Source organism: Lactobacillus sp. ESL0237 (assembly GCF_003692985.1).
GTDB classification, from domain to species: domain Bacteria; phylum Bacillota; class Bacilli; order Lactobacillales; family Lactobacillaceae; genus Lactobacillus; species Lactobacillus bombicola.
This window is the reverse complement of record NZ_REHE01000007.1, coordinates 115,344-173,014: the sequence shown is the minus strand read 5'-3', so window position 1 is coordinate 173,014 and position 57,671 is coordinate 115,344. Positions and strand designations below refer to the sequence as shown.

Sequence of the window (57,671 nt, the reverse complement as noted above, 5' to 3'; positions counted from 1 at the left end):
CAAATAACAAATAGTGAAACAAAATTATAGCTAATCACACTTTTTTAATAAGATGATTAATTTTTTAAAAAGCTTTTATACCAGGTATAATTGGCTGTTTTTTAAAATCAGCTAATTATACACATCTATTATAAAAAAATAAATTTACTCACAGAAACATTGTTTTAGATGGCTTTGTGGGTATTTTTTTGCCTTAAGTAAATAAATTTCATAGTCGTGAAACAACGAAAAACTTATTAAAAAAAGTTGAAGCCTTTTTAAGTGGCTATAGAATAATAGGGTATTAATCTAATGATACTTAATATAGAAAATTTAAAAATACTAATGAAAGGATATCATCTAAAATCACTTTGCTTGATCTAGCTTTTAGCGGCCAAATTTATGTTAATAATCACAAATAGCTGCTGACGCAGCTGGCCAGCTTTTATAAAAAAATTAGGCTTTATTTTTCAGAATTACTATTATTGAAAAGTTTACCAGTTTGTCGTAGCCATGTCTTTGTTAGGTAAAAGTAGTTAATAATATGAAAAAACATAAATATTGCATAAATTAACAATTTACGATATGATCGTGTAATAGAAATATAATACAGTGTATAAAGGATGGTGTGCTAGTGGAATTTAAGGACAATATACCTATTTATCTCCAAATCAAACAGTACCTTTATCGGCAAATTATTACTGGTAAATTACAGCCTGGTCATAAAATACCTTCTGTAAGAGAATTAGCGGTTGAGTTAACGGTCAACGTTAATACTGTTCAAAGAGCTTTACAACAAATGAATGCTGAGGGTATTTTGTTCACTAAAAGAGGCGAAGGCAATTTTGTCACCGAAGATACTGCTTTACTTGAACAGACAAAGGCTAAATTGATTAAGGCTGAATTAGAAAAGTTTGTTCAAAGTATGAATGCTTTGGGAGTAGCTGATGATCAAATTAGTGTTATTTTATCAAATTATCTAATAGGAGAATAAATATGGATAATCTTTTAGAAATTAAAGATTTAACCTATAAAAAGAACCAAAAAATCATCTTGGATAAAATTAACTTAGAGTTACAGCCAGGAAAAATTGTGGCGCTTTTAGGTGAAAATGGGGCAGGCAAGACTACTTTGATGCGTATCATTGCTGGAATGGCTAAAAACTATCAAGGTAGTGTTACACTTCTTAATGAAACTAAAGAAGCTATGAGAAAAGCGCATTTATCATTTACTGATGGGTTAACCGGGTTTGGTGAATCAACGAAAATCCAGGATATTGTGCATTTTTATCAAGTTATTTATACCGATTTTGATGACGAGCAATTTAATCAATTAAGAAGTTTTATGAAACTTGATCTTAATATGCGCCTATCTCATCTTTCAAAAGGGATGCGTGAAAAATTAATTATTGCATTGACTTTTTCACGTAAAGCCGATTTATATTTGTTAGATGAACCATTTTCAGGGATAGATGCAATGGCTCGCAAAAAAATAATTAACTCAATTATTCTCTGGAAGGCTGATCAAGCGACGATTTTGATTTCCGATCATTTTGTTAACGAAATTGCGACCATGCTTGATGAAGTTGTCGTTATTAAAGATAAAACGGTGCTTACACATCAATCAACTGAAGCAATTAGAGCAAATAATCTGAGTATTGAGGAATATTATGAAGGGCTTTACTTAAAGGAGGATGAATAATGTCAATTTTTAAGAGTTTATTTAGCCAGCAATTTAAACAAAAAACAAAAAATTTGTATTTAATCCTGTTAATCGAGTTCATTGGTTCAATTGCCATTACTTTTTTCGCTAGTAGGTATGATGCTTACTCTTATAATGGTTCTGTATTAGATACTTTTATGATTAAATTACTTTCTATATATGGCACTATTATGATTTTTTCAACTTTTGCTTTTTATATTATTATTTGTTTTATAAATGAAAAAATCAATCTTAGCCAAACCTGGCGGCTCACACCAATTAACGATAGTTTATTTTACATTAGTAATATCTTAAGTTCATTTGTCACCATGGTTTACTTTAAATTACTTGAACTAGTAACCGTAGCCATATTTAGTGGTATTTATTACGTAATTAGTCCTCAAGTTCGAACAAATGTTGCAGTTACACTTAATGAGTTAAATAAATATACGAATTCCCGTCTTGGCGATTTATATAATATTTTTGATGAAACATTAATTTTCATCACAATTATGATCTTGTTTGCCTTACTAACTTATCTTATCATTAGCTTTTTAAATTTCACGAGTCGGGCAATTATGAACTTCCTGCCCTACGTATCAGGCAGAGGAATATCAAGTATTATTCGGTTAGTCATAATTTGGTTAATTGCGTGGCTGTTAGTAAAAATTAGTAGTTTAATTAAAATGAACAATATTTTTTCCGGCTTTATGGTAGATGATAAAAGTTCTTTATTAATCATTTTGGTTTTACTAATTTTGAATCTATTTTTCCTAATCGTTAACGTTTTCTTAATGCAACATTACTTTGAAGCAATTGAGAAAAAGTAACTATTTAATAATTATTAAAAGTAAAAACCATCAAGGCTTAACTTGATGGTTTTTACTTTAATTTGTTTTTTTAATGACTAGCAGCCAAATAGTCATACAACTGACTAATTTCTTCAGCTGTAAATTCACCTTTACCAGTTTTCATAGAATGAATTTTTTCTACTGATAAATGACTAGCAAAAGCTAAATCAGTATCAGTTACATGGTGTTTAACTTGATAATTAATAATTGTATCGGATAATTCTTCTAGTTGTTGATTCATAATAAATTGCTCCTCTAGAATTTATTTTTGCTAAAAAAATTAAAATAACCTAAAAAGTTTGGATTCGATTAAATGGCCAATAGCGTAATACTACTTTACTTACAAGATTACTACGCTTAACTGGTCCAAACATATGAGAATCCTTAGAAATATCGCGGTGATCACCCAAAACAAAATAATAGCCCTGGGGTACTTTATAAGTAAAGTTACTGGTATAAGTTTGCCCAGCATCATTAGCTGCTTTTTTGAAAGAATTTTCTAAGTAGGGTTCTTTCAAAAGCTTACCATTAATGTACATTTTATCATTTTTGGAAACCAAAGTATCTCCAGGTAGACCAATTACACGTTTAATATACAAAGCTCCAGGTGCGTCGTTAGCAGCCTTGGGGGCAAGTAAAACCACAACATCATTTCTTTTTGGGGTGAAATGGCGCGTTGAGATTAACCGCTCATTATTTTCAAAAGTTGGCTGCATCGATGGTCCCGATACACGATCATTTGAAAGTACAAAATTAAATAGTAGGTAAAAAATTCCAAGAATAATTGCCATCATTACTACAACATCTAAAAGGAACTTTCCCCAACTTTCTTCCTGCTCGTTTTGTTTATTTACTATCTTTTTTGCCATAAAATATTCTCCTTATATTCCATTACCTTTTATTATAACTGAAATCTTGGCAATTGAATGTTAAAATCATTATTAGGTATTTGATAATGACAGAATTTTTAAATAAAATTAACCAATTAGATAGTGAAATTGATAATCAGTCGGTTCATGAGCAAGTGCAAATAGTTAATCAAATGATTTCTTTTACCAGACAAAAGAAAATCTTGCCACTTGCTCCAAAAAAACTAGGCTTTTTACCAGATGAAATTGAAGCAATTTGTTTTCAAGTTGCAGCAAATAAAAAGAAAAAAGTAAGGATAATTAATCAACTTTTAAATAGTGTACGCCAATTTTTATCCATTAAATATGGTATTTGGTCCTTACCAAACTTAGCAACGGCTAAATTGATAAAAGATTATTTTCAAATTGATCAAGCACTAGAAATCATGGCCGGCAATGCTTGCTGGGCTAAAGCTTTAACTGAAGTTGGGATTGAAACTATTGCAACTGATTCACTGGAATGGGCTAAAACTTCCTTAACTGGAAATAATCCATATATGGCAGTTAAAAATTACGATGCCCCTAAGGCAATCAAAAAATTCGCTACTGCACAATTAATTATCTGCTCCTGGGCTCCTAATTTTACCAAAAGTGATCTTTTAGCAATTAAAGCATGGCAAAAATATAATCCACAAAGTCATTTGCTTTTTATCGGCGAAAAAAACGGGGCCACAAATTCGATGGCATTTTGGCAAGAAGGTAAGTTTAACTATTCCGAAAAACTTGATAAAATTAATCAGTCCTTTAAAAGTTACGATTTTATTAATGAACAAATATTTGAGATAAAGCATGAAATTTAAAAAAATAATAATCTTTGTGACAATCTTTTTGTCCCTTTTGGGCATTGGCTCTATGTTATCTAATATACAGTCCAGGGAAGCCGATCAACTTCTCGAAGCCTACGGTTTAAGTAATAATACACGTTATATAGAAGTCAAAAATAATCAAACAATTAGCTCTTTTTTGACATATTTACAAAAAAATTATGCAAAATATAAAATTCAACTACATTTTAAAAGTAAAATAGATCCTAAGCAAACACTGATTTGGGCTAACTATAATGTAATTACTTTGCCAACTGAAAGTGGGCGTTATTTTACAGCTGACGATTTTCAAGGCAGGGTATCCTTTGCCGTCTTAAGTCTTAATGCTAAAGTTCAAACTCTAGCAACTCAAGGAAATGAATATGTCGTTTTGGATAATAGTTACTATTCAGTGATTGGAACGTTAAAACATTATCATCAAATGAAACAAAATGGTTACTATCTTTCTACTGGTCCAAAACAACCAACAGGAAAAGCTAAGCTAACAAATTACATCATTATAATTGATAGCTCAAGTAAAATGATAAATAAACTAGCTTCACGCTACAAAGTAAAAATTAAAACACCAGTTTTTGTTAAAAATCATCAAATTCATAAGTTTTCAATAATTAGAGAAATCAGTTTAGTGATAGTTTTTACCATAATTGCTATGTCCTGCAGTACATTATTAGCACTTTTTGACTGGTCTGTGGTAAAAAATACTGCGTTAACTGGGCAGCTTTTGCATAATTGGCTATTTAATCGGGGAGTCAGAACAATTCTATTAGAATCAGCCCTAGTACTGGGAGCATACCTTTTTCTTTCATGGCATGCTTTCATCTCTAAACCTCAGCAAATGATTTTGTTACTATTACTTAGCTGGTTTCTTATCATTGCCGCTTATAGCTACACTATTTTACAGCATTTAAGAAAGGAAAAAGAGCATGCTTAAATTACCAGTTGGTTTTCTAAATAAGTATCAAGCTTTACTAGGAGCTGAAAAGGCTAAAGAACTATTTACTTCACTTGAATATTCACCCAAAAAAGCTTATCGAATTAATTCATTAAAATGGCAAAATCAGGTTTCTTATAAGCAAGATGAACCAATTTTAAATATTAATGCCGCTTTTTATGGAAAAATAACTGGTCTTGATCCTGAATGGGTTAGTGGTACAGTTTATTCGCAAGATCCAGCTGCTATGTTTCCAGCTATGATTGCCGCGGCTAAGCCTGGTGAGCGTGTTCTTGATCTATGTGCTGCTCCTGGAGGTAAGAGTACTGCTCTAGGAGAGCAATTACAAAATCAAGGTCTGCTACTTGCTAATGAAATTTCCCGTTCACGGGCAAAAATATTACGCGAAAATATTGAACGCTGGGGAATTAGCAATGCTTTGATTACAAACGAGACCCCGCAAAAATTAGCATCACAATTACCACATTTTTTTGACAAAATTGTTGTTGATGCTCCCTGTAGTGGTGAAGGAATGTTTCGGAAAAACAATGAAGCAATCAACTATTGGTCACCTGACTATATTTCGGTTTGCCAAAAAAGGCAAAAAGATATTTTAACTGAAGCAGTTAAAATGTTACGTCCAGGAGGCGAATTAATATATTCGACTTGCACTTTTGCTCCTGAAGAAAATGAACAAATAGTTTCTTGGCTAGTCACCAACTTTAATTTCGAAATTTTACCAATTAAATTAGCAAAAATAGCAGTAGACCATGGACATCCAGAATGGGCAGATGGAAATTTGTCATTGCAAAACACCTTACGTTTTTGGCCTTTTGATGAATTAGGTGAAGGGCAGTTTGTTGCAAAACTAAAATTAGTTAAATCTGAATCCCAGCTAGTAAAAAGCTCACCAAAAAAGAGACGTAAACGCGGAACTAACCAGAATTTACTTAATAAAGAACAAATTTTATTAATCAAAAAAGTTTTAGAGCCCTTTAAATTACCTAATGAATTAAAAAACTGGTCAAAATTAGGTCTTGTCCAAAATAATCACGTTTGTATTCCAGCATTTCCTGAAGTTGCTAGTTTACATCTAAAAATCATCAATAATGGAATAGACCTTGGGATTTTAAAGAAAAAAAGATTTGAACCCAGTCATCAATTGGCAATGGTTTTAGGTCAAATCAAACAAAATCAAGTAATTAATTTATCTAAGCAAGATTATTTGTGCTATTTACATGGCGAAACTGTCCGAATTGAAACTGAAATACGGGGCTTCGTTTTAATTAGTTGTCATAATTTAATCTTTAGTTTTGGTAAAGTAAGTGGGGATGGTATTTTAAAAAATTTTTATCCTAAAGGGTTACGTACAGTAAAGAAAGGATTACAAAATGATTAAGTTAATTGCAACAGACATGGATGGCACCTGGTTAACTGATGAAAAGACGTATGATCATGAACTATTTTTACGCGAATTTGAGTTAATGAAGAAAAGAAATATTAAGTTCGTAGTGGCCAGTGGTAATCAATTTGAAAATATTTATCAACGTTTTCCAGAAGTTGCAAGTCAAATATACTTTGTTGCCGAAAATGGAGCTTTAGTTGCTCACGGCCGACAAGTTATGCATACAGCTAGCATATCTGAAACTGATTGGCAAACACTTTTGGAAATTATTAATCGTTTTGATGAAAAGGTAACCGTTTCAGGGCTAGCAAGTGCTTATGTTTTAACTAAAGATGGCAAAGCTTACGCTCAGGAACTTAAAAAATATTACGAAAAATTGACCCTGGTCGCTAATTTTGAAGATTTGGCTGATAAAATCTTTAAAGTAACTTTTGACGTATCAGCAGCAAAACTACCTACCTTAATTGATTTACTTAGACGCGAATATCCGCAATTAGGTTTTGTAGCTGGCTCAGCCACCTCAATTGATATGTCCACTAAGGGGATGAACAAGGCAATTGGTCTTGACTACCTAAGTCAAAAATTTAGAATTAATCCACGTGAAATGATTGCCTTTGGTGATAGCGGCAATGATGTGGGCATGTTCAAATATGTTGGCCAAAGTTTTGCTACCGCTACAGCTTTACCAATTGCTAAAAACGCTGCTAGTCGTGTCATTGGCTCAAGCAATGACAGTGCGGTACAAAAAGAAATTTGGCAGATTTTAAATAGTTAATAAAAAAGACATCCAATGAAAAAAATCTCGAAAGTTTGACAACTCTTGAGATTTTTTCTATAACTAAAATTATCTAAGGAACAGAAACTCAATTTTTATTATCAATAAAAAATAGCGGGGTAGCTAGTTAACCATTTGGTTAAGCTACATCAGCTTGAAAATGTGGACCAACAAGCCCGCTATCATAATCTAACTGAGTAAGCTTAATTAACATTGCGTATGATAATTAAGAACACATAAAGTGTAGTCAAAAAGGCTTAACGCCAATTAAATATTGTCATCAAGCCTTAGCCAATCATTATTAAAATTTAGTAGTCTAACTTTGGGAATTCACTTTTAAATGAATTTTTTTGTTTAAATTGTTGAAGCCAACTATAAAGGGGCTCATCATAATATTTTTTTAACTTGGTTATTTGCTTTAAATCACTTATCCCATATAAAGCCAGCAAATATGCCAGTTCTTCTTGCCAATTCTTTATCATTTGCAATAAAAAATCAGCTCCCTTTTGTTCCAATGCTTGTAAGAAAACATTAGCTACGCCAATATATTTACCACCTAGAGCAAGTCCTTTAAAGACATCTAATGGTTGGCGTACACCACCTGAAACAATTACTTCAACTTGCTCCTTTTTAGCAAGAATAGTTGCTAAAACAGTGGGTAAGCCTAAATCTTCTAAATAAGATAAATCACGTTCATTTCTAGCATTTTCAATTTGAGCAAAGTTAGTACCGCCACTACCAGCTATATCAAATAAAGTGAAGCCTTCACTTTTGAGTAGGCGAATAGTTGTTGGATCAAGGCCAAAACCAACTTCTTTAATAATAATTGGAATTGTCAATTTTTGGCGTAAGTCTTGTAAATTTGTTAGCCAAGTAAAATCTCTTTCTCCTTCTGGCATAGCTATTTCTTGTACAGAATTGAGATGAATCTGCAGTGCGTCAGCCTCGAGTGCTCGGACAATTTCCTGGGCCGAATCAGCTTTAGTCTTAGCATTAAGATTAGCAATTACAACTCCAGTTGGATCTTCTTCTCGAGCAACCAAGAAACTAGTAAGTGCTTCTGGTTCCTTAGTTAAAATACTGGCTGAACCTAGTGCTAGTGCTATCTGTGTTTTTGCAGCTATCTTACCAAATGCTTGATTTATTGCATAGGCTTTATCGGCTCCACCAGTCATTGCATTAATAAAGAAGGGGGCTGCTACTTTTTTGCCAAACATTACAGTTGTTAATTGCTCCAGTTTAACTTTAGTTTCGGGCAAAGCCGGGCGCAATAAATGCATTTGGTCAAAGCTATTTGGCTTATTCGTCTTATAAAATTGACCAGCTAAAGCAAGGTGGTCTTCTTTACGCTGAGATCGAATGGACATTTTATTCCCCCTTATTGTAATAATTTTACTTGATGCACATGGAAGTTTAATGGCAAAATGTCATTCTGCTTCCAGTTATTGATTAAAGCAGGAATATCGGTAGTATGATCAGCAATCACAATTCCGCAATCACCGTTGCCAGCTCCGGAAGTCTTAGCTGCTCCACCATAGTCTTCTGCAATATTAATTAGTCTTGACAAGCGAGGAATTTCAATAGCAATTTGATTGATTTGCGCAAAATGCTGAAGTAAGTGCCGATTATTGCGAATTTCTTGCTGAATAATGGTAATATTATTCTCTTCAAAGCCGGCAATCATTTTTAAAACACAGTTTCTTGATGCTTGCAAAAATTCACTATATTTTTCATTTAATGCATCTTTATTCGCATTTGTTTCATCAACTAAACGTGAAGTAGATGCGGGAGTTTGACTCCAACCAATAAGTAATTTCATTTCTTTAGGGGGAGTCAAAAGCTGAATTTTTAATCCTGGCCAAGCTTCACTGACCACTGCTACTAATTTTTTAGTAGCCAATTCTTTACTTAACCAGGCCTTATCAAAAGTTTGGTATGCTAACCAGCCGCCATATACACTAGCTGCAATATCGCCGGCAGACCCATTGCCTTGTACAGAATAATGCGAAATAGCAGATAACTTATATACTAATTCATTATTATATACGACATGATAAAAGCGTAAAATTGCTTTGACTGTTGCCACTGTAACTGCTGCACTTGAACCTAAGCCATATTTTTTGCCATCAGCTGAATCAAGATCAGAATTAACATATAAATCATAAACTTTCATTTTGACATGTTGTTCAAGACAGTACTGCTCAGTATACGAAATTGCTGCCAAAATATATTCAAAAGGGTTATCACGATTATCAATTACCATTTTCGCCCCACGACGTACCCAGTGAATTGAATTTTGCGAATATTGCTTAGAATGAATTAAGCCCATTTTTGAATTTGATTTAGTAATTGAAACTCGGATAAACTGATCAACGGCAACTAAAATTGCGGGACAATCTTGCTCTAAAACCGCATATTCACCAGCAATATACAACTTTCCGGGTGCTTTTTCTGTTATCAAAAGAATTTAAGCTCCTAATCAATTAAATTACATTATTGATCCAAGTATGAAAGTCCTGGACCAAAGCTTGCATTTACTATCTTAACATTCTCAAATTCTGATAGAAACTGTTTAACAATTTCTTTGACATTTTTTAATTGCGTTAAAATTTTTACATTAGGACCAGCATCAATCGTATAATAGCATTCAATCCCACTAGCACGTAATTGCTGTACCAAGTGAATAGCATGAATTGTATCGGGCTCAAAATAACTAAAGCCAGGGTTAGCAGTTAAATTAATCGCATGCATTTCATTGGCATTAAGTTCTGCCAATTGACCTAGAGCTGAAAAGTCCTGGGCCTTAATTGCTGCAACCATTGCGCTAAGCTCCTGCTCATTACGTTTTATCCAAGGTATAAAAAATGGAGATGTTTGTGCTTGAAGCATCCCAGCAGTTGAAGATAATTTTTTAGGATTAGGATTTAATTCAATTGCAAGCAAATGTAAGTCCATAGTTGGAGTCTCATCTAGAGCATAGGCATAAGATGAGTCATGATCAAATCCCTTTTGCCAAATTGCAAATCCACCATATATTGAACGACTAGCCGAACCAGATCCTAATCGAGCTATTTTTGATAAATCACGTTTACTAAGCTGAATATTATAGCAAGCACAAAAAGCTCCAGCCATCGCTGCAAAAGCTGAACTAGAAGAGGCCAGACCTGCAGCAGTGGGAACGTGGTTAGTCGATTCAACCCGTAAATTATCTGATACACCAAATTTTTTTTGTAAAATTTTTAAATAAGTAAAAACTCTTTGATAGTCTTTGACTGCTTGCTGGACACCATTTAGAACAAATTCATTTTTTTCGCTAACCGTAATCCTAGTATCAGTAAAAAACTGGTCTAAAGTCATAGATAAGCTGGACATTAAAGGTAATTTATTTTTCGAATCGGCTTTACCCCAATATTTAATTAGGGCAATATTAGTATGAGCACGGGCTGTTTTATTCATTAAATTTCCTCAATCCATTGGTTAACAATTAATTTATGACTTAGGTCAGCAATTTTTTCAGCTATTTCATGATTGGCACAAAGCGCAATCACAATGCCGCCCAGACCGCTACCTGATAATTTAAAACCCAAAGCACCATTAGCAAGCGCAATATCTTGTATTTGATCAATTTTAGTAGTCGATAAATTAAAAGAATGTAATATATCTTGGGCTAAATTAAAAATTTGTCCTAATTGTTGCTTATCCTGGTTCACCCAAGCAACTTTAGCTTGATCAGTAAGGTTACCTAATTTTTTAATATTTTGCCTAGCTGGGATCGAGTTAGCTACTATTGTATGAACTTGCTTAACTGCTTTTTGAGTATTACCCAAATCACCAGTATCCATAATTAATAAACTGGCTTTCAATTTACTTTTTAATTGGAGAGCACCGTTTTTTTTGTTGAAAAAAATCAAATTATCAGAATTAACTGTAGCGGCATCAATTCCTGACGCCTTACCATGATTAATCATTTCTGCATGATTAATCATGGCGATGATTTCTTTTTCACTCAAATTTAATTGCCAATAATCATTTAATGCTCTAACAGTTGCAGTCGCTACCGTCGCGCTTGAACCTAAGCCGCGTTCAATTGGAATTTTTCCTGTATAAGTAATTTTTATCAATTGTTGGGAGTTAGTCTTAGCTAACAATTTGGTAACAACATACTTTAAGCCATCATATTCAGCTGGTGCAGCCAAAAATGGGCCGTGATATAGAGCAGTATCCATCCATAAGATGGTAGATGGTTCAATTGTTGCTTTAAGCCATAAAGATTTTATTGGCATTGCTAAAGCGTTATACCCATAAACAACTGAGTGTTCGCCGAGTAGAATTACCTTTCCATGTGCTTTGTAACTAAGTTTCATTTTATTTAAGATCCTCATTGTTTGTGAAAAATTTGCTCCTCCTATGCTAAAATAAAAAGAATAGAGGAGAAGTGAACAAATGATTAAGATTTTAATCGGTCGACAGACAGATTCCTTACAAGAAAAAGTTTTGCAGGCAGCGGTAGAAAATTATATTCGCTTTCCAAAACATGAAACTTTCGTTATCGTTCCCAATCATATTAAGTTTACCACAGAAATTAGGGCAATTAATAAGTTAGCCGTTAGTTTGCAGCATACTGAACAATCAGTTAAAAACTTACAAGTGCTATCTTTTTCACGCTTAGCATGGTACTTTTTAAAAGATGCTGAAAAAGGACTACCAACTCAACTAGATAATGCAGCTGCTGCAATGCTTTTAGCTAAAATTATTGAGCAAAATCGAGATCAACTTCATTTATTCAAAAATGTTAGCACTAGCCCCGGATTACTAAAGCAAATTTATGACACCATTTTACAAATTCGCGAAGGCAATCTAGATTTAACTGAAATTAATGAAGAAAAACTAGATTTGGAAACCAAAAATAAAATCGCTGATTTAAAAGTTATATATGATGGTTTTATCGCAGGTATTAATGATAAATTTTCTACTTCTAATGAAATTCAATTGCAATTAAATGAGTATCTGGCGGGGAAAATTGATTTAAGCAAAACTGATTTTTACTTTAGCGATTTTTCCCATTTTACTTTACAAGAATGTCTAACAATTAAGCTCTTGATGATGAAAGCACATAGTGTTACTTTAGCCTTTAAAACTAAAATAGGTAAAATTAAAAAGCAAACTGAACCAGGAGATTATGATTATGTTATTCAAAAAACAATTAATCAGTTAATCAATTATTTAAATGTGCATAAACTAAACTTTGAAGTTAGTGAGACACCCATGGCACCAGTACCAACAAAACGAGAATTACTTAATGAATTTTGGATTAATGTAATAGATGATATTAGCGGCCTAGATCAAATACAGCTAGTTCGGGCTGATAACCGCTACTCTGAGGCTTATTTTGTCGCACGAACTATTTACCAGCAGGTAGCCTTAAATAATTATCGCTATCGTGATTTTTTGGTGTTAGCACCAAACTTACATGAATATGAAACCTATCTAACTCCAATTTTACGACAAAATAAAATCCCTTTCTTTAATGACTTACAGCAAGAAATGAAATACCATCCTTTAGTAGTCTTAATTGAAAATATTGCCCAACTATTAACTCGCCCACTTGCTACCCAAAATATATTAGCCGTGATGAAAACCCGATTAATTATTCCGAACTGGTATCAAACTGAGAGTGCTTATTTACATGATATTGATGAATTAGAAAATTTTGTTTTAGCTCACGGTATTAATAACAATCTTTGGAAACGAGATTTTACTGATTTCACAGCTGCAGGTGCTATTTATCTTGACCAAGATTCCGATGAAGTAGCCAGAATAAACAAGTTAAAAAACTACTTTGTCAAGCAATTAACAGGGTTACTAACTAGTATTAAAAAAGAAAAAAACACGCAAAAAGCAATTACCATCTTTTTTAATTTTTTAATCCAAAATGGAGTTACACAAGTCTTAGAAAAATGGCGTGAAGAGGCTCAAGAAGAAGGGGACTTACAACAAGCCCGCCAATCTGAACAAATTTGGGATTTACTAATTAATTTATTGCATGATTATCTTTTAATTAATGAAACTGAGTTTAATCTACCGAGTTTTTTTGATGTCTTGATAAATGGCTTCAAAGAAGCAACTTTTGCTCAGATACCAGCAACATTAGATGCTGTTAATTTATCAGAAACTGGCATTGTTCAAGTTAGCGGCTATAAGCAAGTTTTTATTTTAGGGGCAACCAATGTCAATCTACCACAAATTAAAACAACACCGGGATTTTTAAGTACTGAAAATTTAGAAAAACTGCGACCAGCCTTTGGTGAGGAAGCTTATTTGGAAGATTTTCAACAACTAAATAATTTGAATCAAAATTATCAATTTGGCGATTGTTTAGCTCTAGCAGAAGATAAAGTTTATCTTTCATATTCTGTAGCTGGATCTGACAATGAAAAAGCCCTTCCTTCAATCTTTTATGAACGAATTAAAAAAGCTGGCGCACCGGAATTTGAACAACACGATTTGCCAGAAGGAATACAGGACGTCTTAACTTTTTTGACTAATCCACAAGCAAGTTTGGGATACTTAACATACTTAGGACAAACACAAAACAACAATGTTACGGCTTTAATTCAAATGACCCAACAACATTTACCTTATCAAACGGCCTTAGTTACAGCAGCTAGTCAGTTTGTTAACGAGCCTACAGACATCGGCCCAGCGTTGGCGCAAAAATTATATGGTTCTGACTTAAATGCTTCAGTGTCACAATTAGAGACTTTCTATGAAAACTCCTATGAATATTTTTTAAACTATGGCTTACATTTACATAAACGTTTTGAAAATGAATTAGATTTAATTCAGGCAGGTAATTACTGTCATGAAACCTTTGATTTCTTAGTTAAGGAGCTTAATCGGCAAGCACTTAATTTAGCAGAAATTGATGATAAAACCCTAAATCAGATACTTAAGGATGTACGTTTGCATATAACAAGTGAAATCAAATATCAGCAGTTATTAAACGATCCGTTCAATCAATTTCTATTCAAGTGCCTAGATAAAACCACATCGCGGGTGGTAAATAATTGGCATCGTAATGGTAAAGTAACACCTCTACAAGCAAAATATTCTGAATTAAGTTTTGGCTTAGGTGAAAAAGTAGGCGGACTTAATTTCCCTATACCTGATCTTACTAATCATCAAGTTAATTTACGGGGAAAAATTGATCGTATTGACTTAGCTCAATTACCAGAAACAAAAGAAACAATTGCCCAAATAATTGATTATAAGTCTTCTGCTAAAAAGTTTGATTTAGGTCTTTTTTATGAAGGCATTTCTTTACAAATGATCTCGTATCTTGATGTTTTAAAGCAAAATAGACCCTTTTTTGCGGGAAAGAACTCTTTATCCTTATTGGGGGCCTTTTATCAAACAATTACCAGGCAGCTAGAACGGCTCAATAGTAAAATGCTTTATAATACTAACTTGCAAATTAAAGAGACTAATTATGATAGTAACAATCGGTTACACTATAAGGGCATCATCAATAATGATCAGTTAGCTTTTTTAAAAGCTGACGCCGAACTTAAAAAACAAGGCGTATCATCAAATTTATATGCTAATGTTAAATCATCTGCTAAAGATGGCCATTTGATTTTTTATGGTAATTCTTTTAGTGATGATGAAATTGATCTATTACTCGAATATGATGAAGTCTTAATTAAAAATGCAGCCAGACAAATACTTGCTGGTGAAATCAAATTAAATCCATATAAATATGGTAAGAGTAGCAATGCATTAACCTACTCTGATTATCGTGATATTTTCTTCTTTGATGCCATGTTGAAAGAAAATAAATATCATCAAATTGGAAACTTAAAAAAAGCTGAATTGATTGACAAGGTTAAAGCAAAACTAGAAAAGGGTGAATAAGATAGTGACTTCTTATACTAATCAGCAAAAGCAGGCAATTACTCTAAAAGAACACGATATATTAGTTTCAGCATCTGCTGGTAGTGGCAAAACCACCGTTTTGGTCCAACGTTTACTGCAAGAAATATTAGGTGGAATTAGCGTAGATCAGCTACTGGTCGTTACCTTTACTAAAGCTGCTGCTCAAGAAATGAAAAATCGCATTAAGATGATTATTCAAGCTGAATTAAACCAAACTACCGAACCAAGTAAGCAACGTTATTTGCGGCAACAGCTTAATTTAATTGATGCAGCAAATATTTCAACAATTGATGCTTTCTGTTTAGATATTATTCATCGCTTTTATTACGTTATTGACCTCGATCCAAGTTTTAGTATTTTAACTGATGAAACTCAGGCTAGCTTAATGCGTGAACGTGCTTTGCATGAGATTGAAAATGAATTTCTAACCAATAATGATGAAGACTTCTTAGCTTTTTATAATAATTTTGCAGGAGATCGAGATGCAGAAGCAGCCCGTAATTTACTCTTGGATTTATATAATTATGCAATGGCTAAGCCTGACTATACTACCTGGTTAAAGAATTTGCCTCAAAAGTATCAGGTAAAAGCTAACCTAATAACTTCACCATTATGGCAAGAACAAGTTAAACCTTATCTTTTTGAAAGTTTTTCAACATTAAGGGAAAAAATCAAGCATTATTTATCTTCTAGTATCATTGAAACTAAAGAGCTCAAGAAAGTAAAAGAAAGCTTTACGCTATTTAAACAAGGTCTTGATTATTATTTAACTAGTCTAAAGCAAGATTATGATTACGATTTACAACGTGAAAATCTGCGTAGTTGTAAATTTTCAAGATTTACTAAATCCCAAAAATGGGATGAAGATATCCTAGACTTTATTGATGAATGTGCAGAATTAAAAAGTGAAGCCAGTACTTTAGTTTTTAACTCCTTTACATCTTTTTATGCCACTGATGAACAAGAACAATTAAGTATCTTAAAGCAAGGCAAGCAAATAATGTTGGGTATTACTAAAGCAGAAACGGCCTTAATTAACCGATTTAATGAATTAAAAAGGGCCCAAAATTTGCTTGATTACAGTGATATGGAACAATTAGCTTATCAAATTCTAAGTCAAGATACATCTAGTTCAACTATGGCTCGTTCTTTTTATCAAAATAAGTTTAAAGAAATTATGGTTGATGAATATCAAGACATTAATCAATTACAAGAAAATATCTTGCAATTGATTAAAAAGGACAAACATAATAATCTTTTTATGGTAGGGGATGTTAAGCAGTCAATTTATGGCTTTCGCCAAGCCGACCCGAGTTTGTTTTTACGTAAATATGAAGAAACTGTCGAAAATAAAACACAAAAACGAATTTTACTAGCTGATAATTTTCGTTCTACTAAACCGATTATTAAAATCGTTAATCAAGTATTTGATAACATTTTAACCCCTGATTTCGGTGGCATTGATTATGCAGAAGAAGGGGAATTAACTTTTGGAGCGCAATATTATCCAGACGATTTAGCTCAAGCAACAGAATTTCTTTATTACCAAACAGAAGACGATAAAGAAAATGATGAGCAAACTTTTGATTCTACCGAAATTGCAATGATTATTAGTCGAATCAAACAATTTAAACAAGAAAATTTACAAATCTATGATGTAAAAGCTGGTCAAAAGAGACCATTTAAATATAGCGACATCGCAATTATAACTAGAAGTCGCAGCGATAATTTAGCTATGATGCAAGAATTTGCTAATGAGAATATTCCATTATTGGTAACTGATGCTAAAAATTATTTTCAAACCATAGAATTGACTATTATTATGAATTATTTACGTCTCATTGATAATCCAGATCAAGACATCCCTTTAGTGACCGTTTTACGTTCTCCCTTGTTTAATTTTAAGGAACCAGATTTAGCAAAAATTCGTATAAATAGCAAAAAGGTTACGTTTTATAATGCTCTAACTGCTTACGTTGCAATTAATGACGAACTTAGTCAAAAGATAAAAATTTTTTTAAATCAATTAGCTTCTTTACGCCAATTTGCTGCCAATCATCGTATTTCTGAATTAATCTGGAGCATTTATGAGCGAACTGATTTATTAGAAATTATGACTGCACTTCCCAATGGCAAGCAGCGGCGCATCAACTTAGAGTCGCTTTATGAGCGTGCGAGTTCATATGAAAGCGCTGGGTTCAAAGGATTGTATCAATTCATCAATTTTATTGAACGCATGCGTCGTAGTCAAAAGGATTTAGCGCAACCATTGCTAACAAATGAAGTTGATGATTCAGTTAAACTTATGACAATTCATGGTTCCAAAGGATTGGAATTTCCAATTGTATTTTATGCTGGATTACAGCATCGCTTTCAAAAACGTGATATAAGTGGCGACTACATCATCACTGCTGACAATGTTGGACTTACTATTCAACGCAATCATTATTGTGCCGATACTTTGCTCAAAGCCATTGATAATATGACTAAAGAAAAACAACTTTTAGAAGAAGAAGCACGTATTTTATATGTTGGCATGACTAGGGCAAGGCAAAAGTTGATTTTAACCGCTGAAATTAGTAATTTTGAGCAAAATATTGAGCTATGGCGTCGAAAAGCAAAACAGCACAAAATATCATTAAATGATAAACTAACCATTACTAATCCCTTAGGTTTTATTGGGCCAGCACTTGGTTTACAGGAATGCTCCAGTTTATCATTAAATGATCTTAATATGGATCTTGATCTCAGCAAAGATTTTATTTTTGTAAATTATCATAAGCAAGCTAAGACAGCTGAAACGGTTCATGAAAGGATTAATACAAAGCAAAAAGCAAATTACAGTCCAGAACTTTTGCATCGAATGGCCCAAAAATTATATGATTTTTCATATACATTTAAAGATGCTAGCCAAACAACTGCCTACCAGTCAGTTTCTGAAATTAAAAAAGCCTTCAATGATCCCTTAGATAAGGAACTCGAAAATGCTCATCTTTTATCTTCTACTAACCGCTATTTACAACCAATTGATACAAAACCAAAATTTCTTTTTAAAACAACTTTTACCGGAGTTGAAATTGGTACGGCTATGCATTTGCTTTTACAATATTATGATTACAATGGTCGTGGTAATCAGGAGCAACTTGATAAAGAGATTAAAGATTTAATTAAACATCATCAACTTAATCCCGATATCGTATCTAGTCTCAATAAAGATCAAATTAACTGGTTTGTTCACAGTGATTTTGCTAAAGAGTTTTGGCAAAAGCCGCATAATTTAAAACGTGAAATAGAGTTTTCAAGTTTAATTCCTGCTAGTACTTTATTTAGTGATTTCAGTGATCCTGATGCGAAAATTCTAATTCATGGGACAATTGATGGTTACTTCATCCAAGATGATGGCATAATATTGTTTGATTATAAAACTGATTATATTGACCCTAATCATCAAGATGAAGCAATCAAAAAAGTTAAGCATAAATACACGGGACAATTACGCTTATATGAACAAGCACTCAACTCTTTCGCAAATAAAAAGGTTAAGCATAAATATCTTATTTTACTTAATGCGCAAAAGATTGTTGAAGTCAAATAGGGGAGAAGAAAGAACATATGGTTTCATTTATGAATGACACTTTTGCAGTAGTCGATCTGGAAACTACTGGTACACAACATGAAGAAAATAATCATATCATTCAGTTTGGCTGTGCCATCATAAAAAAAATGGAAGTAGTAAAAACATATTCTTTTATGATTAATCCTCATTGTGAGATTCCCATAGCCGTACAAAATTTGACCCATACTCGCAATGAAGATGTCACAACTCAACCAGATTTTAATTACTATGCCCCAAAAATCATTAAAATACTAAAAAATACTATCTTTGTAGCGCACAATGTCAATTTTGATTTACCTTTTTTAAATTACGAACTTATTCAACATGGTTATGATGCGCTGACTAATAAGGCAATTGATACTGTTGAACTTGCAAAAATTGCTTTTCCCACTATGCCTTCATATAAACTGAGTGACTTAACAAGTCACTTAGGAATTAAGCATCAAAACCCACATAAAGCCGACTCTGATGCTTATAGCACAGCTATTTTACTAATTAAAAGTATTCAAGCGTTAGAACAACTGCCCCAAGCCACTTTAAATACACTTAGTTCATTGGCTCATGGGCTAATTAGAGATACAGCATGGATTTTTACAACAATTGCGGATAATTTGCGTAAGCAAAAACGGCCTTTAGCAAAGCAGTACCAACAAGTCCAACATATTATTTTGCAACAACAAGTGATTAGTAACAAAACTAATAATGCTGCTAACGTTACTTTCCCTCTAAGTGATCAAAGCAAAAATAACTTATTTAAGGGTAAAATTAATTATCGGCAGCCGCAAGTCAATTTAATTAACCAAATAAACAAATTTATCACAGACCCGCAACAAAGAGCCTTCTTAGTTGAAGCCCCCAATGGTACAGGCAAAACTTTTTCTTATTTGTTTGCTTATTCATATCGTCTTTATACAAATCGAAAATTAGTAATCTCAACGCCAACTAAGGTCCTACAAGATCAAATAATTAATCAAGAAATACCGCAGTTATTAAAAGTTACTAATTTAGATTTACAAGCTGAGATAGTCAAATCAAGTAATCATTACTTAGACTTAGATGGTTTTTATCAAAGTTTATATCAAAATCGAACTGTCAATCGAGTAACTTTAACTTTGCAAATGCGAATTTTGGTTTGGCTAACTAAAACTAAAACTGGTGACTTAGATGAATTACAATTAACCACCTATCATGCACCATTATTTGCTCAAATTAGTCATCCAGGTGATGCTCGTGTCGGGAGTATTTTTGCAAAAGTTGATTTTTGGAATTTAGCTAGACAACGACAAGAAGCAGCTGATATTTTAGTAACTAATCATGCTTATTTAGCTAATCATTATCATGATACGATTTGGGGGCAAAATCCATACCTAGTAATCGATGAAGCACATCGATTTAATGAAAACGTCATTAATTCGAGAAATGATTCTTTTCAGTTTGAATCACTTTGGGGTGAACTAAATCATTTACGTAATTTGCTTTACTATGCCGATGATAGCATTTTAAATCAATATGGCAGTGATGTTCAGTTTAACTTTTTATTGGAGAAATTAAAGCCTGCAATTTTATCATTAATTGAAGCAATTACTAACTTACAACGTTCCTTATATAGTAAAAAAGCACTAGCTGTGAGCAGTAATACTTTAGCCAATGGTAATCTGCTACTTAGTTTTCAAGCAGCTGATTTGTTCCCACAAAATAGTGGTTTTCAAAAGGAAATAGCTAATTTCCAGCGAAAACTAGAAGATGTTCGCCAACAAACTAATCAAATTATATTTAAATTGTACAGCGAAACTGATAGTTCTGGTATTGAGCAGGAAGCCTTATTAGGTAATTTAATGACACAGATTGATCAATTAGATTTTTACATTACCCAAAGCTATCAACTATCAGATTTGCTACATAAACAAAATCTCTTAAAGCATGAGGGCTTTATAATAACTTTGACCAATCCGCAAGATCCGTTAAGTGTAAATTTAAGCTGGATGATGCTCGATGCTTCCAACGAATTAAATCAAATTTATGAACGTTTTGATCATATTCTATTTGTCAGTGCTACTTTGACTAATAATAATGATTTTACCTTTATTATTAAGCAATTAGCATTAGCCAATTTAAAACCGCAAACTTATATTGGAGCTAGCACCTTCGAGTTAAAACAGAATCTGGAAGTTTTGGGAGTTACCGATATGCCTGATATTTCCAGCACTAATTTTGACGAAAAGTTAGAGCAAATTTTAGTAAGCTGTCTAAAAACTAAGCATCATGTTTTAGTTTTAATGACTAATCTAGATAAAATTAGGGAAGTATTTAGTGCAATAACGAATGAACCAGCCTTACGTGATTTTGAGATATTAGCACAAGGTGTATCCGGTTCTAATAATCGAATTACTAAGCGTTTTTCAATTGCTCAACAGGCAATAATTATTGGTGCTGATAGTTTTTGGGAAGGGGTTGATTTTCATACTTGCAGTATTGATCTTGTTATTGTGGCAAAATTGCCATTTGAATCACCTGATCAACCAAGTGTAAAACTAAGACAAAAAAATTTACAAAGTCAAGGCATTAATGTGTTTACTTCCGATACAATGCCACGAGCCATCATCAAGTTTAAACAAGGAATGGGGCGTTTAATTCGCAATGAAAAAGATCATGGTCAGTTCCTAATCCTAGATACACGAATATTGAATATGGATTATGGTATTAATTTTTTAGATGCCATTCCTGTTAAAATTAAAAAGATTAAGTTGAATAAATTACGAAATAAGTTAGATAATTATGATAAAAGATGATACAAAACAAGCAATAACTTTTTTAGCATGGTTGACCGCGATAATTATAGTGCTATATTTTTTACTATTAGCAATTTTTTATAAAGCAAGTAAACCAGAGCGAAGTCAGGTTCAAGAAATAAATGCCCTTGCTTTATCAAAAACGCCAATAAAGCATATTGAAAAAAACTACCATTTAAATCGTGGTATTAATAGCTATGCACTTAAAGGACAAGCCAAAAAACAAAGTTACTACTTTATTTACTTACCAGGATCAAAGAAAGCTTATTTATTTCCAGCTAATAAAGGAGTCAGTGAACATGTTGTTCGCAATAAATTTTCTGGTAAAAGGGCAAATTATAGCATAATTAAAGTTAATCTTGGTTGGTACAAAAAACAAGCTGTTTGGGAAGTTACAGCTAAAGATCAAGCAAATAGATATACCTATCAATTGTATGAATTTAAAAATGGGAAATTGCTAGGTTAAGTCGATTATTAATCAAATCTTTGGTATTATTAAATTGATAAGATATGGAAAGTGAAACAAGATTTATGACAAAATTAATTTCAATTAGAGATTGCGACAAGCATGTTAACGAAGAAGTTAAAATGCACGTATGGTTAACAGATAAGCGCTCCAGTGGGAAAATAGTATTTTTACAGTTAAGAGATGGTACAGCTTTTTTCCAAGGAGTTATTCGTAAAGATAATGTTTCTGCTGAAGTTTTTGAAACAGCGAAATCATTACATCAAGAAGCCAGTTTTTATATTACAGGAACGGTTTGTGAAGATTCAAGATCACACTTTGGTTATGAAATTCAAATTTCTGATTTGAAAGTAGTTACCAATAACGAAGGTTACCCGATTGGAAATAAGGAGCATGGGATTGATTTCTTATTGGACCATCGTCACTTATGGCTAAGAAGTAGACGGCCGTTTGCTATTATGCGTATTCGAAATATTATCTACAAAGCAACAATAGATTTCTTTGAAAAAGAAGGATTTGTGAAATTTGATGCTCCGATTTTTATGCATTCTGCACCTGAAGGTACAACTGAATTATTCCATACAGAATACTTTGGTGGGGATGCCTACTTATCACAATCTGGACAGCTATATGGAGAAGTTGGTGCCGCTGCATTTGATAAGATATTTACCTTTGGACCAACTTTTAGAGCTGAAGCATCCAAAACAAGACGTCATTTAACTGAGTTTTGGATGATGGAACCAGAAATGGCCTGGATGCATCAAGATGAATCATTAGATATTCAAGAGCGTTTTCTGTCATATGTGGTTAAAGCAGTATTGGAACATGGTCAATATGAATTAGAACTATTAGGGCGTGACCCGCAAAAATTAGAACCGGCTGCTCAAGGTAACTACACTAGACTTGCTTATGATGATGCCGTTAAAATGCTGCAAGAAGCTGGACGTGACTTTAAATGGGGCGATGATTTTGGTGCACCGGATGAAGCGTTTATTTCTGAAAAATTTGATCGTCCATTCTTTATCGTAAATTATCCTACTGTAATTAAGCCATTTTATATGAAGAAAAATCCTGATAATCCAAAGGAATACCTATGTGCTGACGTTTTAGCCCCTGAAGGATACGGAGAAATTATGGGTGGCTCTGAAAGAGAAAGTGACTATGAAACTTTACGGCAACAAATAGCTGAAGCGGGACTGAACGAAAATGATTATAGTTGGTATTTAGATTTACGTAAATATGGTAGTGTTCCTCATTCTGGATTTGGGATGGGATTTGAACGTGTGATTGCATGGATATGTAAATTAGACCATGTACGTGAAGCAGTTCCATTTCCAAGAATGATTAATCGTGTTCAGCCATAAAACATGAAAAGTGAATATTTTAAAAAGTTGGACTAAAATTATTTTGGCCCAACTTTTTAAAAGGAGAAAATTATATTGCATTACAATAACTATCGTAATTTAGGGTTTACCACCATTTCGAATGGATTAATTGCTTATTATCCTCAGCTTAAAATAAGCGATGCTGAAATGATTTTAATCATTCAGCTTGAAATGTTTGCCCAGAAAGGAAATAATTTTCCTTCTAATGAAGAATTAGCTGCAAATACCAATTTTTCAACTACTGAAATTTCTAGTTTAATTCAAAAGTTGATTGAGCAAAATTATTTAGCAATCGGTGAAAGTACTGACAATAAAGGGAGAATTTACAATTGTTATAATCTTGATCAAATTTACGATAAATTAGATGAGGTTTTGCGTGGGAACATTACAGCAGCAAATTCTAATCATGCTAAGCCCACAACTGAAATAGATAATAGCCCTTTAAACAAGTTACTGCGTCAATTTGAAATTGAATTTGGACGTTATTTAAGTCCAATTGAAAGAGAAGAAATTTCAGCTTGGCTAAGAGTTGATCATTATGATCCAGAAATAATCAGATTGGCCCTACGCGAGGCAGTTTTAGCTCAAGCATATAGTCTAAAATATGTTGATCGCATATTATTAAATTGGCAACGACATAACTTAAAGACAAGTAATGAAGTTCAAAGCTTTTTGCAAAGGAATCGTTAATGGCACAAGATAAATTATTAAGTACAAAGCAAGCCCGTCAGGTTTTGCAAACTATAAATGAAATGTATCCAGATGCTAAAAGCGAACTAATCTGGGACAATAAATTTCATTTATTATGTGCAGTCTTAATGAGCGCGCAAACAACTGATAAGATGGTTAATCGTGTTATGCCGAAATTTATGCAAGATTATCCTACACCCAAAGACTTGGCGCAAGCTTCAATTATCGAAATCGAACAACATATTTCTCAAATAGGACTCTATCATTCTAAAGCCAAACATTTAAAAGCTATGGCAAAAATTTTAGTTCATAAATATCATAGTGAAATACCACCAGACAAAAAAATATTAGTTACTTTACCCGGAGTTGGCGAAAAAACTGCTAATGTTGTTTTGGCAGACGGATATGGTGTACCAGCAATTGCTGTTGATACACATGTGGCTAGAATCGCTAAAAGATTTCATATTGTTGACCAAAATGCCAAGCCACTTCAGATTGAAAAGCGACTTGAACAAATTTTACCTAAAAATGAATGGATTCATACCCACCATGCAATGATATTATTTGGCCGTTATTCGATGACAGCACGTGACAAAGATGACCCATACAGCTATTTAAAGCCAAACCAAAAATCGATACATTAGAAAAAGAGTAACAATGCAGTCATTGTTACTCTTTTTACTTAATGTTGATTTTTATGCTGATTTTTAGATTCATTAGTAGGTGAACTATTATCTGCAGCATCATCATTATCTTGCTTTGACTTATTACTATTATCATCATTAGTTTTAGAATCAGAGCTGCTATGAGCATGACTTTCATCAGGCTCTTGGAGGTGATAATCTTTAGCTTGACGATTAGAATTATGCTGATTTGTATTCGACTGAGTAGTCGCACCGTTTATATGCTGATCACTTTCATGCCAATTTTGAGTTGTACTAGTAGAATTAGAACGATTAATATTAGTTTCTTCGTCATCTTCATCATAAGAACTGCTGTCATCAATAATTCCTACTGGAGCATGACCTCTCACAAATAATTGCCAATCACCAGCTGGCGAAACTTCAGGTGGGTTAGAATTACGGGCAATTCTTGCTCGTATAACTGAATTTGGCTTTTGCCAGTCTGTGTTTTCTTTATCCTGCATTAAATATGACATCATATTTTTGTAAAATAATTGTGCTGATTGTTGACCAATTCCCGAAATTGTCCCATCGCGCAGGTTATCATAGCCTGTCCAAACCCCAATTGAATATCTCTGAGTATAGCCAACAAACCAAGAGTCTTTGGGAGTTGCTGCATAACCTGGATAACGGGCTAAATCTTGTTCAGAATACTTGACCGAACCGGTTTTGCCAGCATGATAAAGTCCCTTAATTTGCGCATTGGTACCAGACCCATGTTTAATTACACCTTTGAGCATATCCGTAATCATATAGGCAGTAAACTTACTCATAACTCGAATTCCAGCAGAATCGTAGTTTCTAGTTAACCCATCAGGTGTTTCAATTTTAGAAACAAATTGTGGCTTATGGTAAATCCCCATAGAAGCAAAGGCACTAAATGCCCCAGCCATTTGTAGACTAGATGCTTGAGCACCAATTGCTACAGATAAACCTGAGTCTTTAGGAACATTAATACCCATGTTAGCGGCAAATTTAGCAGCTCGACTAACTCCAACTTCTGCTAAAGTTTTAACAGCAGGCACGTTCCGTGATTGCTCTAAAGCATGCCTCATCGTCATTGCTCCATCATATTTATTATCCCAATCATATAATTGAACGTTAGTTCCAGGATAAATGTATTTGCTATCATCTAATATTTTGGCAGTAGACCAATTTAAATACTCAATAGCCGGAGCATAATCTAATACTGGTTTAATTGACGAACCTGTAGAACGACTAGTTTGTACGGCCCGATCTAAGCCTAGTTGAACACTAGCTGGTAAATGGCGGCCTCCCAAAATTGCCACTACATGTCCATTACTTGGGTCAACTACAGTTGCTCCTATTTGCATTTGATCATTAGTGAAGGGGACTAAACCATTATTTGCTAATTGATATAACTTAGTTTGGGCCTTTTGATCAATATTAATGGTAATTTTTAAATTGTCACGATAAGGATCAAAGCCCTTGGCTTTGACTTCGGTAATTGCTTCCTTTATATAAGGATCATCTATTTTACGTAAATTGGATTGTTTACGTTGATTATGTGCTTTTAACCCCTTTTTAATACTTTCCTTGGTAGCTTGCTCATACTGTTTTTGCGTAATTTTGTTATTATCAAGCATTGCTTTTAAAACCAGATCACGCCGATATTTAGCATACTTAGGATAAACATAAGGATTATACGCTGTAGGGCGATTAGGAATACCAGCTAATAGAGCCGTTTGGGCTAAGTCAAGTTGACCAATTTTTTTACCATAATAGTAATTAGCTGCGGTCCCAATACCATAATTACCATAATTCATATAGACACGATTAATGTAAAATTCTAAAATTTCATCATGGGTATATTCACGCTGAACGCGCATCGCTAACCAAGCTTCTTGAGCTTTACGCCTTAAAGTACGCTGCGAAGCATCAGTTGAAAAAACCGTTAACTTAACTAACTGCTGTGTAATAGTAGACCCACCGGCTGAAATACTATTACTTTTAGCGTTTGTTAACATTGATCCAGCAATCCTGATGGGATCGATGCCTAATTTATCCTTATAAAATCGTTTATCTTCAACCGAGACAACTGCGTCTTTTAATAATTGTAAATCTTGACTGTCTTTGACATAGATTCTTTTCTCCGAACCAAGCGACAGTAAAAATTTACCATCAGCGGTATATAGGCTTGAAGAACCACCACTTTCTAGCTGTGAGCGACTAATATTGGGAGCATCTTTGGCATAATAGGCAAACAAGCCTACACCTGATAATAAAATCAGAAAAACTACTAAAAATGCCCACTTAATTATCCGCCACCATATTGGCTTAGGCCGACTTTGCCGATAATTTTTGCGCGATACACGTTTATATTTTGTATTTGCCATTCTTCGATTTCCTGTCTGCGATAAAATAATCCACGGCTTCCAAATACGGAAGGGTAGGTTGAAAACCGCTTTTAATTTCGACTGACCATTCCTCAATTTCTGTTAATGTTACTGAACTCTTATTTTGGGTCCACCAAGCTTTAGCAATCATATTGGCTGGAGTGACAAAATATCGGTTCAAACTAGTAAAACCGATAATTGTAAAGCAAATTCCCTTTTGTTTTAAACATTCTGTAAGATGAACAATTTGATGTTCATGAAAATTCTTTAGAGGAAAACTTGTTTTATTTTTAGTTTCTTTAGCTTCAAAATCCAAATAATAGCCATTGTATACACCATTATAATCTGTTGTAGATTCTTGGCGAAAATAAGCCTCTTTAATTACGGCCCTTGATCGCTTAGGGTAGTCAACTTTTACAATTTGAATAGGGGTTGGTTTTTTATGTACAACCGCAATTTCTTTAAGACGATAAAATTTATTTGATTCGTTAATCATCTGCTCTAGAGTCATGCCACGATCAGAAAAGTTTATATTTTTACGATAATAGTTGCTTTTTTGATTTTTTTTAAATGTCGGCTCCCCAACAGACTTACGAAATGCAGCAAAAGTACCGTTTGGATATTTGACCATCTATCTCACTCCTGTTAGCATTATAGCAATAATAGAAAAGTTTTTGAACAAGGAGCTATCTTTTTTACTATGCAACGCCTTTGGATTACTGGATATCGAAATTTTGAATTAAATACCTTTAACGATCAAGATCCAAAAATAAAAATCATCAAAAATGTCTTGCAAACTCGTTTGGTTAATTTACTTGAAAATAAGCAGCTTGATTGGGTAATTACTGGTGCTAATCTAGGCATAGAGCAATGGGCCTGTGAATCAGCAATTGAATTACGTAAAAAATATTATCCCTTGCGCGTTTCAATCATCACTCCTTACGAGGATTTTGCCCATAGGTGGAACGAAATTAATCAAACTAAGTTTATTAATTTAACGCAACAAGTTGATTTTTTTGCCTCGACTTCAAATCAAGCTTATTATGATGCAGTCCAACTTAGAAATTATCAAAATTTTATGCTTCTACACACTGATGCGGCTTTAATGGTATATGATGCAGAATATCCTGGCAAAGCTCAATACGATTATGATTTGATACGTAACTATCAACAAACTACAAACTATCCGCTTGAATTAATTGATTTTTATGATTTACAAGATGCTGCTGAAGAATATCGTGATCAGGAAAGAAATCAATTTTAATAAAATTTATAAAAGTTTGCCTAAAATTATCGTTTAAGTTTTAAGCTAAACAACTTTTTGCTAAAATAAATTATAACAATAAAGGAGTTGCATTCTCATGGCTGATTTAAATGATATACAATTATCTACACAGGATATTTTAAAAAAACAATTTAGAACTAAAGTTAAAGGTATTGATCCCGATGAAGTTGATGCATTTTTAGATATTGTAATTGCTGATTACGATACTTTTGAACAGCTCATTGAAGATTTATATGGTCAAATTGGAAAATTACAAGGCCAACTAATGGCTGATCAACAAAAAGAAAAGCAAAAAGACCAATTTTCTAAAGAAACTAACCAAACAAAAGCAACAGATGAAGTTGTACGTACTTATACTCCGAACCACAGTCGAAATTCGTCATTTACTTCAATTAGTGACAGCGAAGCTAACCAAACAGAAAGTTCTACTAACATGGCAATCATTCAACGTATCTCAGCTCTTGAACGTAAAGTTTATAACTTAGAACGACAAGTTTATGGTTTGCAAAAGCAGTAAGCTTTGCTATAATTTTTTATAGTACAAATTTTGAGCAGTCGCGGTTTGATTTTTAATAATTGAGCTGAGGAAAGTCCACGCACGCACAAGCTGAGATGCTTGTAGTGCTCGTATTTAGTCCAATAAACTAAAGAATTTTTATAATTACGGCGAAAAAAGTGCTAAGTTTTTTAATATGCATGAATATTCTGAAAAGTGCCACAGTGACGTAGCAGTAGTGGAAACATTATTGGTGGAACGAGGTAAACCCTGCGAGCGTGCAACCCAAATTTGGTGGGGGCGTCTTAACCTAAGAAAATAAACTAAAGGTTAGATTACTATGTTGATAGTAAAGATAGATGGCTGCTGAAGGTAATTTTGCCAAAATTACCCGTACAGAACGTGGCTTATAGAAATTTGTACAGGCAGCGTTGAGCTTTTAAAAGGGCTCAACGCTTTTTTTAAAATTAAAATGAAAGAGATAACTAATGAAAAAATATCAATTATATACAACAATGGGTGCCGGTTTTGAGAGTGTTGTGGCTAAAGAATTACATTCACTAGGTTATGAAACTACTACAGAAAATGGTCGTGTATTTTTTAAGGGAACTCAAGCAGATATCGTTAAAACCAATCTTTGGCTTCGTACAGCTGATCGCGTAAAAATTTTACTTAAAGAATTCAAAGCAACTGATTTTGATACACTATATAATCAAGTATATGATATCGATTGGGCAACAATTTTACCTATTGATGCTAAATTTCCAGTGCAAGGGCGGTCTGTTCGCTCAAAATTGCACTCTGAGCCAGGTATTCAATCCATTGTAAAAAAGGCAATCGTCAACAAAATGTCCGATCAATATCATCGCCGTGGTTTTTTACCAGAAAGTGGTAATTTTTATCCATTAGACATTCACCTCTATAAAGATACTGCCCGTATTTCACTTGATACTAGTGGTGACAGTCTTTTTAAACGTGGTTATCGCATTGAGCATGGTGGCGCACCCCTGAAAGAAAATTTTGCAGCAAGTTTAATAAAGTTGACTCCGTTTGACGGAAGTCATCCGCTAATCGATCCAATGACCGGTTCAGGTACTTTAGCAATCGAGGCTGCTCTAATTGGGAAAAATATTGCTCCCGGATCATGGCGAAAATTTGCTTTCGATAATTTTGATTGGTTTGATGCAAAATTACACAAAGACTTATTAATTGAAGCAAAAAGTAAAATCAAAAAACTAGCAGCCCCAATTTGGGCTTGCGATATTGACCAATCCATCTTGGAAATTGCTAAGTTAAATGCTAACAATGCTGGTGTATTACAAGATATTTACTTTAAGCAAGTTGCTGTTAAAGATTTAGCAACCGATTTAAAAAATGGGGTGATTATTGCTAATCCTCCATATGGGAAACGGTTAAAAGATAAACAATCGGCCGAGGCCTTATACACCCAAATGGGGTCAAACTTACTAAAATATGATAGTTTTAGTCAATATTATTTAGTTGGTGATCCCAATTTCGAAAGTTTTTTTGGCAAAAAAGCAACTAAGAAACGTAAGTTATTTAATGGCAACTTACGTGTTGATTTTTATCAATATTGGGCAAAAAATGATTACAAATAAACTAAATACTGAATTTTGGGTGATTACTGATACCCATTTAATTGCTAATCAACTTCATGATAATGGACCTGCCTTCAAGCAAATTCAAAGTACTAGCCAAGGCAAAGATTTGGTATATCAAGAGATTGCTCTTAGAGCTTTTTGCAAATTTGCAAACGAAAAAAAACCAGCAGCAATTATTGTCACTGGCGATGTCACTTTTAATGGCGAATTATTATCAGCACAAAGATTTCAAAAAATTTTTAGTAGCTTAACTGACACCAAACTATTTTTATTACCAGGAAATCATGATATTTTTGATGGCTGGGCGCGATCTTTTAGCAATGACCAGCAACTTTATACAAAACAAATTAGTCCCACTGATTGGCGCAATATTTTTCATGAATCTTATGATCATGCTTGGGCAACAGATTCTTCTTCATTAGCATACAGCATTCAGTTAAATCCACAATACTTGTTGTTAATGCTTGACACTAATATATATGGTCAAAAAGAAGCTTTGAGGTCACCAGTAACGGCTGGTTTTATAGGCGAAATGCAGTTGGCTTGGCTTGAAAAACAGCTAAAATTTGCCCAAAAGCATAATTTATATCCGCTCTTATTTATGCATCATAATTTATACGTTCATAATCCTGCAGTTAATCGTGGATTTGTTATCGATAATGCTAGTTCATTAAGTCGGCTTTGCCAAAAATATGATGTTAAGTTAGCTTTTTCTGGACATATTCATGCACAAAATATTGTAAAACCACAGCCAAATATTCCAACTACTGAAATAGTTACATCTAGTTTTTGTTCTTTTGATCAAGCTTATGGTCTTGTAAAAGTCAAAAAAAATCAAATTAGATATCAGCGCCAAACTTTTAATATGCGACCATACTTATCTGCAGAAGAACAAAAGAGTTATACTTTAACCCATTTTCATAATTATCTTAAAGATATACAATTAAAAAATTTAACCCATAATATGACGCAAAAAGATAAAAATTCTGGGCAAAAAATAAATAAATTTTTTATTGAGTCAAATTATAATTATTTTACCGGACACAATCATATCAATGAAAAAAAGTTAATTCAGCTTTATAACTCCGAGGAATATCGGCTATTGACTAAATATCAACCAAAACTGGGTCGATATTTGCAGACATTATTTGATACAACTGATCACAGTAATCTAAATATACAAATTAATTTTAAAGAGAAGCAAAATGAATAAAAAACATTTTATTATTTTAGGTAACGTTGGGATTATTTACTATAGTTGGTTACTTATTGTTCTTTTTTTGAGTTTAATTATTACCTACGAGGGCACTAAAACTATCAACTGGTCAGCAATTGCTTGGGGAATTTTATTTATTTTTCTTGTTATCTATACATTTTTAACTTCCTATTGGAAGGGGAATATTTTCAAATTACCATTTAGGGTGAAAACTCAGCTAGAATCAGTGCCACAAATTAATAATAAATGGCATTATTTTTCAATTTATGTAGTCAAAATAGATAATTTTAAAAAATATCATCTTTTGCGCATTGAACGAAGGTAAAGTAGAATTTCACAGTTAATTAATAATTAAGATACACAAGCTTATATTTTTGCTATAATTAATTTATTAAGTCAAAGGGGGAACCTAAATTCTAATCTCGAAGATGCAATTAAGTAACAGGACAAATAATTTTTTATAGAAAGAAGTATGCCCAATGACATCAGATATTCAAATTGCGCAAGAATCACATTCACTACCTATTGACGAAATAGCAACTAAAATTGGTTTAAATTCAGCAGATATAGAATTATATGGCTCAAATAAAGCTAAGATAAAATGGTCTGCCATTAACAGAAGTATGGCTCAAGATCATTTAGGAAAGTTGATTTTAGTTACATCGATTTCGCCTACACCAGCTGGTGAGGGTAAATCAACTATGACAATTGGCTTAGGAGATGCAATTAATAATCAACTCCATCAAAAAACTTTAATTGCACTTAGAGAACCTTCAATGGGACCAGTTTTTGGTCTAAAAGGTGGAGCAACCGGAGGCGGTCGTGCACAAGTGATTCCAATGGAGGATATAAATCTTCATTTTACTGGCGATATGCATGCGTTAACTGCGGCAATTGATACCTTAGCTGCATTAGTTGATAATTATATATATCAAGGAAATGAACTTAATCTTGACCCAGAAAGAATCTTGTTAAAACGAGGCATTGATGTAAATGATCGTAGTTTGCGTAACATAACTGTTGGTCAGGGGTCTAAGTTTAATGGTATAGAACACAAATCAAGCTTTGCCATTACAGTTGCCAATGAATTAATGGCCATCTTATGTTTAGCTACTGATATTGATGATTTGAAAAAGCGAATTGGTTTAATGCTAGTTGGCTATACCAAAACAGACCAACCTGTTTATGTAAAAGAATTAGGTTTTGAAGGGGCTATTGCGGCTCTATTGGCTAATGCACTTAAACCTAATTTAGTACAAACTATTGAACATACTCCAGCCTTAGTTCACGGTGGTCCCTTTGCCAATATCGCTCACGGAGCTAACTCCGTTATTGCTTCTAATTTAGCTTTGCATTTAAGTGATTATGTATTAACGGAAGCTGGATTTGGTAGTGATTTAGGTGGGCAAAAGTTTATGGACTTTGTTTCAAATAATCTTGCTAAAAAGCCTGATGCCTGCGTTGTTGTTGCTACCGTTCGTGCACTTAAATACCAAGCAGAAGGAACCACAGATCATTTGAATGATGAAAACCTCACAGCATTAGAAGCTGGATTTAAAAATTTAGAGCGTCATATGAATAATATGCGTAATTATGGTGTGCCAGTAATAGTTTTAATTAATCATTTTGCAACTGATACCCCTGCAGAACTCAATTTATTACAAAAGTTGGTAGCTGAACAGGAGATTAAAGCTCTCGTTGTTGATTATCATGAACAAGGATCAAAAGGTGGAATTGCAGCTGCTCAAGCAGTCGTTGATTTAGCTAACTCCAATCAGTCTAATTTCGTGTCAACTTATGAAAAAGACGATTCAGTTAAGGCAAAAATTGAAAAGATAGCTACTAAAATTTATCATGCTAGCAAAGTTGAATACTCTGAAAGAGCCGAAAATGATATTCGGGAATTAGAAAAGCTTGGTAAAGATAAATTGCCAGTAATTATTGCTAAAACTCAATATTCATTTACTGATAACCAAAAATTATTAGGAGCACCAACCGATTTCACTTTGCATGTTAAGGGCGCAAGTCTCAAAAATGGTGCCGGTTTTATTGTAATTACCACTGGTCATGTTTTAGACATGCCAGGTTTACCAAAGCATCCTGCAGCACTAGATATTGATGTTGATAATAATGGTAAAATTAGTGGCTTATTCTAAAAAACATATAAAATTTGTTTATTTAATAATTTCGTTATTAATTGTTGTTGCTGATCAAACTCTAAAAGGTTTTGTTGCCCACAATTTTTCAATTGGGGAAGTACGTCCAGTTTTAACTAATGTTATTTCATTAACTTACCTTCAAAATAATGGGGCTGCTTGGAACATTCTTACTGGTCAAATGTGGCTTTTCTATATTATTAGTGTGATAGCTATTCTAATCTGTCTATATTATATTTTTCAAAGACGGAATCAAAGTAAACTAATGAAATTGGGCCTAGCAATAGTTCTGGGAGGAATTATCGGCAATTTAATTGATCGGATTCATTTAAAATATGTAATCGATATGATTCAACTCGATTTTATTAACTTTAATATATTTAATATTGCTGATTCTGCTATAACAGTCGGGATAGTTTTGGTATTTATTTATCTACTATTTCTTGATGAAAGTGAAAAAGAGCATGGAAAAAAATTATGAACTCAAGGTTAATACAGAACAGGGCCGATTAGATAAATTTATTGCAAGTAAAATTAGTTCGTTATCACGGACTCGAATTAAAGAGCTGATTCATGATGAACGAATTACGGTCAATCATAAAAAAGAAAAAGTATCATATAAAATTCAAACAGGAGATCAAATATCAGTCACTGTACCACAATTAACCCCTTTAGCAGTAACTGCAGAAAATATTACACTGGACATTATTTATGAAGATAAAGATGTAATTGTAGTTAACAAACCACAAGGTATGGTAGTTCATCCTGCTGCCGGTCATCCCAATCATACTTTAGTAAATGCACTTTTATATCATACAAAAGATTTAGCAAGTAGTCCTGAAGGTTTTCGTCCAGGGATTGTTCATCGCATTGATAAGGATACTTCGGGCTTATTAATGGTTGCCAAAAATCAAAAGGCACGAATTAGTTTAGAAAAACAACTTGCTAGTAAAAGTAACAAAAGATTGTATTTAGCAATTGTCCATGGCAACTTTAACGAGCAATCTGGCTTAATTGATGCGCCTATTGGACGTGATCGACTTAATCGTAAAAAAATGGCTGTAGTTGATAATGGTAAGCCAGCTATAACACATTTTGCAGTTCTAGAACAATTTAAGGGCTATAGCTTAGTAAGTTGTCAACTAGAAACTGGGCGGACACACCAAATTAGAGTCCATCTAGCATATATTGGTCATCCTGTAGCTGGTGACCCATTATATGGTCCAAAGAATACCTTACAAGGAAACGGTCAATTTTTACATGCGCAAGTTTTGGGGTTCATGCAACCCAGCACTGATAAATGGTTAGAGTTTAAAGTTGCTCCGCCAACCATCTTTACGGAAAGATTAGCCGAGCTAAAAGAAAAAATGTGATGAGATGAAGCGATATTTAATCCTTGAAGATGGCAGTTCACTAGCTGGTGAAGGTCTTGGTTCTTCAATTATTTCAACTGGCGAGTTAGCCATTGAAACTAGTAATTTCGGCTATCAAGAAGCGCTTACAGATCCTACAAATGCTGGAAAAATTCTGGTTTTTACTACACCTATGATTGGTGGTAATGGAATTAACGCCATTGATTATGAAAGCATTAATCCTACTGTTAAGGGCATAATTGCTAACGATGTTGCTCTAAATATTTCAGATAATGAAAACTTTCAAGACCTCGATTCTTTTTTAAAAGAAAAAAATATTCCAGCAATTTATAATATTGATACACGGGCTTTAGTTCATCGATTGACAAAAGCTAAAACGATTAAAGCATCTATTATGGATACTAATGACGAACATGCCTTTGATCAAATTAAAGCACTAGTTTTGCCAAAAAATAGGTCTGCGTCTGTCTCAACTAAAAATGCATATGCTGTACCAAATGTTGGTAAAAGTGTAGCCATTATTGATTTGGGTCTCAAACATTCAATGCTTCGAGAATTATCATTAAGAAAGATTAACGCAACTGTTTTGCCTTATAACACTGCTGTACCAGATATCAAAAATTTGCGCCCTGAGGGTATTATTATCTCTGGTGGGCCTGGTAAAGTTAAAGAAGTTCAAGGTGAGCTTAAACCCATCTTAGATAATTTTTATGGCGAATATCCCATATGGGGAATTGGACTTGGTTTTCTTGTACTTAGTGATTACTTAAATTTTCAATTAGTTGAATTACCTAAAGCATATAATGGCACAAATTATCCAATAATTAATGATTTAACAAAGCAAATTTGGCAAGTAGCGCTGAATATTGATTGTTTAGTTTTGCCAAATAGTGTCCAGCTTGAATTAGACCAAAAATACTATGATTTACATAGTCAACTACTAGCTGGTTTCAGCACTAAAAACAAAGCAATTGCTACAGCCTTTAATGCTGAAGGTGCTCCGGGTAGTTTAGATGCACTACAAATTTTTGACAATTTTGTAAAGATGATGGGGTAAAGCATGCCTTTAGAAAATGATTTAGATAAAATTTTAATTATTGGGTCAGGTCCTACATTAATTGGTAGTGTGTCGGAAACAGATATCCTAATGTCCGATGCAATTTGTGCACTTTTAGAAGAAGATATTAACGTTATTTTAGTTAATCCCAATCCTGCAACCGTTTCTACTGATAAACAACCAGGTGTAACCGTTTATTTGGAGCCAATGACAATCGATTTTCTTAAAAGAATAATTAGGATGGAAGAGCCTGATGCGATTATTTCAGCTTATGGTTCATCAACTGGACTTAAAGTGACACATGAATTAGTTCATGATGGTATTCTTAAGCAAATGGGGGTACGTTTGCTCGCCTTGAATGAACAGGCTTTAAAGCTCAATTCCCAACAGGATATGACATCTTTTTTAGAAAGAAATAAAATTACTGCAAGTCAATACTGGGAGATGACTGATTTTGCATTTGATAAACTAGAACAACAATTAAAGGAACAAGTTACTTTTCCAGTATTATTAATTAAAGATAATTCGTATTTACATAATAAACATATTATTTTAAAAAATTCCTTAGAAGTGAGTGATTATTTAAAAAAAGAGCGCCAAAATGAAGCTGCTTCACATGATAATTATCGCTTAATTGAAGACCTTTCCTCATGGGAAGAGGTTATTGTTAATGTAATACGTGATAATCGAGGTAATATTTTATTTACTAGTCTAGCTGATACAATTGAACCAGTTGCTGTCAATTTAGGTGATTCAACTGCTGTAATGCCAGCTTTAACCTTAAATAATGACCAAGTCCAAAGAATTCGACTAATTGCCAAAAAAATTGCTAATTGCTTACAAATTATTGGTATTTTAAATATTCACTTTGCGGTAAAGCATCAAGGCAATGAATTTACAGTAAAGATTTTAACCATTAAACCCCGGCTAACGCGGAGTGCATTATGGTCACAAAAAACTTGTCTTTATAGTATTGGTTATATTGTTTGTAAAATAGCAGTGGGTTATAATCTAAACGAGATTATTGATCCAATGACCGGTCTAAATGCTGCTATTGAGCCAATACAAGATAAAGTGACTGTAAGAATGCCATTTTGGTCACTAACACAGTCGGGCAGTAATCATTATGATTTAAGTAATAAAACTCAAGCTAGTGGTGAAACAATCGGTATCGGGCGAAATTTTGAATCTGCCTTTTTAAAGGGACTAGCTTCATCTATTAATAGTGAAATGGCTTTAAAAGTTTTTGAAGCTGAAAAAATTAAAGACAAAGCTGAAATTATTTTTGACCTAAATCATCCAAATGAATTGCATATAATCAAGCTTTTAGCGGCAATTTATCAAGGCTTTACTTATCAAGAACTGCAACATATTGTATATATTCATCCTGTTTATTACCAAAAATTAGAGCATATCGTTCAGATTGGCCAACAATTAGCTGAAGATGAAATTACTGATAATTTATTGCTTACGGCAAAAAAATATGGTTTTGGTAATGCCTTAATTTCTAATTTGACGCAAATAAAGGAAAGTGTGTTATACAAGCATTTTAAAAAAATTCATTTAAAACCAGTCTATTTGCAAATTGATGGTTCAGCTGGTGTCGATAAACCTAGAGTTCATGCATATTATAGTGCCTACAACATCCAAGATGAGTCGCAGCCTCTGAATGCCGATAAAAAAGTATTAGTAATTGGTATGTTACCATCTCAAGTATCCGTAACTAGTGAATTTGACTATATGATTAGTCATGCCATCAAAGCTTTACATAATAATAATTATGCTATAGTTTTAATTTCAAATAACGATGAATCTGTCTCAGCTAGTTATAAAAATGCTGATAAAATTTACTTTGAGCCGATTACACTAGAAAATATTCTGAATATTGCAGAAAAAGAGGCCATAAAGGATGTTCTGCTACAATTTTCTGGAAAAGAAGTTAGTGCATTAAGCAAAAAATTAACCAAATATGGCCTAAATGTGTTGGGTAATCATACCCTCGATCCAAAAGAAAAAATTAATAGTATTTTGCAAACACCTTTAAAATCATTAAAGCAGAATCAATTATTAACTACTTTTGATAAACAAGAAGCAGCTGATTTTATTAAAGAGCAGAACTTTCCGATTTTAATAGGTGGCTATAATAATGAAGGTATCAAGCAAAAGTCAGCTGTTGTTTATGATCTGCCTGCCTTAGAAAAATATTTGCAAGAAAATAAATTAGCTAAAATTACCTTGTCACACTTTATTGAAGGAAACAAATATGAAGTTACAGCCATTTCAGATGGCAAAGATGTGACAATTCCAGGCATTATTGAGCATTTAGAACAAACAGGCTCTCATGCATCAGACTCGATTGCAGTTTTTAAGCCTCAAAATCTGGCCAAAATTAGCAAAAAACTTCTTATTGAGTACACAATTAATTTGATCAAACGACTACAAATGCGTGGTATTTTCACACTACATTTCTTAATCGTTAATAAAGATATTTATTTACTTCAAATTAAACCATATGCTGGACATAATATAGCATTTTTGTCTAAGGCATTGGATAAAGATATTACAGCTTGTGCAACTGAAGTATTATGTGGTCATAATCTGCCGGAATTAGCTTATAAAAATAAAATATGGTCGTCTAATAATTTCATTTATGTTAAGATGCCGGTTTTTTCTTATATTAATTACTCAAGCAATAATACTTTTGACTCTAAGATGAAATCTTCTGGTTCAGTAATGGGTAGAGACACGCAATTAGCAAAAGCTCTATATAAAGGCTACGAGGCAAGTGGGCTACGCATTCCTAGTTACGGTACCATCTTTATCTCAGTAAGAGATCAAGATAAGAAAAAAATGACTGAATTAGCTAAACGATTCTATAAACTTGGATTTAAAATCGTTGCTACTGAAGGAACAGCTAATAATTTTGCTGAAGCAGGAATCACAACAGGTGTAATCACTAAAGTATATAGCAACGAAAATAATTTGTTAGATAAAATAAATCAACATAAAATAGTAATGATTATTAATATTACTGATTTATCTGATACAGCAAGTGGTGACGCAATTAGAATTCGTGATGCTGCTCTAAATATTCATATTCCGGTTTTTTCAAGTATTGAAACTACAGAATTGATTTTGGAAGTTTTAGAATCATTATCTTTGACTACTTTGCCTATATAGCAAATATTTCCGTCTTCAAAGTTAAAGCTCTTAAAGAAGAAGCAAAAAGTTGATAAATCTTGTTATAAAACAGTGATTTATCAACTTTTTTTCTTTAATAAATATTAGTCTATTCTTTTACTTAAAACTCTATCTTTTTGCGGCGTAACTTCAATCGAATTTTGGCCAGTATATATAACAAATCCTGGTTTTGCACCATTGGGCTTTTTAACCCGTTGATCTTTAACAAAATCAACTTGTACATGAGCAGAGTTTTTCGCTTTAGAAAAATAGGCTGCAATTTCAGCTGTCTCTATGATATCAGCTTCTGAGGGCTGAGAATCCTGTAAAATCACATGCGAACCGGGTATGTTTTTTACATGAAACCATATATCTTGCTTATTAGCTTTTTTAAATGTTAACCAATCATTTTGATAATTATTTTTACCCACTAAAACAAGTTTGCCCGAAGAGAGTTTGAATTTATTCAAGCTCTGTTCTATTATCTTTTTACGCCGCTTTTTCGTCGATATTGGTTTAATATACCCTTGACTAGTTAATTCATCAATAATTTGATCAATATCTTGTGGTTCAGCATTATCAATTGCTGTTTGAACTGAATCAAAATAAAGTAAGTTATTTTGTGCTATTTGGATTTGCTCTTTGACATGCTTAATTGAGTCACGCATTTTTTTATAGCGTGTAAAATATTTCTGCGCATTACGGGCAGGAGACAATGCAACATCAAGTGTAATTGAAATCAAATTATTATTATCATAATAATTGGGTAGTTTAATTTTGGTCATTCCTGGCTTTACTTGGGCTAAATTAGCATTTAAAATTTCGCCTCGGATTCGGTAGCCTTCAGAGTTTTCAGCCAATTCAAGTTGATTGCGTAATTTAACTATTTTTTTTGTTAATTTTTTTTGCTCATTCTTTATAATTCGTTCGACCTGCGTTGACTTTTGTCTAACCCAGTCATGATTTGATTGGTAGCGATAAAATTCATCAAGTGCATGATTAAAGTCATCATCAGTAGTTTCTTTAAGCAAATCAAGATGATAGGGAAGATAGGGGAAAATTTTTCGTTTATTATTTTTAGTTGTTAAAATATATGCTCTGCCCTTATCAAATTGACTTATAAAAGTCATAAACGAAGAATAAGAATAATCGTCTGTCAAATAACCCAGTAATTCATTACGATCATCACGATCAAGTCCATTAACCTTTTGCACAAATTCAGTTGGTGCTACCTTATTAATTTCTGCCTTAAATTCAGCTGATGTTATCTCAAAGCCGTTTATCCCTGGATTAAGTGGCGGTAATACATACTTAGCTTTAGGTAAGAGTAAACGCACCCGATTTTCTTCTGGATTTATCCGTTTAAGTAAATCAATAATCCGTCCACTTGTTTGATTATATAAAATAACATTACTATGCTTACCCATTAATTCAACTGATAAAACAAGTTGTACTTGATCGCCTAATTCGTTGCGATTACTAAAATAAAAATTGACGATTCGATCAACACCAACTTGTTTAATTGATTGTAAAATGGAGCCTTCAAGATATTTTCTTAGCACCATTACGAAAGTAGGGGCTTTATCTGGGTTGTTAATCGATTGGTCAGTTATATAAAATCTGGGATATTGCGCATTTGCCGAAATAAGCAGTTGGCGATTTTTTCTTTCTTTTCTAAAAATTAAAATTAAATCATGCTCAAATGGTTGATAAATTTTCGATAAACGTCCACCAACCAAAAGCTTTCTTACATTACCTAACAAACTATGAATGAATAAGCCATCATATGCCATAAGTATCACCTCAAAATACGATATTAATTATATCAATTATACCGCAATAAGTATAAGGATTATTATCTGAAAATAAGTTACTTTTGTGCATATATAACTGTTTTGCAATTTTTGCCAAGCATTATTTCAAAAAAGCTGGTATACTGATTTTAGATTTTTAGAATATTAATCGATAAACTATAATCATTCACTAATAGGTTATTTGATAATGTTTCACAAATAATCAAAAGTTGTATAAATTGTTTTTATTATTGATTTAAAAAGAAAAGGTAGGTTTATATGGACATTTTATCTTTCGATTTGATTTCCGAAACTATTAAAAAGGAGATTAAACACAGGTGTGGTCTTAACCTTTCTCAGACTCGTTTATTGCTTTATTTTGCTCACAATAACAATAAAGAACAAAAAATGGGCGATTTGGCTAAAAAGCTTAAAATTTCTTTATCAACTTTAAGCCGACAACTACAACAGAAAAAGACATTAAGCCTTATTACAATTACTCGGTCGGAAAGCGATTCAAGTAAAACTGTCCATTTAAATGAGCATGGCATTAAAAAAATTGCTGAGTTAAGAAGTACTGTCAAGAATATAGAAGAATTTTTCCTAACTGGATTTTCTGAAAATGAAATTGACACGTTTAACCAGGTGTTTACTAAATTAATTCAAAAAACAAAAGGTTCAAAATGATTTTAACTATTAGTCGTAACCTCATTATTTTTATGCTATAATCTTCTATATTGTATATACAGCGAAAGGTTAATTAGATGAAGATTGCATTAGTTACTGATAGTACTAGCGTTATAACTAAACAAGAAGCAAAGGATAATAACATTATTGTTTTGCCAATACCCATTATTATTGGTAATAAAGAATATTTAGAAAATATTGACATTACGTCTGAACAACTTTTTGAAATGCAAAAGAATGGGGCAGATTTTCCCAAAACGTCTCAACCGAGTATGGGTTATTTAATTAGTCTTTTTGAGAGACTACATAATGATGGATACGAAGCAATTATTGCAATTACTTTATCCAGTGGAATCTCTGGATTCTATCATACTCTGTGTAACATTTCAAAAAATAATCCCAAATACAACTTACATGCAATTGATACTAAAATGACGGTCCGTCTTCAAGGAGAACTTACTTTAGCTGCCGCAAAAATGATAAAAAATGGGGTCGACTTAGATACAATACTTAAACGACTTGAAGAGATTAGGGCCACAATTGATGAAATTTTTGTACCAAACGATTTGCAGAACCTTAAAAGAGGTGGTCGCTTAAGTAATGCTGAAGCATTTATTGGTTCAATGCTTAATATAAAGCCACTTTTAACTTTTAAAGACGGAAACATTGTGGCTTTTGATAAAATTAGATCAATGAAACGTGCTTTTACGAAAATGCAGCAATTAATTTTAAGCAAAATTGCTACACTTCCATACAAAGATAAAATCAAATTATTTATTATTGATTCAAATGATAGTAGTCAAGTAGAGGAAGCAAAAGTCTTTTTGAAAGAAAACTTTCCTGAGCAAAACATTTCAATTACTAAATTTAGTCCAGGAATTGCAACTCACTTAGGCGAAAAATCATTTGCAATTGGCTGGATGATTGATATTGATAAAATTGATTTAACTAAATAAAAAATATTTTAAGGATTAAAAATGGACAATGCAGATAAATTTTTAAATTGGACCTTAAAATTACAAAATATTGCCCAAAATGGGTTAGAATATGGCAATGATTGTTTTGATATAGAACGGTATGCACAAATTAGATTAATTGCTACCGAAATGATGGCTGCCAAAACCGGATTACCACTGAAACAAGTAAAAGAAATTTTCAGTAGTGAAGATGGCTATCAAACATCTAAATTAGCCACACGAGCAGCAATTTTTAAAAATAAGCAGATTTTGTTGGTTAAAGAAACCACAGACAACTTTTGGTCCCTGCCTGGAGGATGGTGTGAACCTAATCTTTCGGTAAAAGATAACTGCATTAAAGAAGCAAAAGAAGAAGCCGGATGTGATATTGCAATTGATTATCTAATTGCAATTAATGATAGTCAAACTACCATTCATGATAAAAAGCGTATTAAAAGGCTAGTTAACGTGTGTAATGTTATTTTTCTGTGTCGCGAATTAAGTTCAAATTTCACACCCAATATTGAAACAAGCGAAAGTGCTTACTTCAATTTAAATAATCTTCCTCCACTTTCACAAAATAAAACTAATGAAGATGAAATCAAAATGTGTTTCAATGCTGCGCAGGCTGGTTCTAGTTGGCAAGTAAGATTTTAATAACGATAATAAAAAGAGCTAGTTATGATTACTAGCTCTTTTTATTATTTGAATTATTACTTTGGGCGATTTTATTTAGGGCTTCACGTTGCTTATGTTGGTCAACGTGTGTATATAAATCTGTTGCTGATGTACCTTTTTGACCTAATTGCTGTGCAACTAAAACTTGATCTTTAGTAACTCCATAAAGTTCTGAAGCAAGAGTATGACGCAGCTTATGTGGGGTGAGTGGGTGTCCAAATGAAGCCGAGTACTTATTAACCATTTTTTCAATTGCGCTAGTTGTCATTCGACGCGTTTGATGGTGCCACCTGGTAAGAAAAAACGCTGTTTCTTTTTTGGTTGCTTTATAACGTTGGCTACGTATTTTTTGATATTTAACTAGATAAGTTAACGTCCATTCGGCTATTGGCACACTATCTTTTTGACCGCCTTTTCTAGTAACGTCTAAAGTTGCTTTCTTTAAATTTAAATCGGATATATTAATACCCGCACATTCTGAAACTCTGATTCCTGTCCCTAAAATTACGGCAATAATTGCCATATCCCTCTCCTTGTTAAGCTTAAAGGAGGGGAGGGCATGAGGATTACAGTGCTTTTCAAAGTTGTTCTCAATATAATTCAAAAATTGGTATTTTAAGTCTCCAATATACATATGAGATTCAAGAATATGTGCACGATAATTAAGGGTCTTAGTATTATTAAGGGAGTCAATTTTCAGCATTACATTTCGCTCAAAATAAGGTTGGCCGTCATTATTATCTGCAGTAATGGTCAAAAACTTGAAAAGTGAGCGTAGGGCGTTAATCGAGCGATTGATTGTTGTAGGTGAATTTAAATGACCTTGTTGATTTTTAACATGACCTAGATAATTGATATAAAGCATAATGTCATTACGATGTAAATTAGCTAAAGTAATAGTTGTAATATCACTATTTTTTTGAGCAGAAGAAATTCCTTCTTTACGTAGCCAATCAAAGAATCTGCGAATTTCTGTTAAATATTGATAGGTAGTTGCTAAGGAATGGTTAGTACCAAAATTGTATTCCTGGACAAAGTCAGGCATTTTTGTTAATTCATCTTCAATTAAGTCCAAATATTTTTTTGTTTCCAATATTATTTTCTCCTAAATAAATTTATCTTAGTTAAATTATAAAGCAAAATAAGAATGTCTGTTTGGATTTTGAAAACATTTATATATAAAATTATTCTCATTAGGTAGAAAAGTAAAAACCCTTATTGCTGTTGTCTTTTACCTTTCATTAAAATTATAGTTTTAATGATTACAAATCGAGAAAACATTGTGGTAGCAACAAAAACAATAATCAAAAAATATTTGCTGGTTTCAACACTTTCTTTGCGTGTGTAATATACACTAAAATCAGATCAGCTTACACGCATTTTCTAGCTGCAACTTTACCAATTAATTCTAAAGTGAATTTTGCATGAACTTAATTAATTGGCTTATTTAGATTTTAATAACTCACTAACAGCTTGCTTAAAAGCGTTAGAAGTTAATATTTATTTCTTAGTTATTCTCTTTACCGATTTTAGTTTTTGGCACTGCACCCAAAACTCATGTTCTTAAAAACTATAATCTTGCTTGTAATATTACCTTGATATGATTACTGGGAACAAGTCTTTTTCATTGTTGTAAGAGGAGTGATCTTTTGCTACTTTTAGAAACTGGCAAAACAAGAAAAGTTTATTTGCTACTTTTGATTGATTATTCAGTTAAACCGGCTTACTGATTACTGTGTTAAGTTTTAGCACTGCCTTTTTAATTAATTAGTGTATTTCCGTTTAATGTTTGAAATTTTGTTTTTTACTTTACATAATATATATTATACGAAGTATTACCAGATTAGTAAACTTAACTTACAAATTAGCTACAACTATTCCCCTGTACAAATTCATATAGATGCTTAAATATTAAATTTGCTTAGCCATTATTTAAAATAGCTAACTTAAAATAAATTCCACTAAAATAGTTTAAAGAATTTTATTTATAGACCTTAAAATATTGCTTTTTGATTTTTTTTATTATTTTTTATTATCAATTACTTTTAGATAGTATTTTATCTAAAAATGTTTGCTACCAGTTTTCTTATATTTTCTTAAATAAGTATATGTAAAGCGGTTTCTATATCGAATTTATATATTATCATTAGTTGCAAAACTGGTTTTTATAATTTGAACTTTTTAGCTATAGTATCAAAGGAAATTCAGACTTGAAATAATATTTTAAAACTTATATTTTTTCATTTTAAGTTTAATTATTTAGAGCTTTATTATTTATATTTTTTAGGGTTTGTCTTATAATACTATCTGGAGTATAGATTAAAACTATTATTTCAACAATCGACTTTGATGTTTTAAAGATTTGTTGAAATTAATTGTTTTTATTTATAATTTTTTTGTTTTATTGTTTAATTCTATAATTAATCTGTTATTATGGAATATGGAATTATATTTTTTGAAAGGGTTGAATTTATTCCATGAGTATAAATTTAGGAAAAGAAATATGCCGTCGTCGACGTGAACAGAAGTTGACGCAGGAGGACCTGGCAGAGTTGAGTGATTTGTCTGTAAACTTTATTTCTCGTCTTGAGCGTACCAAAAATCAAAACATCAGTATTCAAAAACTTGATTCTATTGCTAGAGCATTGAATACTACTACACCTGATATCATAATGAACGCATATAGATTTAAAGAAGTTAAGGTTGAGAACCATCAGGATAATACACCTGTATTTATCAAAAAAGTTCTCAATGAATTAAGAAAAATGTCTTCAGAAAAGGCTGAAAGAGTGTGTAAATCTTTTATTATTCTGGCTAAAGAAATTAACAAAGAATAATTTATTTAAATTTAGAAACGTAAATAAAAACACGAGCGGGATTACTTCCCTACTCGTGTTTTTTTAATCTTTAAAATTTGAAATAATTATTAACTAAATGCATTTGTAAGTGGTGGTACAACTTGTTTTTTACGTGAAACTACACCTGGTAAACTGATTTCCGAATCAATAATTTGTCCAAATGCCTTTTCAAATAACTGCTGTGCTTCACTAGATCCTGCTACTATTGCAGTTGAGTCAGAATCCAATACATTCGTAATAAGTAACATAAATAGATCATAATGATCGGTGGCTATTGCAGACTCCATTGCCTTTAGAAAAGCAGCTTTACGTCCCATTGCTTCAGGCAAATCAACTACATTAATTTGAGCTACCCTAACTTTTTTATCTTTCAATTCAAAAGTTTTCGCATCTAACTTAATTAAATCATCTTCTAACTTATTTGCAATATTTGTGCCTGCTTTTAATTCTGCAAGTCCGTAATTTTCATAATCAACATTAGCAATTTTAGCCAACTCTTTTACTGCTTTACGATCATCTTCAGTTGTAGTCGGTGATTTTAAAAGTAAAGTATCAGAAATAATAGCAGAAAGCATAATTCCAGCAATATTTTGCGGAATAGCAATTTCGAAATGTCTATATAGCTTCCAAACAATTGTACTTGTACAGCCGACTGGCTCAGCAAGATAAAAAAGCGGTGAACTAGTATTAAAATTCATAATCCGATGGTGATCAACAACATGGGTAACTTTTACCTTATCAATATCAGAAACACTTTGTTGTGGTTCATTATGATCAACTAGCATTACTTTTTCAACTTCATTAGCAGCGGTCTTGATTACCCTAGGTGCCTGAAAACCAAACTTGTTTAATGCAAACATAGTTTCGTCATTAGGCTCACCTAATGCCACTGCTTCAGTATTATAACCCAGTTTATTTTGTAAAAATGAATAAGCAATAGCTGTACCAATAGCATCTGTATCTGGACTTTGATGACCAAAAACTAGCTCTTTTTCCATTAATTTTCCTCTTTTTCTATAAATTATTGTACATAATTAGTTTACCTAATAACTCCTATTCAATAAAGCCTATTTAGGTAAGAATTGCTTAAATTCGGCTAAAATATTGGCGACTCGAGGAACGTCTTTTTTACCCTTTCGATAAACTATTGAAGTAAGGAACTTCTTGTCATCTTTTAAAAAGACTGGAGTTAAATTAATGTCATTTTTGTGAGCTTGATAATACGAATGACTAACAAATGTATCGTAGTTTGTTGCTATAGCTGTTGCCACTAGCTGCTCTGTTGATGAAAAGCTCATAGAAATATCCAATTTCTTTTTTATATTAACTCTACTTCCAAATTTTTCTTTCATTAGTTGAGTTAAAAAAAATCCATCTGGATATGCTACCCATTTTTGTTTAGTAAACGTAGAAATTGGGTATGCTTCACCAGCTTCTAAATTAGTGAGATGCGTCAAAATTATTAAGCGTTCATCATTAATTTTCATTTGTTCATATTGATTATTCAAGCTAGCCTGACTTTTTTTAGCAACATCTGGAATATATAAAATTGCCAAATCAATCAAATTATTATCCAAGTTATACCACAAATCCTTACGATTAAAGCAACTAAGATTAATAGTAATATCAGGGTATTTCTGGTTAAACTTAATTAAGAACCTTTGTAACCACTCACAATTAACACTTTCTAAAACTCCAATTGAAATATTCCCTCGATCAGCTTGGGTAAACTCCTGAATATCATTTACGACAGAGTTCATAGTTCCCAAAAGTTTAATTGCTCCAACTTGTAATTGCTTTCCTGCTTCAGTAAGATATAGTTTTTTACCCATTTGTCCAAACAAAGGAGTCCCAATTGCATGTTCAATTTTTTTGATTTGCTGCGTTAATGCTGGTTGAGTAATTCCCAAAATTTGTGCTGCTTGAGTATAATTCATTGTATCTATTAACTGTAAAAAATAGTGTAGAGATTTACTTGAGAGAATAGCATCCATTTTAGGCATATAAATTATTCCTTCTATCTTAACAATAATATGGCTTACATTTATATGCTATTATCAATCAAAAATGGCTCTGTGTCAAAGTATATTTTATAAATAATTAAATAACTTGTGTAAAATAATAAATATATATAAATAGAATCATAAATAAAAAACTATTTAACTATAATTCAAAGGCCTACCTAATTTCAAACTTATTGGTACTCCATCGCTTGTAGTATCAACAACAAAAGATCCATTAGAATACCGATCACTTAATGGAAACTCATTGGTTTTTACCATAATTTGTCTTTTACTACTTGTAGTTATTACTAATACATGTTCTTGTCCATATGAGACCAAAGAAGCTATTTTATGTGGGTGCGACTTAAGTTCTCTAAGTACAAGTACGCCTCTTTTAGCTCTAGAAATTTTATTAATTAAATCAGCCTTAATTTGTTTAAAGGCACCACGCTGCGTAACTATACCTATTCGAACTAAATTAATGTAATTAGAAGGAATTAGTGTATACGAAACAATAAAGTCATCGGCTTTTAGGTTAACTGATTTAACGCCTAACGCTTTTGCCCCCAATTCTGGTACCTCATTGAGATCATATCTAACAGCGTAAGCATCATGAGTAAATAAAATGACTTCAAATTTTTCATTTGGTTTAACTAAGTCAACCCTTACTATGGTACTGGTATCGCCTTTCATTTTCATTGCAACCATTGCACGTGAACGGTAGGTCCTAGTTGGTGGTAGACTCTTTAATTTTACTTGCTTAATATAGCCATCTGTACTAGCTAACACAAAATTTACGTCTTCATCTAATTTGCTAAATGAAAACACCCGAATAATTACTTCGTCACTACTCAAGCCTATTTCTTGTGATAAATGCTGACCGGTTTCTTTCCACTTTGCTTCAACAAGTTCATTTACTGGACGATAAATCACATTACCACGGTTAGTAAACAAGTATAAATTATCTAAAGTTGACACTGTCTTTTCATACACAACTTGATCGCCATCTGGTAATCCATTATCTTCATCATCACTTGATTGCCAAGATCGTAAAGAGGATCGTTTTAAATAACCATCACGACTAATTAAAATTCGTACTTGTTCATCAGCCAGAAGTGCCTTTTCATCAATTTTAATTTGAGCTGTTTCTGTAGAAATTTCTGTTCTTCGGGGATTTCCGAATTCTTTTTTAACAGTTGATAATTCTTTAATAATTTCTTTTTGTAAAATTTTGTCATCTGACAGTAGTGCACGATAACGGGAAATTTTATCTTTTAAATCATTTTGCTCTGCAACTAATGCATTTACATCGGTATTAGTTAACCGATATAGTTGTAATGAGACAATTGCTTCTGCTTGTCTTGAAGTGAAAGCAAATTTAGCAGTTAAATTTTTCTTAGCTTCGGCCTTATTTTTAGATGCACGAATTGCTTTTATTACTTCATCCAAGATATCCATCGCATGGATTAAGCCTTGAATTATTTCTAAACGTGTTTCAGCTTTATTTAAGTCATACTTAGTACGCTTGATAACAACATCTTTTTCATGCTCTAAATATGACGTCAAAATATGTTTCAGACCAACTTGTACCGGTGTCATATGATCAATTGCCACCATATTGAAGTTATAGGAAACTTGTAGTTCTGTATTTTTGAATAAGTAATTTAAAATATTTTGAGCATCTGTACCCTTTTTAAGTTCAATTACGATTGATAGTCCATGACGATCTGTTTCATCACGAACTTCAGCAATACCATCTATTTCTTTATTTAGCCGAATTTCATCAATTTTTTTAACTAATAGAGCCTTATTAACTGCAAAGGGTATCTCAGTGATCACAATTTCTTCCCGATGACCGCGAATTTCTTGAATCACTGATTTTGCTCGAACTTGAATTCGACCGCGTCCAGTCTGATATGCTTCTTGAAGTCCCTTTTGCCCCATGACAATTGCCCCTGTAGGAAAGTCTGGGCCTTTAACAAATTGCATTAATTCATCCAAACTAGCATTAGGATGTTTCAATAAATAAATTGTAGCATCAATTACTTCGCTTAAATTATGTGGGGGTATTTCAGTAGCATAACCTGATGAAATTCCGGTAGATCCATTAACTAATAAATTAGGAAAACGAACTGGAAGAACAGTTGGCTCATATTCTGTATCGTCAAAATTAAGTACCATATTGACAGTATCTTTGTCAATATCCTGTAAAAGCATATTAGAAATCTTATTCAAACGTGATTCTGTATAACGCATAGCTGCTGGACCATCACCATCCATTGAGCCATTATTACCATGCATTTCAATCAGAGTCTCACGCATTTTCCAGTCTTGGGATAAATGAACTAAAGCACCATATATTGAACTATCACCATGAGGATGAAAATTACCCATGATATTACCTACAGCTTTAGCAGCCTTTTTAAACGGTTTATCATAAGTATTATTGTCCAGATACATAGCATAAAGGATTCTCCTTTGTACTGGTTTTAAGCCATCACGAATATCTGGTAATGCTCTTTCTTGAATGATATATTTCGAATATCGTCCGAAACGTTCACCCATAACCTGCTCAAGCGGCATTTCACGAATTCGTTCATTTGTAGCCATTAATCAAAAACCTCTTTATTTCTACTCATTTTCTTCTAAAATTGATGCACTTTCGCCCATTCTAAACTTAACATTCTCTTCAATCCACTTGCGCCGAGCATCAACCTTGTCACCCATTAAAGTAGTTACGCGGCGTTCAGCTAATGCCGCATCGTCAATCTTAACTCGAATTAACATTCTAGATTCAGGATTCATCGTTGTCTGCCATAATTGTTCAGCGTTCATTTCGCCCAATCCCTTGAATCTCTGCAGAGTATAGCCACGGCCAATTTTTTCCTCATCAATTGCTAATTCTTCATCCGTCCAAGAATACTTAACCCGTCTAGTTTTACCGCGCCCTTTTTGTAAGCGATATAAAGGTGGTAAAGCAATATATACTTTGCCATGTTCAATCATTGGCCTCATATACCGATAGAAAAAAGTCAATAGCAAAATTTGAATATGAGCACCATCATCATCAGCGTCCGTCATAATAATTACTTTATCGTAATTAGAATCGTCAACTTTAAATTCAGCTCCCACACCTGCACCGATAGTATAGATCATAGTATTAATTTCTTCATTTTTAAAAATATCTTGCAATTTAGCCTTCTGCGTATTTAATACTTTACCGCGCAAAGGTAATATTGCCTGAAATCTACGATCACGCCCCTGTTTAGCGGAACCACCAGCAGAATCACCTTCGACAAGAAATAACTCGTTTTTTTTCGGATTACGAGATTGGGCGGGGGTTAATTTACCTGATAATACTTCTTTTTTACGTCTTTTTTTACCATTTCGACTTTCATTACGTGCTTTTTTTGCAGCTTCGCGAGCATCCCTTGCACGCTGGGCCTTTTTAACTAATTCTTGAGCCAGCTCACCATTTTCCATTAAATAGTAAGACATTTTTTCATAAACAATTGCATCAACTACTGATCTAGCTTGTGGGGTACCCAGTTTTCCCTTAGTCTGGCCCTCAAATTCCAAAAGCTCTTCAGGTATTTTTACTGACAATACTGCACTTAGACCTTCACGATAGTCCGAGCCATCCAAGTTTTTATCTTTTTTACCAAGTAATCCTTGCTTTTTAGCATAATCATTGAATGCTCGCGTAAAGCCACTTCGTGCACCAACTTCATGTGTTCCACCATCAGCTGTACGCACGTTATTTACAAAAGAAACAAGACTTTCAGAATAACTATCACTATATTGACCACTAAATTCGACTTCAATTTCATCTTGTTTTCCATCAAAGTAAAAGACATTATTTAATGTATCCTTGCCTTCGTTAAGGTATGATACAAAAGATTCAATTCCGTTATCATACTTGAAGTCATCATGATGTATAGGTTCACGTTCATCCTTTAAAACAAAACGAACGCCCTTTAGTAAAAAAGCAGACTCCCGAATTCGCTCTTGAATAGCTTCATACTTATATTTTGTGGTCGAAAAAATTGTTTCGTCTGGCTTAAAAGTTATAGTAGTACCTGTTGGTTCCTTAGTTTTACCAAGACGCTTTAAACTGCCAACAGGATGACCACCATTAGTAAATTCCTCTTCATACAATATGCCATCACGCACTACTTTTACACACATATAACTAGAAAGAGCATTGACAACAGATGATCCTACACCGTGGAGTCCACCAGAAGTTTTATAGTTCTGCTCGGTAAACTTCCCACCGGCATGTAAAACAGTCAATATCACTTCAATCGTCGGCTTACCAGACTTGTGCATGCCAGTAGGCATCCCCCGTCCGAAATCACGTACAGTCACACTGTTATCACCGTGAATGGTTACATCAATTTCTTGGCCAAAACCAGCCATAGCTTCGTCAACTGAATTATCAACGATTTCATAAACTAACTGGTTTAAACCGTGAATGTCAGTCGATCCAATATACATTCCTGGTCTTTTACGTACAGCTTCTAAACCATGAAGAATCTGGATTGACGAATCATCATATGAATTTATATTTTTATTTGTTTTAGCCAAATAAATTCCTCCAGTTTTTTTAATCATTTATTTTTGTTCTGTTCTCACACTAAACAATCTTTGATAGAATAAGATTAGAAATTAAGAGAGTAGGATATAAATGATAAATCTAAAATTAATACTGGTATTTATTTTAGCATACTTACTAGGATCATTTCCGACCGGGGTTGTTATCGGAAAAATATTTTTCGCAGAAGATATACGTAAATATGGTTCAGGTAACATAGGAACAACTAATTCTTTTAGAGTTTTTGGACCATTAGCTGGTAGCTTTGTGTTAATCATTGATGTACTTAAAGGAACCTTAGCAACTAATCTGCCAAGATTATTGCAAATTTCTGGTCCAAAGTATCTTCTTCTAATTTGTGGTTGCTTAGCAATTTTAGGACATACTTTTTCTATTTTCCTTAAATTTAAGGGGGGAAAAGCTGTTGCAACTAGTGCCGGACTTTTCTTAGGCTACGATTTGAAGTTTTTCAGCATTTGTGCCTTGATTTTTTTGCCCCTTGTGTTTATTACTTCTTATGTAAGCTTATCAAGTTTAATCGCTGTTGTTTTGATTTTTATTACTACCTTTTTCTTTCATGATCTTTTCTTAGAGATCATCGTTGGCTGCATTATGATTATCCTTTTTAATCGCCATCGCAGTAATATAAATCGACTTATTCACCACCAAGAAAATATTATTCCCTTCGGCTTATGGTACTGGTATAAAAAAAAGCACCATAAGTTATAAACTAAAATAAATACAACCAGAAAAACTGGCTGTTATAATTATAAATCATCAGAACAAAAGTTCGCAATAAAATAATTAATAAAAAAAATAGTATCAATAATTAACTGAGGTTCCCCTCTAGAATGGACTAAAAATCCAGCTGGAGGGTTTTATTATGGTTAAATTTACTAAACTATCCTAATTTTGGGGTTCACATTAATATTCAAACCGCGCATTGGGTCTTTTATAATAATAAAATGTCTAAGCTTTTAGTTAAACTTAAACTTCCGAGTTTATATTAAGTTTTCTAAATAGCTATGTTGGCAATGATATTCGCCTTGATTTTGTTATTGTTTCTAAAAAAATGAAGTTCGTAATCAAAAAGTTGTTTCATTTCTGGATTTAAATTATGCGCAATGAAGATTACACTGGCATCAGTCGCCATAATTTTACGTAAGATTTTTATAGTTGCCTGTTCATCAATCGCACTTGTTCCCTCATCAACCAGAATGATTCTACTTTGATGAATTAGTGCACGTGCCAAAACTATTTTTTGTCTTTGACCACCTGAAATAGTCAGCTTATTTAAATCAAGTTTTGTTTGCAGGTTCAGCTTCTGCTCGGCAATGTCTTGCTGCAGCTGCATATCTTTGACCCATTCTGGCACCATTGGCGCTAAGTTATCATCAAACATGGTTATGTTGTCAACTATGCTATCAGGAAATAAAACTGCATTTTGAGGCAAGTATCCGATTGTACTTAAATCAGGGTGAGCTAGATTGCCATGCCTACCGCAATAGATCACATGACCAGAACTAGGTCTAAGTTCACCGGCCAGAATTTTAAGCAAGGTTGATTTGCCTACACCTGACTCACCCGTTAACAATATTTTTTGGCCAGGTTTAACTTTAATATCGGGTAATTGTAAACTTTCACCATTCGGGAAAGCCATTTGCAAATCAGCTGTGATAATTTCATCTACTTCTTCTAAACCTACATTGGCTTCTTCCTGCTTAATAACTGGTATGACTAAATCTTCAATCTGCCTATTAAGATCAGTAACTCCAATCATGGCTCCACGAGCCTCTGTGATCATCTCAATACCACTAGTTAAATAATATTTGAGATCACTAACTACTGAAATCACCCCAAAAGCTATTTGCTTGGTAATAATTAAATAGCCAGTGACAGCATATAGCAACAGTAACATAACTTGAGAGGAGACTTCGTTAACAAATTTAAGATATTGCTTTATTCCAGTTTCTTTGACATTAGCGTTCTCTAATTTTTGTGAAGATTTGCTTAATACTACAAAAAGGTGATTACCAGCAAAATATCTTTGTAACTCTTCTATTCCGGTCAACCAACTTCTTATTGTATCAAGATAGTTTTTGTTACTAGCAGAAATAGTCATCATAGCTTTTTGTAACGGCCTTGCTATTAACTTGGGTAAAAGTAATGATACAATTACCATCAAGGAAATAACGATTAACATGGCCCAATGGATAGTAAACAACAATACTAAAGCAGAAACAAAATAGCCGATGCCACTAACCAATTTGAAAAAAGCATCAAGATAGTTTTCCTCACTTTGAATTAGGTCGTTTGTTAAAAAATTCTGTATTTGAGCAATTGCATATTCTTGCTTGGTATAACAGAGATGGCTAACTATTTTTACTCTTATAATTTTTTTATATCGTTCTTTTTGTTTGGCTAAAATATAATCAAATAGATATTCTATTAAGTAACTAACTACTAGCAAAACAAAGGAAAACGCCGTTAGTTTTAAAAACTTGGATAAACTAACCTGTTGAATAGCATCAACCTGGTATATTCCAACCTGTGTGTTTATCAGGGCCAAAGCAGGCGCTAATAGCTTAACTATTATCGTACAAATAAAAACAACAGGATTCACCTGCCAAAAATCTTTGATTTTCATAATCTTTCCTTACTTCTATCTGCTTAAGTTAATACGATAATCAAATAATTTTTGCACTTCCGGTCGCAAATTATGACCAATCATGATAATGGTTTGATCACTTGCTAGCAGTGATTTGATAATCTTAGTACTAGTTTTACTGTCGATTGCACTAGTTGGCTCGTCTAGTAGCAACAAATTTTGCCTTTTTAATTTGGCCCGCGCTAAGATGATTTTTTGTTGCTGACCACCAGATACGTTGAGATTATCGAGATTGATTGTCGTGTTTACACCTTGGGGAAACTTGGTCAGATCGTCAGTTAATTCAACCGAATCAATCACTTTATTTAACTGACTTTCTGGATAATGTTGAAACATTGTCATATTATTTGCAATTGTATCAGGAAAAAGAACGCCGTCCTGGGCTACATAGCCAATCTGTCTGTAGTTAGGCGTAATCAATTCACCTTTTTTATTGTAATATTCAATTGAGCCTGCCGTAGGCTGCAACTTGCCCAAGATAGCTTTAAGCAGAGTTGACTTCCCAGTGCCCGAGTCTCCGCTAAGCAAGACCTTGTCGCAAGCCCTAATTGCAAAATCTGGATACCTTATCTGGTGGCCCTCGTAAGTTATCACTAGCCCTTTTACACTGATAGCAGCAGGAGAAGCGTCCACTTCAGTATCTGTTTCAGTATCCTGAGTCAACGTGTGCAATTCGGTGCGCAGGTCTTTAGTGGCCTTTATCTGCGTAATGGAGTCAATTATGTCCCATAATTCATCAAAAATAGAACTAACAAAGTTACTAGCAACAAGCAAACCACCGATGTCTAATTGGTGGTGAAAGAAAAGTAGACCACCCCAGAGGATAATACCAACTTGACCAATTGAATTACCTACCCCATTTAGTCCATCAGCAGTACTCAATGCTTTTTGTTTTTTTTCATTTGCATCAGCAAGCCTACCACTACTTTGGTTAAGCACATTTTGCAATCTGTTAATTGCATGGTAGCGCCGTAATACATTTAATCCACTAAACCAGTCAGCAACTGTCTTTAAAAAGACGGCGTTTTTCTGGGAAGCTGCCTTAGTTGCACGCGTGGTAATTTTTTGGGTTAATTGAGGCAGAGCAAGTACTATGACACAAGTGAGGACTGTAGCTATGACCAGCGTCCAATGCATAGAAAACAACACACCGATAGACATCAAAAGCATTAAGCTGCTGCTTAAGATAAGAATCCAAGGTCTGGCATATTCATCCGTCAATATCTTCATATTATTATTTAAAATGTTCTGTATTTCGCCAACTTCCCTATCGCTATTGTGATAATAATGATGAATAATCCTATCTCTGAGCACATGGACATATTGTTGAATCTGTTTGTTAAACAGGTAAGTACTAATAGTTAAGAACAAGCTGCTCACAATGGCAACCAATATTTCAACGCTGCACCAGTATAAAAAAGTTATTAGGTCTTTATGTGTTAAGGCATTTAAGGCGTACCTAAAGAGATATGCCGCTGCAGTTCCTGTATAAGAGTACATAAGGTAAATAATTAGTAACAAACTTCCCCGCAAAAGATTGACTTTAAAAAGATTCTTAAGTGTCATTGCACTTCTCTTTCAATATAAATGAAAAACTATTGCTATATTTTACCATATAGCAATAGAATAAAATAAAAAAATATGTTATTTTTAAAGTCAATGTTAATATTCTTTCATAGAATGCTTATAAATGAGTTATTACCTGAAAGACTTACAGTTAAGCCAGCAATTTATAGTATTAGTAAACTCAAGCT

General features: G+C 33.1%; 46 protein-coding genes and 1 other RNA gene (1 of these 47 only partly in view). 31 read left to right on the top strand and 16 right to left on the bottom strand.

All coding sequences use genetic code 11. From position 1 onward, the window contains the following. The 4 genes from pepT to F5ESL0237_RS03715 form a co-directional block, all read left to right on the top strand. Positions 1–14: the 3' end of a peptidase T gene (pepT, locus tag F5ESL0237_RS03730; protein WP_122021683.1), read on the top strand. Its footprint begins 1,228 nt before the window's first position; 14 of the gene's 1,242 nt are visible here — the last part of the coding sequence; the start codon falls outside the window, past its left edge; its stop codon occupies positions 12–14. Between the two features lie 599 nt (positions 15–613). Further along, positions 614–973, top strand: coding sequence for a GntR family transcriptional regulator (locus F5ESL0237_RS03725; protein ID WP_122021682.1), 360 nt, complete (start codon positions 614–616; stop codon positions 971–973). 2 nt (positions 974–975) lie between these two features. Next, the gene (locus tag F5ESL0237_RS03720) at positions 976–1,680 is read left to right on the top strand and encodes an ABC transporter ATP-binding protein (protein WP_122021681.1); all 705 of its coding nucleotides are present in this window, start codon (positions 976–978) and stop codon (positions 1,678–1,680) included. Then, a complete protein-coding gene (locus tag F5ESL0237_RS03715) occupies positions 1,680–2,510 on the top strand; it encodes a hypothetical protein (RefSeq protein WP_122024668.1) in 831 nt (276 codons plus the stop codon). The genes F5ESL0237_RS03720 and F5ESL0237_RS03715 overlap by 1 nt, the downstream gene beginning before the upstream one ends. A 70-nt stretch (positions 2,511–2,580) precedes the next feature. Here F5ESL0237_RS03715 and F5ESL0237_RS03710 read toward each other — a convergent pair whose 3' ends face one another. Both F5ESL0237_RS03710 and lepB read right to left on the bottom strand, forming a co-directional pair. Continuing rightward, entirely contained in the window at positions 2,581–2,772 is a 192-nt protein-coding gene (locus tag F5ESL0237_RS03710) for an LBP_cg2779 family protein (protein ID WP_090091976.1), read from the bottom strand. A 49-nt stretch (positions 2,773–2,821) separates the two neighbouring features. Then, positions 2,822–3,400: a signal peptidase I gene (lepB, locus tag F5ESL0237_RS03705; protein WP_122024667.1), complete on the bottom strand. Its 579-nt coding sequence runs from the start codon at positions 3,398–3,400 to the stop codon at positions 2,822–2,824. 86 nt (positions 3,401–3,486) lie between these two features. On the opposite strand from lepB, the gene F5ESL0237_RS03700 reads away from it, so the two are divergent. Genes F5ESL0237_RS03700 through F5ESL0237_RS03685 form a run of 4 tightly spaced genes read left to right on the top strand, consistent with a single transcriptional unit; the run spans position 3,487 to position 7,374 of the window. Continuing rightward, positions 3,487–4,239, top strand: a complete 753-nt coding sequence (locus F5ESL0237_RS03700) for an SAM-dependent methyltransferase (protein ID WP_122024666.1) — start codon at positions 3,487–3,489, stop codon at positions 4,237–4,239. Then, positions 4,229–5,194: a hypothetical protein gene (locus F5ESL0237_RS03695; protein ID WP_122024665.1), complete on the top strand. Its 966-nt coding sequence runs from the start codon at positions 4,229–4,231 to the stop codon at positions 5,192–5,194. The genes F5ESL0237_RS03700 and F5ESL0237_RS03695 overlap by 11 nt, the downstream gene beginning before the upstream one ends. Beyond that, complete coding sequence (locus tag F5ESL0237_RS03690; protein ID WP_122024664.1) at positions 5,187–6,593, top strand: RsmB/NOP family class I SAM-dependent RNA methyltransferase; 1,407 nt, start codon at positions 5,187–5,189, stop codon at positions 6,591–6,593. Before F5ESL0237_RS03695 ends, F5ESL0237_RS03690 begins: the two co-directional genes overlap by 8 nt. Beyond that, positions 6,586–7,374: a Cof-type HAD-IIB family hydrolase gene (locus F5ESL0237_RS03685; RefSeq protein ID WP_122024663.1), complete on the top strand. Its 789-nt coding sequence runs from the start codon at positions 6,586–6,588 to the stop codon at positions 7,372–7,374. The genes F5ESL0237_RS03690 and F5ESL0237_RS03685 overlap by 8 nt, the downstream gene beginning before the upstream one ends. Positions 7,375–7,682: 308 nt before the next feature. Here F5ESL0237_RS03685 and fni read toward each other — a convergent pair whose 3' ends face one another. Genes fni through mvk form a run of 4 tightly spaced genes read right to left on the bottom strand, consistent with a single transcriptional unit; the run spans position 7,683 to position 11,738 of the window. After that, complete coding sequence (fni, locus tag F5ESL0237_RS03680) at positions 7,683–8,741, bottom strand: type 2 isopentenyl-diphosphate Delta-isomerase (RefSeq protein WP_122024662.1); 1,059 nt, start codon at positions 8,739–8,741, stop codon at positions 7,683–7,685. An 11-nt stretch (positions 8,742–8,752) separates the two neighbouring features. Further along, positions 8,753–9,835, bottom strand: a complete 1,083-nt coding sequence (locus F5ESL0237_RS03675; RefSeq protein WP_122021673.1) for a phosphomevalonate kinase — start codon at positions 9,833–9,835, stop codon at positions 8,753–8,755. Positions 9,836–9,867: 32 nt separating this feature from the next. Further along, positions 9,868–10,830, bottom strand: a complete 963-nt coding sequence (mvaD, locus tag F5ESL0237_RS03670; RefSeq protein WP_122024661.1) for a diphosphomevalonate decarboxylase — start codon at positions 10,828–10,830, stop codon at positions 9,868–9,870. Further along, complete coding sequence (gene mvk / locus F5ESL0237_RS03665; RefSeq protein ID WP_122022040.1) at positions 10,830–11,738, bottom strand: mevalonate kinase; 909 nt, start codon at positions 11,736–11,738, stop codon at positions 10,830–10,832. The genes mvaD and mvk overlap by 1 nt, the downstream gene beginning before the upstream one ends. Before the next feature lie 79 nt (positions 11,739–11,817). Between mvk and F5ESL0237_RS03660 the strand changes: the two genes are divergently transcribed. The 7 genes from F5ESL0237_RS03660 (at position 11,818) to nth (ending at position 24,899) form a co-directional block, all read left to right on the top strand. Further along, positions 11,818–15,288, top strand: coding sequence for a PD-(D/E)XK nuclease family protein (locus F5ESL0237_RS03660; RefSeq protein ID WP_122024660.1), 3,471 nt, complete (start codon positions 11,818–11,820; stop codon positions 15,286–15,288). Positions 15,289–15,292: 4 nt separating this feature from the next. Then, a complete protein-coding gene (gene addA / locus F5ESL0237_RS03655) occupies positions 15,293–18,904 on the top strand; it encodes a helicase-exonuclease AddAB subunit AddA (protein WP_122024659.1) in 3,612 nt (1,203 codons plus the stop codon). Positions 18,905–18,921: 17 nt separating this feature from the next. After that, positions 18,922–21,714: a helicase C-terminal domain-containing protein gene (locus F5ESL0237_RS03650; RefSeq protein ID WP_122024658.1), complete on the top strand. Its 2,793-nt coding sequence runs from the start codon at positions 18,922–18,924 to the stop codon at positions 21,712–21,714. Next, positions 21,701–22,180, top strand: coding sequence for a hypothetical protein (locus F5ESL0237_RS03645; protein ID WP_122024657.1), 480 nt, complete (start codon positions 21,701–21,703; stop codon positions 22,178–22,180). Before F5ESL0237_RS03650 ends, F5ESL0237_RS03645 begins: the two co-directional genes overlap by 14 nt. 65 nt (positions 22,181–22,245) lie before the next feature. Then, positions 22,246–23,544 carry an asparagine--tRNA ligase gene (gene asnS, locus F5ESL0237_RS03640; RefSeq protein WP_122024656.1) on the top strand — a complete coding sequence of 433 codons (1,299 nt, stop codon included), beginning with the start codon at positions 22,246–22,248 and terminating at the stop codon, positions 23,542–23,544. 75 nt (positions 23,545–23,619) lie between these two features. Beyond that, positions 23,620–24,255 (top strand): DnaD domain protein, encoded by a 636-nt coding sequence (locus F5ESL0237_RS03635; RefSeq protein WP_122021666.1) that lies wholly within the window; start codon positions 23,620–23,622, stop codon positions 24,253–24,255. Further along, positions 24,255–24,899 (top strand): endonuclease III, encoded by a 645-nt coding sequence (nth, locus tag F5ESL0237_RS03630; RefSeq protein WP_122024655.1) that lies wholly within the window; start codon positions 24,255–24,257, stop codon positions 24,897–24,899. Before F5ESL0237_RS03635 ends, nth begins: the two co-directional genes overlap by 1 nt. 38 nt (positions 24,900–24,937) lie before the next feature. Here the strand turns inward: nth and F5ESL0237_RS03625 are convergent, their stop codons facing one another. Next, positions 24,938–27,295, bottom strand: a complete 2,358-nt coding sequence (locus F5ESL0237_RS03625) for a transglycosylase domain-containing protein (protein ID WP_122024654.1) — start codon at positions 27,293–27,295, stop codon at positions 24,938–24,940. Next, positions 27,276–27,926: a Holliday junction resolvase RecU gene (gene recU, locus F5ESL0237_RS03620; RefSeq protein ID WP_122021663.1), complete on the bottom strand. Its 651-nt coding sequence runs from the start codon at positions 27,924–27,926 to the stop codon at positions 27,276–27,278. Before recU ends, F5ESL0237_RS03625 begins: the two co-directional genes overlap by 20 nt. Before the next feature lie 69 nt (positions 27,927–27,995). Here recU and F5ESL0237_RS03615 point away from each other — a divergent pair, with 69 nt between their 5' ends. From F5ESL0237_RS03615 to F5ESL0237_RS03565, 11 genes are all read left to right on the top strand, one after another. After that, entirely contained in the window at positions 27,996–28,559 is a 564-nt protein-coding gene (locus F5ESL0237_RS03615) for a DUF1273 domain-containing protein (RefSeq protein WP_122024653.1), read from the top strand. Positions 28,560–28,656: 97 nt separating this feature from the next. Then, the gene (locus F5ESL0237_RS03610; protein ID WP_122021661.1) at positions 28,657–29,097 is read left to right on the top strand and encodes a DivIVA domain-containing protein; all 441 of its coding nucleotides are present in this window, start codon (positions 28,657–28,659) and stop codon (positions 29,095–29,097) included. Between the two features lie 26 nt (positions 29,098–29,123). Next, positions 29,124–29,491, top strand: an RNA gene (rnpB, locus tag F5ESL0237_RS03605) — RNase P RNA component class B. 73 nt (positions 29,492–29,564) lie between these two features. After that, positions 29,565–30,695 (top strand): class I SAM-dependent RNA methyltransferase, encoded by a 1,131-nt coding sequence (locus tag F5ESL0237_RS03600; RefSeq protein ID WP_090091942.1) that lies wholly within the window; start codon positions 29,565–29,567, stop codon positions 30,693–30,695. After that, a complete protein-coding gene (locus F5ESL0237_RS03595) occupies positions 30,682–31,911 on the top strand; it encodes a metallophosphoesterase (RefSeq protein ID WP_122022039.1) in 1,230 nt (409 codons plus the stop codon). The genes F5ESL0237_RS03600 and F5ESL0237_RS03595 overlap by 14 nt, the downstream gene beginning before the upstream one ends. Further along, positions 31,904–32,239, top strand: coding sequence for an acyltransferase (locus F5ESL0237_RS03590; protein ID WP_122021660.1), 336 nt, complete (start codon positions 31,904–31,906; stop codon positions 32,237–32,239). Before F5ESL0237_RS03595 ends, F5ESL0237_RS03590 begins: the two co-directional genes overlap by 8 nt. A 154-nt stretch (positions 32,240–32,393) precedes the next feature. Next, positions 32,394–34,070 (top strand): formate--tetrahydrofolate ligase, encoded by a 1,677-nt coding sequence (locus F5ESL0237_RS03585; RefSeq protein WP_122024652.1) that lies wholly within the window; start codon positions 32,394–32,396, stop codon positions 34,068–34,070. Between the two features lie 7 nt (positions 34,071–34,077). Further along, positions 34,078–34,551 carry a signal peptidase II gene (gene lspA / locus F5ESL0237_RS03580; RefSeq protein WP_122022038.1) on the top strand — a complete coding sequence of 158 codons (474 nt, stop codon included), beginning with the start codon at positions 34,078–34,080 and terminating at the stop codon, positions 34,549–34,551. Continuing rightward, complete coding sequence (locus F5ESL0237_RS03575) at positions 34,535–35,443, top strand: RluA family pseudouridine synthase (protein ID WP_122024651.1); 909 nt, start codon at positions 34,535–34,537, stop codon at positions 35,441–35,443. The genes lspA and F5ESL0237_RS03575 overlap by 17 nt, the downstream gene beginning before the upstream one ends. A 4-nt stretch (positions 35,444–35,447) precedes the next feature. After that, positions 35,448–36,500 carry a carbamoyl phosphate synthase small subunit gene (locus tag F5ESL0237_RS03570; RefSeq protein ID WP_122024650.1) on the top strand — a complete coding sequence of 351 codons (1,053 nt, stop codon included), beginning with the start codon at positions 35,448–35,450 and terminating at the stop codon, positions 36,498–36,500. 3 nt (positions 36,501–36,503) lie between these two features. Beyond that, positions 36,504–39,680, top strand: coding sequence for a carbamoyl phosphate synthase large subunit (locus tag F5ESL0237_RS03565; RefSeq protein WP_122024649.1), 3,177 nt, complete (start codon positions 36,504–36,506; stop codon positions 39,678–39,680). 104 nt (positions 39,681–39,784) lie between these two features. Here the strand turns inward: F5ESL0237_RS03565 and F5ESL0237_RS03560 are convergent, their stop codons facing one another. Next, a complete protein-coding gene (locus F5ESL0237_RS03560; RefSeq protein ID WP_122021655.1) occupies positions 39,785–41,473 on the bottom strand; it encodes an NFACT family protein in 1,689 nt (562 codons plus the stop codon). 279 nt (positions 41,474–41,752) lie between these two features. Between F5ESL0237_RS03560 and F5ESL0237_RS03555 the strand changes: the two genes are divergently transcribed. The 3 genes from F5ESL0237_RS03555 to F5ESL0237_RS03545 all read left to right on the top strand — a co-directional run bounded on the left by F5ESL0237_RS03555 (position 41,753) and on the right by F5ESL0237_RS03545 (position 43,773). Then, the gene (locus F5ESL0237_RS03555) at positions 41,753–42,160 is read left to right on the top strand and encodes a MarR family winged helix-turn-helix transcriptional regulator (protein WP_122021654.1); all 408 of its coding nucleotides are present in this window, start codon (positions 41,753–41,755) and stop codon (positions 42,158–42,160) included. Positions 42,161–42,237: 77 nt separating this feature from the next. Beyond that, positions 42,238–43,116: a DegV family protein gene (locus tag F5ESL0237_RS03550; RefSeq protein ID WP_122021653.1), complete on the top strand. Its 879-nt coding sequence runs from the start codon at positions 42,238–42,240 to the stop codon at positions 43,114–43,116. A 21-nt stretch (positions 43,117–43,137) separates the two neighbouring features. Next, positions 43,138–43,773 carry an NUDIX hydrolase N-terminal domain-containing protein gene (locus F5ESL0237_RS03545; protein WP_122021652.1) on the top strand — a complete coding sequence of 212 codons (636 nt, stop codon included), beginning with the start codon at positions 43,138–43,140 and terminating at the stop codon, positions 43,771–43,773. Between the two features lie 31 nt (positions 43,774–43,804). Here F5ESL0237_RS03545 and xerS read toward each other — a convergent pair whose 3' ends face one another. Continuing rightward, positions 43,805–44,887: a tyrosine recombinase XerS gene (xerS, locus tag F5ESL0237_RS03540; protein ID WP_122024648.1), complete on the bottom strand. Its 1,083-nt coding sequence runs from the start codon at positions 44,885–44,887 to the stop codon at positions 43,805–43,807. Between the two features lie 1,384 nt (positions 44,888–46,271). Here xerS and F5ESL0237_RS03535 point away from each other — a divergent pair. Next, the gene (locus F5ESL0237_RS03535; RefSeq protein ID WP_122021650.1) at positions 46,272–46,631 is read left to right on the top strand and encodes a helix-turn-helix domain-containing protein; all 360 of its coding nucleotides are present in this window, start codon (positions 46,272–46,274) and stop codon (positions 46,629–46,631) included. An 89-nt stretch (positions 46,632–46,720) separates the two neighbouring features. Here the strand turns inward: F5ESL0237_RS03535 and F5ESL0237_RS03530 are convergent, their stop codons facing one another. The 4 genes from F5ESL0237_RS03530 to parE all read right to left on the bottom strand — a co-directional run bounded on the left by F5ESL0237_RS03530 (position 46,721) and on the right by parE (position 53,269). After that, positions 46,721–47,650 (bottom strand): manganese-dependent inorganic pyrophosphatase, encoded by a 930-nt coding sequence (locus F5ESL0237_RS03530; RefSeq protein ID WP_122021649.1) that lies wholly within the window; start codon positions 47,648–47,650, stop codon positions 46,721–46,723. 69 nt (positions 47,651–47,719) lie between these two features. Beyond that, on the bottom strand, positions 47,720–48,655 hold the full coding sequence (locus tag F5ESL0237_RS03525) for a LysR family transcriptional regulator (RefSeq protein WP_122021648.1): 936 nt from the start codon (positions 48,653–48,655) through the stop codon (positions 47,720–47,722). Between the two features lie 156 nt (positions 48,656–48,811). Then, entirely contained in the window at positions 48,812–51,265 is a 2,454-nt protein-coding gene (gene parC / locus F5ESL0237_RS03520) for a DNA topoisomerase IV subunit A (protein WP_122021647.1), read from the bottom strand. 21 nt (positions 51,266–51,286) lie between these two features. Next, entirely contained in the window at positions 51,287–53,269 is a 1,983-nt protein-coding gene (gene parE, locus F5ESL0237_RS03515) for a DNA topoisomerase IV subunit B (protein ID WP_122024647.1), read from the bottom strand. 73 nt (positions 53,270–53,342) lie between these two features. Between parE and plsY the strand changes: the two genes are divergently transcribed. Beyond that, positions 53,343–53,978 carry a glycerol-3-phosphate 1-O-acyltransferase PlsY gene (gene plsY, locus F5ESL0237_RS03510; RefSeq protein ID WP_090091914.1) on the top strand — a complete coding sequence of 212 codons (636 nt, stop codon included), beginning with the start codon at positions 53,343–53,345 and terminating at the stop codon, positions 53,976–53,978. 286 nt (positions 53,979–54,264) lie between these two features. On the opposite strand, the gene F5ESL0237_RS03505 is transcribed toward plsY, so the two are convergent. Beyond that, on the bottom strand, positions 54,265–55,896 hold the full coding sequence (locus tag F5ESL0237_RS03505) for an ABC transporter ATP-binding protein (protein ID WP_122024646.1): 1,632 nt from the start codon (positions 55,894–55,896) through the stop codon (positions 54,265–54,267). 15 nt (positions 55,897–55,911) lie between these two features. Then, on the bottom strand, positions 55,912–57,483 hold the full coding sequence (locus tag F5ESL0237_RS03500) for an ABC transporter ATP-binding protein (RefSeq protein WP_122024645.1): 1,572 nt from the start codon (positions 57,481–57,483) through the stop codon (positions 55,912–55,914). Between the last annotated feature and the right edge of the window lie 188 nt (positions 57,484–57,671).

Coding starts and splice junctions, on each gene's coding strand:
- F5ESL0237_RS03720 (WP_122021681.1), top strand. CDS start 976: ATGGATAATCTTTTAGAAATTAAAGATTTAACCTATAAAAAGAACCAA.
- F5ESL0237_RS03715 (WP_122024668.1), top strand. CDS start 1,680: ATGTCAATTTTTAAGAGTTTATTTAGCCAGCAATTTAAACAAAAAACA.
- F5ESL0237_RS03710 (WP_090091976.1), bottom strand. CDS start 2,772: ATGAATCAACAACTAGAAGAATTATCCGATACAATTATTAATTATCAA.
- lepB (WP_122024667.1), bottom strand. CDS start 3,400: ATGGCAAAAAAGATAGTAAATAAACAAAACGAGCAGGAAGAAAGTTGG.
- F5ESL0237_RS03700 (WP_122024666.1), top strand. CDS start 3,487: ATGACAGAATTTTTAAATAAAATTAACCAATTAGATAGTGAAATTGAT.
- F5ESL0237_RS03695 (WP_122024665.1), top strand. CDS start 4,229: ATGAAATTTAAAAAAATAATAATCTTTGTGACAATCTTTTTGTCCCTT.
- F5ESL0237_RS03690 (WP_122024664.1), top strand. CDS start 5,187: ATGCTTAAATTACCAGTTGGTTTTCTAAATAAGTATCAAGCTTTACTA.
- F5ESL0237_RS03685 (WP_122024663.1), top strand. CDS start 6,586: ATGATTAAGTTAATTGCAACAGACATGGATGGCACCTGGTTAACTGAT.
- fni (WP_122024662.1), bottom strand. CDS start 8,741: ATGTCCATTCGATCTCAGCGTAAAGAAGACCACCTTGCTTTAGCTGGT.
- mvaD (WP_122024661.1), bottom strand. CDS start 10,830: ATGAATAAAACAGCCCGTGCTCATACTAATATTGCCCTAATTAAATAT.
- mvk (WP_122022040.1), bottom strand. CDS start 11,738: ATGAAACTTAGTTACAAAGCACATGGAAAGGTAATTCTACTCGGCGAA.
- F5ESL0237_RS03660 (WP_122024660.1), top strand. CDS start 11,818: ATGATTAAGATTTTAATCGGTCGACAGACAGATTCCTTACAAGAAAAA.
- F5ESL0237_RS03650 (WP_122024658.1), top strand. CDS start 18,922: ATGGTTTCATTTATGAATGACACTTTTGCAGTAGTCGATCTGGAAACT.
- F5ESL0237_RS03645 (WP_122024657.1), top strand. CDS start 21,701: ATGATAAAAGATGATACAAAACAAGCAATAACTTTTTTAGCATGGTTG.
- asnS (WP_122024656.1), top strand. CDS start 22,246: ATGACAAAATTAATTTCAATTAGAGATTGCGACAAGCATGTTAACGAA.
- nth (WP_122024655.1), top strand. CDS start 24,255: ATGGCACAAGATAAATTATTAAGTACAAAGCAAGCCCGTCAGGTTTTG.
- F5ESL0237_RS03625 (WP_122024654.1), bottom strand. CDS start 27,295: ATGGCAAATACAAAATATAAACGTGTATCGCGCAAAAATTATCGGCAA.
- recU (WP_122021663.1), bottom strand. CDS start 27,926: ATGGTCAAATATCCAAACGGTACTTTTGCTGCATTTCGTAAGTCTGTT.
- F5ESL0237_RS03615 (WP_122024653.1), top strand. CDS start 27,996: ATGCAACGCCTTTGGATTACTGGATATCGAAATTTTGAATTAAATACC.
- F5ESL0237_RS03610 (WP_122021661.1), top strand. CDS start 28,657: ATGGCTGATTTAAATGATATACAATTATCTACACAGGATATTTTAAAA.
- F5ESL0237_RS03600 (WP_090091942.1), top strand. CDS start 29,565: ATGAAAAAATATCAATTATATACAACAATGGGTGCCGGTTTTGAGAGT.
- F5ESL0237_RS03595 (WP_122022039.1), top strand. CDS start 30,682: ATGATTACAAATAAACTAAATACTGAATTTTGGGTGATTACTGATACC.
- F5ESL0237_RS03590 (WP_122021660.1), top strand. CDS start 31,904: ATGAATAAAAAACATTTTATTATTTTAGGTAACGTTGGGATTATTTAC.
- F5ESL0237_RS03585 (WP_122024652.1), top strand. CDS start 32,394: ATGACATCAGATATTCAAATTGCGCAAGAATCACATTCACTACCTATT.
- F5ESL0237_RS03575 (WP_122024651.1), top strand. CDS start 34,535: ATGGAAAAAAATTATGAACTCAAGGTTAATACAGAACAGGGCCGATTA.
- F5ESL0237_RS03570 (WP_122024650.1), top strand. CDS start 35,448: ATGAAGCGATATTTAATCCTTGAAGATGGCAGTTCACTAGCTGGTGAA.
- F5ESL0237_RS03565 (WP_122024649.1), top strand. CDS start 36,504: ATGCCTTTAGAAAATGATTTAGATAAAATTTTAATTATTGGGTCAGGT.
- F5ESL0237_RS03560 (WP_122021655.1), bottom strand. CDS start 41,473: ATGGCATATGATGGCTTATTCATTCATAGTTTGTTAGGTAATGTAAGA.
- F5ESL0237_RS03555 (WP_122021654.1), top strand. CDS start 41,753: ATGGACATTTTATCTTTCGATTTGATTTCCGAAACTATTAAAAAGGAG.
- F5ESL0237_RS03550 (WP_122021653.1), top strand. CDS start 42,238: ATGAAGATTGCATTAGTTACTGATAGTACTAGCGTTATAACTAAACAA.
- F5ESL0237_RS03545 (WP_122021652.1), top strand. CDS start 43,138: ATGGACAATGCAGATAAATTTTTAAATTGGACCTTAAAATTACAAAAT.
- F5ESL0237_RS03535 (WP_122021650.1), top strand. CDS start 46,272: ATGAGTATAAATTTAGGAAAAGAAATATGCCGTCGTCGACGTGAACAG.
- F5ESL0237_RS03530 (WP_122021649.1), bottom strand. CDS start 47,650: ATGGAAAAAGAGCTAGTTTTTGGTCATCAAAGTCCAGATACAGATGCT.
- F5ESL0237_RS03525 (WP_122021648.1), bottom strand. CDS start 48,655: ATGCCTAAAATGGATGCTATTCTCTCAAGTAAATCTCTACACTATTTT.
- parC (WP_122021647.1), bottom strand. CDS start 51,265: ATGGCTACAAATGAACGAATTCGTGAAATGCCGCTTGAGCAGGTTATG.
- parE (WP_122024647.1), bottom strand. CDS start 53,269: ATGATTAAAAAAACTGGAGGAATTTATTTGGCTAAAACAAATAAAAAT.
- plsY (WP_090091914.1), top strand. CDS start 53,343: ATGATAAATCTAAAATTAATACTGGTATTTATTTTAGCATACTTACTA.
- F5ESL0237_RS03505 (WP_122024646.1), bottom strand. CDS start 55,896: ATGAAAATCAAAGATTTTTGGCAGGTGAATCCTGTTGTTTTTATTTGT.
- F5ESL0237_RS03500 (WP_122024645.1), bottom strand. CDS start 57,483: ATGACACTTAAGAATCTTTTTAAAGTCAATCTTTTGCGGGGAAGTTTG.